Origin of the sequence: Gabonibacter massiliensis (genome assembly GCA_001487125.1) — a bacterium.
Classification (GTDB): domain Bacteria; phylum Bacteroidota; class Bacteroidia; order Bacteroidales; family Marinifilaceae; genus Gabonibacter; species Gabonibacter massiliensis.
This window is the reverse complement of the sequence record LN913011.1, coordinates 115,344-173,014: the sequence shown is the minus strand read 5'-3', so window position 1 is coordinate 173,014 and position 57,671 is coordinate 115,344. Positions and strand designations below refer to the sequence as shown.

The window sequence follows — 57,671 nt, the reverse complement described above, 5'->3', positions numbered from 1 at the left end:
TGATCTTCTGCACAGGACTGATCAACGCTTACAATTTCATGGACGGTATTAACGGCATTACCGGGGGATACAGCTTGGTCGTAACGGGAACTTTACTCTATATAAACGAATACCAGGTGAATTTTATAGAAGCACAACTATTATGGGTTATGGTGATCGCCATCACGGTATTCAACATTTTTAACTTCCGCAAGAAAGCGAAGTGTTTTGCCGGGGATGTCGGATCAGTCAGCATAGCGTTTATCATTTTATTCCTGTTAGGGAAGTTAATTATACAAACACGAGATCTCGGCTATATTATTTTACTGGCGGTATACGGGGTCGACAGCATACTCACGATTATACACCGGCTTCTATTACACGAAAACATCAGTCTCCCTCATCGAAAACACCTCTACCAAATAATGGCAAACGAACTTAAAATTCCACACGTTGCTGTTTCTGGGTTTTACATGTTACTCCAAAGCATCATAAGCATAGGCTACATCTATTGTGAAGCTTATAAATCCTGGTACTTTATAAGCATCATCCTGATCTTGAGTTTCGGGTACATATGGTTTATGAGAAAGTATTTCGGATTGCATTCCATAACACAATAAAAAAGCGGGAGACTTATCGATTTCCCGCTTTTTTATTTATTCTTTAACTATCCGCCTCAATTTCGCACTTCCGGAGATTTCAGCCACGAAGGGCAAACCCAACACCAAGCCGATACCGGCAAATCCTCCCAAAAAAGTAAATAATACACAAATCAATGCCCGCTTAGGTTTGGATCGTTCATTGGGAATAACGACCGGATCCACGACCGTTAATATGGGAGTCGTCTCTTTTACGGCAATTTTGGCCTGTTCCAATTGTTTGGCCAACTCATTGTACACATTATTAGCCAAAGTATACTCTGCCGTCAATCTCTCCTCTTCAATCTTAGCCATGGCCGAAGAGAAATTTTTATTACGATCCTGAAAACGGGCCAACTCTTTCTGTTTCTCTTCAAAATCATTCCTGGTCTCGTTATAACGCTCTTCGACAAATTTCAAATTAGAAGCGACCTTCTCTATCTTAAATTCCGTAATATATTGCTGCAGTAAAGTCTGTGCATACTGGGCCAGCTGCGCTACGGCAAGCGGTTCCGGTAACTCCGCAGATAACTGAATATATCCATCCTTATCATTGATATTAAGAGTTATGATATTTTTTAATTTTTTAGATACTTCCTGTTCATCCTTGGTCATAAACTGAATTTTAGAATTAGTCTCTGCCCGAACAACAGAAGTCGTATCTTTTCCCCGAATCGCACCGAGGATAACTCCCGGTAAACCGATCGTATACTTTTTAATAAATCCGATCAAACTAAATTGCTGGTATTGATCCTCCGTGAAGTACTCGAAAAGCGTCACCGGGTGGTCAATACCCTCAAATGTCAAAGGAGCATTCATCAACTCTTTTTGAAAAGGGACACTGGCGATAATTTTCGGATAGATTTTAGGCGAAAGGACCTCTCCCGCACTCATACTTCCCAAATTGATACCCACCATCGAAGCCAACCCCGACAAACCTCCCGACATATTCTTCTCTCCCGACTGGGGTACCATCGTACTACCGGCCGTATATACTTTAGGGCTAAAAAGGGCTACCAAAATTCCGATCACCATAAAACAAACGGTCACCTTCAAAATCAATTTCCTGTTTTTCCACAATTTACGAACCACTTCAACCAAATCGATCTCTTGTTCTTCAGGACGTATTTTATTTTGTTGTGATATTGTTTCGTTCTGTTCCATATCGCTTATTTCGAATTATTCATAATGGTTGTAATCATGGCCGCCATCGAAGTCGTAGAAGAAGTTAAACTCATGATTTCAGCCAAGCTCATTCCCTTCCTTATCGGTCTAATCGGTACGATGATCTCACATCCCGGTTCTATCTGTTTCGCACTATTCCCTTTTCTCTTAGCCACCATTCCATTCATATAAACAATATACGTCCCCCGTTTTTTAGCTCTGAAAGCAAAACCGCCTGCACTGGCAATATACTCTTTCAATTTCTTTTTAGGATTGTAGGTAGTGGTATTGGGACGCATCACGGCTCCGTCTACTTTCACCGTTCCGTCATAAAGCGGAACGATAATGCGATCTCCTTCCCGAAGTACCACATCGTAATCCGATCCGGGATTAGCCATCGCCTTATCCAATTCGATACCCACGTAATAGGTATCACCTAACTCTAAAGTTTTAACGTCGATAGAATCCTTACCGACCCCCTGAGTCATCAACTTCAATTTGGATTCCAATCTCCTGCGTTCATCTTCGTTCAATTTTCTCTCCAAACGGGCTCCTTTAATATAAGCCTTGGTGGTTAGTCCTCCCGCACGATTGATAATACTCGATAAGCGTTCATTTTTTACCGATTTAGCGTATTGACCTTCATACATCACCTCTCCTTTTACCATCACATTCTGTTGTTCACTATAACCGGGAGAACGACGGACCTCGATCTCGTCGAAAGGTTCCAAAACAAAGTCCTTCGGACCGTCGATAATCAAACCGTCTTTTAGCGTATAACTAAATATTTTCGCCTCAAAAAGAGCCTCCTTTTTCGCTTTGGGATTCTTTACCCGACGAGCCACATCCACTTTTACCATAGAAGCCGATTCCAAAAGTCCTCCTGCCTGCAATACCAAATCTTCCAACGACATATTCTGTATATAAGGATAAATACCCGGTTTCTTTACTTCTCCGCGGACCGTAACAATATAATTTTCCTGCAGTTCCGAAGTAGAAGGTATATAAAGCAGGTCATTCTTTTGTAAGAGCATATCCTCTTCCCTTCCGGACAATATCTCTTGCAAATTCAACGATTGAACCTGCTTCGTCAAATCCGGATTTTCCCGATACAATAAAACCCGTCCCGTAAAAGCATCTCCTTTCAAACCTTCAGCCACCTTTACCAACTGGGCCACCGTTTGAATATCCTTATCCAAGGAGTAATCCCCCGGACGATACACGGCTCCCTGTACAGAAACCTTATTCTCAAAACGCGACACGATAGAATCGACCTCGACCACATCCCCGTCATCCAATAGGAAAGAAGGAAAATCCTCCTTTTTCACCGTGTGGATCTGGTATTCGGAACCGCTCTTGCGAATCAAACGTACATTCTTTTTATATGCATCTCCCGTAAACCCTCCGGCATAGTCCAATAACTTCTGTAAGTTCTCTTCCGCAGTCATTTCGTATTTCATGGGTCTTTTCACCCTTCCTTTTATCTGTACCAAATCTTTATAAGGACCGACAACAACGTTATCCCCGTCCTGCAAAACGATATCCCCGATATTTCCCCCCTCCAGAATATACTTATATACATCAAGGGTTGCAATCTTATTTCCCTTTCTAAAGATATTAATCTCCCTTAAAGTACCGATATCGTTAACCCCTCCGGCAGAATAAAGCGCATGAAAAACGGATGCCAAGGAAGGCAAGGTATAGCTCCCCGGAACAAGCACCTCTCCCATCACGTTCACCTGAATACTTCGGATCTGTCCCAATGTCAGGTTAACAAAAGTAGTCGGTTGCGCAGCCGTTATCGCGGAGTAAATCTTAGAAAATTCGTTTTTGATTTTTCCGTTCGCCTCTTTTACGGAAAGACCGCTCAAATAGATCGGCCCTAAATTCTCGACGATAATACTTCCGTCCGGGGATATCACCGACCGCACGGTCTGTTCCGAATCCCCCCACACATCGATGATAACCTCGTCACCCGCCGCCAACTTGTAATTTTCAGGAGTGGGGATATTCAATATCGGCTCAAAAGTTAATTTTTTATTATTAAACAGATCCTTACCGAACACCTCCTCCGAACGATCGGCAACAAGGGCCGGAATGGAATCCATCATGACAAACAAAGAGTCCATCGAACTCAACATCTCTTTGTTTATGGTCCTCAAACGATTTCCCCCCGACTTAGTATCGGTCATTTTACCTGCTCCCCCCTCCTTCTCTGCCATCATCTTTTCGTATTGTGCCTTCAGACGTAACATCTGTTCCTGAGTCACTCCACGGTCTTTTAACATCAGCATCATCTCCTGCTGTGTTTTTCCGTCTTTTTGAGCCTGCTTCAACAATTGAATGACCTGCGCATCGGTCATCTGGGCAAAAGAAGTGACAACCGCACCAAACAAAAATACAATAAGCAACAAGAATCTCATATAATCGATTTTAATCGTTTTAAAGTTTTCACTAAAATATTTAACCGCAAAACCACCAAAACAACTCTATTTTGCAGGCGACGGCAAAGATACGTTTTTAATTGAAAATCAAAAAAACATATCTGAAAATTATCTATCCGTAGCTACGTACCGGAAGCGACTCTTCGATAAGGTTCCACACAACTTAAAGGCACCGTGGTCAAAGCACACCCCAAATGCTCCAAACGGACCATAATTCGATGTTTCCCCCTGACCTCAACCAACTCTCCTTCCAACCCCGCCAGCTTTCCCAACACAACCCGCACATAAGAACCGACAGGCAAATCCACGGTAGAAATTTCCACCTCCTCCTCCGCGTTATCGTTCATAAAACGCAATGCTTTTATCTGTTTATCCGGTATCGGAGCCGGTATCCCGAATTCCTTCAAAAAAGAGACCACTCCAAAAGTCGTCAAAACCTTTTGCATCTGCAATAAATTCACGTATACGAATATATATCCGTTTATCAAAGGGATCTCCACCTTTTTGCTACGGTCACTCCATTTTCTGATTACGACACGCAACGGCAAATAATTTACAATCCCCTGCTGATCCAATCGCTCCTTTACTTTCTTCTCTGCCCGGGAAGCCGTGTAAACAGCGTACCAACGCGATTGATTTTTCTCAAACATCACCCGACACCTCCTGTTTCTCTAATACTTCCATACGATCGAGTACGCCTTGCATCTGTTTGTTCATTCCCTCTTCTTCCATTTGGAAATCAATGGATTCGAAAACAGAGTTTTTAGACTTGAATTCAGGAACGATGTTTTTCATCTGTTTCACAACCATAAAACTATCCGCGGTCTCCAAGGCTGAATGCAATCTATTTATCTCTTCCAATACCCCCCTGTAATCGTATTCCCTGACCTTAGCTATCTTTATTCGATCGTGAACGGTGGGAAGAGTTGTCTCCTTTACATTCAAAACTTCCTCGTATAGCTTCTCGCCGGGACGCAACCCGGTGAAGACAATATGAATATCCTTACCGACTTCAAAACCGGACAATTTGATCATTTTCCGAGCCAAGTCTACGATTTTCACACTTTTCCCCATGTCAAACACGAAAATTTCCCCTCCATGCCCCAAAGCACCCGCTTGCAAGACCAGTTGACAGGCTTCCGGAATCGTCATGAAGAAACGGGTTATTTCCGGATGAGTTACCGTAACCGGCCCCCCCGTTTCGATCTGCTTTTTAAAACGAGGGATAACCGATCCGTTCGATCCCAATACATTTCCGAAACGGGTCGTTATAAAATTAGTTTGTGATATCTTGTTTAAAGATTGCGTGTAGATTTCAGCAATACGCTTACTGGCTCCCATGACATTCGTCGGATTTACCGCCTTATCCGTGGAGATCATAACAAAACGCTTGCAGCCGTATTTTACGGCACAATCCGCCATATTCTTGGTTCCGAACACATTGGTCTTCACCCCCTCCACGGGATGCATCTCAACCATCGGCACATGTTTATAAGCCGCGGCATGATAAACGATATCCGGATGATACATTCTGAACATACCTTCCACCCTCTCTTTATCACGAACATCCCCGATTTCAATCTTATAATTAAAAAAATGAAATTCCTCTTTCAATTCCAGTTCTATATCATACAACGGAGATTCTGCCTGATCAAAAAGCACAATCAAAGAAGGTCTGAAATGAGTCAATTGACGGATGATCTCGCTTCCGATGGATCCGGCCGCACCGGTCACCAAAACGACCTTATTAAGTAATTGCTTCCGCAAATTATCCTCATCCAATTTGATCTCTCCCCGCTCCAACAAATCTTCGATCTTTATATTTTTTATATGCCGTATACTCAGATCCCCGTTAATCCAACTTTCGAAACGAGGAACCTCCAACACGTTGACATTATATTTCAGACAGGTTTCGACAATCGTTCGCTTTTTATCGTAAGCGATCATCTTTTTAGCGATAATAACTTTATCCACCTTATTCCGCTTCAACAGATACCCCAAAGAAGACATCTTGTAAATCTTAATTCCCTCCAATACTTTCCCGGCTTTTTTATCATTCACATCAATAAACGCAAGGATATTATAAGACACGTCCTCCGCGTTATCCAACGCGTGCTTGGCCATAATCCCATACTCATCGCTTCCGCAAATAATGACATTCTTCTTTGCCTTTTCCGCTCCTATATATTGGATAAAAAGAGTTTTTACAATCAACCGGCTCACAATCATCATACTCATTAACAACACGTACTCCGTCAAAAGCACGGAGATAGCGATCAATAGGCGGCCGGTCACCAAAAAATAAGCACCGCTTCCTAAAAGAAGTACCAACTCTCCAGCCGTTAATACATAATAAATCCGTAAAGCATCTTCTGTTCCTGTAAATCGAACAATACCGGAATAAGTTTTTCCCCAAATAAAACTAACAATCCTTACCCCCACGATACAAATCGCCCCTCGTGAAACAAGAGACATGTTTATGCGGTCTAACTGAAAATTCCCAAGTATCAAATAAGTGACACCGACCGCGACGCAACTCAACATCACGTCGATTATAAAAACGATCCATCTTGGCGTATAGGAGAAAGAGTGCAGCGCTTTCATCCTATTCAATCCATTTGTAACAAATGCAACCATAAATTCCCGTTATATTACATCTCTCATGGGTCTATGCAACCGACCCATGAAAGATGTTGTTAAAGTATAAAAAAACACAATAGTATCTACAAAGATCTACCTATTTAATAAACTTTTAACACAGTCACCTCTTCAGGCGTCAAGAATCTCCATCTTCCGCGAGGCAAGTTCTTTTTCGTGATTCCGGCAAAATAAACCCTATCCAATCGAAGAATCTGATAGCCGAAATGTTCGAATATACGACGAACGATACGATTCTTTCCGGAATGAATTTCGATGCCGACTTGCGTACGATCATCAGCAGCTATTTGAATATCGTCGGCCTGAACAAAACCGTCTTCCAACTCAATTCCGTCCCGGATGGATTGAATATCTCCCATACTTACAACCTTATCCAAAAAAACGTGATATATTTTTTTCTGATTGTACTTCGGATGCGTCAATTTTTTAGCCAAATCGCCGTCATTCGTGAATAAAAGCACTCCCGTCGTCTGGCGATCCAAACGTCCGACCGGATAAACCCGCTCCTTACAAGCCCCCTCGATCAGAGACATAACCGTCTTGCGCTCCATGGGATCATCTACGGTAGTCACGTAATCTTTAGGCTTATTCAATACCAAATACACTTTACGTTCCGGCACAACAACACGGTCGTCCACTTCTACCCTATCTTCCCGTTTAACCTTCACACCTACTTGTTGTATCACCTCACCGTTTACTTTTACCCGTCCGGCTAAAATCAATTCATCTGCATCCCGGCGGGAACAAATTCCCCCTTTGGCAATATATCGATTCAACCGCAATTCCGTTTCATCGCCTTCGTTCTCCAACCGATGAGCCAACTGTTTCTTCTGAGAATAGACACTTCTCTTTCTCTCTCTTGCTTCCGGAAAATTTCTACGTTCACGATTGGGACGATCTACCCGGTTGAAACGGTCGTTTCTCTCTTCACGTTCTCCCCGGTTATACTCTTCCCGCTCAGAACGTGCTCCTCTCCTGAATTCATTTCTTTTTCCCGGCTCTTCCCGGTAATTCCTCTGCTGGAAACGCCGTTCTCCCCCCTCGCTCCGGTTCTCCCTGTCGGAAGTATACCTTTCGTTTCTATCTTCCCGGCTTTCTCTTCTCGGAAAACGGTTTTCCCTCCGTTCTCCTTGTTCTTCCCGTTTCTGGTAATTTTCGTCCCGGCGACGGAATGAACGTTCTTTTCTTTCCCCGTCACGATCTCCCTCGTAACGATCTCTACGGAATCTCTCCCCCTCATCGTTACGTTCCCCTCTGTCAAAACGATTTTGACGAACAAATTTACCTTCTCGTTCTTGATTCAAATCCCGAATCTCAACCCGTTTAAACCTTCTGACCGGACGATCCGACTCTCCCTCTCCGGAAAAAAAATCATCTCTCCGCTCCCTGTTAAAACGATTTGCCCTCTCATCTCCCTCACGGGTGTCAGGCTTCCTTTGCCGATTCTCGTCACGATGCCCGGCATTTCGACTAATCCTTGGTCTTTTCTCTTCCCGATTGTACATAACAGACTTCTAATAAATTAAATATTAATTATAACTGAGCATACTATAAATCAACAGTATATTAAATGCTCTTCGATTTTTAGACAACTGATCTTTCTATTTTTTAATTCAATTGTACTCCCGACTCAACTTACTTCGGAGCCGTTCGATAAACAAAAAATGCCACGAAAGCATACAAGATATTAGGTATCCATACCGCTAATAACGGATTCATATTTCCATTGGTTGCAAATACCGTCGAAAATTGCATGAATAGAATATAAGAAAAACTGATCAACAACCCTAATCCTAAATGAAATCCCATACCTCCCCGAATTTTTCGGGAAGCAATACTCACCCCTATCAATGTCAGTATAAAGGTGGCAAAAGCATTGGAGAAAATTCTATATTTCTCAATCTGAAACTCAACAACATTACTACTTCCCCTCAGCTTTTGTCTGTCAATGTATTCATTTAATTCCGGCAAAGTCAAACGTTCCTTTATCTTCTTGGGATCTTCTGAAAATTCCGCCGGAGTAAAATTTAATAAGGTATCGATCTGTCTACCCGTCGTATACGTCTCTTTCATTCCGTCGAACTCCCTGTAAGTCCAATCCTTAATCGTCCATTTTCCTTTCTTCTCGTCCCATTCGATCAACCGGGCGTTCAATTTATTTATTAACGTATCTCCCCGGAAATTCTCATATGAAAAATCATATCCTATTTTAGGACCAACGGAAAAAGAGGACATATATATATAAGAACCGGGAGCCACTTGACGATGAATATTCTTCTCTCGATTTTGAAAAGTTTTCCAAATGTATTTCTCCGAAAACTCTATCCGTTTCTTATTGGCATTAGGGATGATAAAAGCAGTCAACAACAGGGACAACGTCGCGATAACACCCGCCGAAATCATATAGGGACGTACCATCCGGCGAAAACTGGTTCCCGTACTCAAAATGGCTATGATTTCACTATTGTAAGCCATCTTGGAAGTAAAGAAAATAACAGAAATAAATGTAAACAGAGAAGAAAACACATTCGCAAAATAAGGAACGAAGTTGAGGTAATAGTCAAAGACAATGGCGTTGACCGGAGCACTGTTCTCTATAAACTTCTCCAAACGCTCCGAAAGGTCGAAAACGATAACGATACTGAGAATGAGTACCATTGAGAAAAAGAAGGTACCCAGAAACTTTCGTATAATATATATATCCAGTTTTTTCATCTACAGCCGAGTTGTCACTTTTTTTACTGTTTTCGTTTTCCATGCAAGGAAATCACCTTCCAATATATGCTTCCGCGCCTCTTTTACCAACCACAAATAAAAGGACAAATTATGGATCGAACAAATTTGCAACCCTAAAATTTCATCTGCCTTAATCAAATGGCGCAAATAAGCTTTTGAATAATCTTTATCCACGAAAGAGAGAGCTAAAGGATCAATGGGGGAAAAATCCTTTTCCCACTTTTTGTTCTTAATATTAATTACCCCCTCCGTCGTAAACAACATTCCGTTTCTTCCGTTCCGGGTAGGCATAACACAATCGAACATATCGACGCCTAAAGCAATGGCCTCTAAAATATTCTCGGGCGTACCGACACCCATCAGGTAGCGGGGTTTATCTTTCGGTAAAATCCGGTTCACCACCTCAATCATCGCATACATCGACTCCGCGGGCTCTCCTACCGCCAAGCCTCCGATAGCATATCCTTCCCGCTCCAATGACACCGCATGCTCAGCAGCACGTTCCCGAAGATCTTTATACACACATCCCTGAACGATCGGAAATAAAGACTGACGGTAACCGTATAACGGCTCCGTTGCATCAAAACGTTTTACACAACGTTCCAACCACCTTTGAGTCAACTCCAAAGATTTTTTAGCATAGACGTAATCGCTTTGACCGGGAGGACATTCGTCGAAAGCCATCACGATATCGGCCCCTATCTTACGCTGGACATCCATTACGTTTTCCGGTGTAAAAAGATGTTTCGACCCGTCAATATGAGAACGGAAGGTAACCCCTTCTTCCGTGATCTTCCGGCTATCGGTCAAAGAAAATACCTGAAAACCGCCGCTATCGGTCAATATCGGTCTATCCCACGCGTTAAATTTATGTAAACCTCCCGCGGCTTGCAACACATCTGTACCCGGTCGCAAGTAGAGATGATACGTGTTTCCTAAAATAATTTGAGCCTGAATATCCTCTTTCAACTCCCGGGCATGCACAGCTTTTACGGTCCCTACTGTCCCCACCGGCATGAAAATGGGAGTTTCAATAGTTCCGTGGTCTGTCGTTAACAGGCCACATCTTGCTTCGCTATGCTTATCTTTCGCTAAAAGGGTGTAATTCATTCGCTTTCATTTTTGAATCGGCAAAGATAGTGATTATTTTAGATTAAAATCGTCTCTCTTTCCCCTAAATATCGCAAAAACGTACCCTTCCCTCTCAAATCAGGCCGAAAATTTAAAATCCAAGCCATTAAATCGTTATTTTAAACTTAAAATCAGCAAATCATTTTCAAATAAAAGAAAAAAATAGAATCTTTGGAACTTGATTCAAAATGCTAAAAAATTATAGGTTATGAGAATGTTTTACAAGTTAATTGTATTCCTTTTTATGGTGGGGTTGGTTTTACCCGGATATGCACAAAGCGAAAATAAAAAATTTAGTCTGGCCGATTTCTGTCTCAATTATACATTTATGCCCACGGGGGTTCGGGGACTTCGTTCACTGAACGACGGAGAACATTATACGGTTTTGGAATCCAACGGACAAAAATTAGTCATGTATAGCTACAAAACCGGAAAGGCCGTAAACACCCTGTTAGATCTCAGTGATCCCAAATATAAAGAGGTAAAAACGATACAAGACTACGAGTTCAGTCCCGATGAAAGCCGTATTTTGATATGCACGAACGTAAAACCGATTTACCGTCGTTCTTTCACGGCTGACTATTACGTTTTCGATTTTAAAAACAGGGAACTGAAACCGTTATCCACAGGTGGACCTCAACGTTTGGCAACCTTCTCCCCGGAAGGAACCAAAATAGCATTCGTACGGGATAACAATCTCTTTATCGCGGATTTACGCTTCGGCTCCGAATTACAGATCACCTTCGACGGAAAATTCAATCAAATTATTAACGGGGCTCCGGATTGGGTCTACGAGGAAGAATTTGAATTCAATAAAGCATTCGAGTGGGCCCCCGACGGATCCGCCATTGCTTTCATGAAATTTGACGAATCGGATGTAAAGATATACCATATGAACATGTTCAAGGGAGAGAGACCGGAACTGAAAGAAAATGCCGTCTATCCTTCCAACTATTCTTATAAATACCCGAAAGCCGGTGAAGCGAACTCCAAAGTCAGCGTACACGTGTACGATATAAAAGATCGCGTCACAACTCCCATGAACATCGGGGACGAAACCGACATCTATATCCCGCGTATTAAATGGACCACCGATCCTAAAAAATTAGCCATACTGAAATTAAACAGATTTCAAAACAAGCTGGAAATTTTGCTGGCAAACGCCCGGGTAGGCAATACGACAATGCTGTACAGGGAAGAGAATAAATACTACATAGACGAGAATAACTTCGATAACCTTATTTTCCTGGAAGACGGACAACATTTCGTACTCAGCAGTGAAAAAGACGGTTATCTCCATCTTTATCTCTTCGACATGGCCGGAAAGGAAAAACAAGCCATTACCTCCGGTCATTTCGACGTGGTCGATTTTTACGGTTACGATCCCGAAAAAAGATTATTCTACTACTCTTCTCACGAAGTATCTCCTATCGAGAAATACGTCTATTCCATCGATCTAAAAGGACGAAAAAAATTACTAACTCCCACGCAAGGTTGGAATAATGCGGAGTTTAGCAAATCTTTCAAATACTATGTAAACACGGTTTCCAATGCCGACACTCCTCCTGTCATCACTCTTTACGGGGCGAATGGAAAAGACATCCGTATACTGGAAGACAACGCGGCGCTAAAGGAGACCTTAAAAGATTACTCCGTGGCTCAACGGGAATACATTCAAATACCGGCCGCAGACGGGACGACACAACTCAACGCGTGGATTATGAAACCCGTCGATTTCGATCCTGAACAAACTTACCCCTTATTGATCATTCAATACAGCGGACCGAATTCTCAACAGGTACATAATTCTTGGGCCATCGACTGGACGCAATACTTGGCACAAGAAGGTTATATCGTAGCTTGTATCGATCCCCGGGGAACCGGTGCAAGAGGAGAAGAATTCCGAAAATGTACTTACATGCAGTTAGGTAAAATCGAAAGTGACGATATGATTGCCGCGGCCAAATGGTTGGCTGAAAAACCGTATATCGACCCGGCAAAGGTCGGAATCTGGGGGTGGAGCTACGGAGGATTCATGTCCTCTCTTTGCCTGATGAAAGGAAACGATGTATTCTCCACGGCCATAGCGGTAGCCCCGGTTACCAACTGGAGGTTCTATGATTCCGTGTACACTGAGCGTTTCATGCGTCGTCCCCAGGACAACCCGAACGGCTACGATGACAACTCTCCGATCAACTGGGCAGATAAACTGAAAGGACATTTATTAATTTGTCACGGAACGGCAGACGACAATGTTCACATCCAGAATGCTTATGAATTATCGGAAGCCTTGGTACAAGCCAATAAACCATTCGACATGCAAATTTATACCAACCGCAACCACAGTATATTCGGAGGTATGACACGTCTGCATTTGTACGGCAAATTCATGGATTACCTGAATCAGCATTTGAAATAAATTTTTTCTTTTAAAATAACCCCGCTTTTCTATTCATAACTTCGAAAAGCGGGATTTTTCTATCCTCTTTTTTTTATTTTTCCGAATAAAAATTAGTTTATTTGGAAAGATAATATTATATTGCCACAAAAACAATCCCATAGCATCTAAAGATATACTATTATGGAAAAAAAAATCTGCTGCCTCTTTTTAATCTTTGCTTTCACATCAAGCAACATATCCTTAAATTTCCTCCATGCACAAGGAAATGTTCCATCTTACAGCGTTCCTATAGGAAGTAACCTTCGCATAGACCTCGAATATTTATTTGGTCCTAATCCCAGAAATATACATATCTACCATGAACGACGAGTTTTTGAATTTTATGCAAATGGACCTACGGCATGGATTTTTAACGTCAGGCCGGAATACGAAGGAATTGTAATACTGAACGATGGGAAAGGAAATATATACGCTTTTGAACTTGTAGTCATACAACCGACTATCCCCATTACAAAATCATCTACAGATACGAGACATGAATCAGTTGTAAACATTAAACCTATAAGATTCTATTCCGAAAGAAAAAAATAACATATTACACACAATCATCATGGGAAAAGATAAAATCTACTTTAAAGCTATTTTACTGCTTTCAACTATTATCATGACGAGTTTTATGTTTATTCCTGAAGAAAAAAAAGACAAGGAGAAAAAAGGAAACGGGGGACAAATACGCGATACCATTATTCTATTCGAGCAAAATATACTTCATTTTAATGTGTCCGACTCTGCCGGAAACGCATTAAAAGATATTATTTTTGAATATAATAAAGAGAAAAGCCCTCTTTCGAAATCAAATTCATTTCAAATATGCGTTTCACAAAATGATTCGATTATAGAAATTCACAAAGAGAATTTTAAAACTTTCCGGTTGAAACTAATTGTTCAAAAGAAAAAGAAAGAAGCATTATCCACGGCAATATTTCTAACAATACATTTAACGGAAAAAGAGAAGTCGGGAAAATCCTGTATTGCACGTAAGAAGATCGTGCAAATTAATCCCCAGAATGTCACGACAATAAAACCCGAGTCAAAGAATTAACAATACCACATGAAATGGTCTCATTTTTTATTGACAGCACGTCAAGAGATAAAGCTAATATCCCGTAACGGGACATGGCAAGTATTTGTTTTTATTGCTTTAAGTGGAATTGTCTCTCTGCAAGTGGTGTTTCAATGTATCGGGGCAAATACCGACTGGGGAATGATTGCCTCTGCAGCACACATGCCTTACCTAAATGCATACCTTTTCAATATTGCTCAATCACTACTAATCATTTTCTTTATCACCGATTTTTTCCAGCGAGAAAAACGAGAAGCTTGGAATGCCTGCATTTATACTCGCCCTATCGAAAATAATATATACCTGTGTGGAAAAGTCATGGGAATTCTCTGTTTGTACGTCATCATAAATATTTTTTCTATTGTGACTTGCTGCTTGTTGAACCTTTTGGTAAGCGATGCTCCTTTTTACTTTCCATATTACTTATTCTATTTATTCACCTTGACTTTACCCTCACTCTGTTTTTTGACAGGTTTAGGGTTATGGTTATCAGGTATAACCGGATCACGTTTCTTTGCACAAACGATACTACTTGTCTTATGGATTGTGACGGCATTTTTTACCCCGAATACATACGGGACACTCGACTTTCTGGGTCATTCTTTACCGAACATGTTTTCGGATATAAGCGGCCATCCGAATTTATCCTCTTATTTACTACAACGATCTATCTATCTTCTAATAGGAATCGGATTAATTATCACGGCCGTCGTTCTATTACATCGCAAACCGAACAATCCCAAACATATCCGTTTGCAATCATCCGGGGGTTGCCTGTTTATATTCATCGGAATAATCTCGGGCTTTATTATAGAATTTAACTATAGCAAAAACGAACAAGCACGAGAAAAATTCCGAAAGAATTACTCCTTTTACGAGGCTACTGCTTCAGCCCATATAAAAGAACACTCGATAATTTTTGAACAAAAAAAAGAAAAAATATTTTTGAAAAGCGATATAGTTGCGAAGAATCTGAATCCGGAACCTCTCACTCGAATTATACTATTTTTGAACCCGGGATTGAAAATAACGAGTTTAAGGGAAGGAGATCACCCCTTAATATACACACGGAATAATCAAACATTAAGCATACAACGTTTTCTCCATAAAGGAGATTCTGTACATCTACAAATCGAGTATGAAGGATATATTGACGAAAATTTTTGCAATATAGATCAACCGAAACAAAAAATACACGAGTCTCCTCTTGATTATTTCATTTTCCGTTTCGGACAGAAAAATTCTTTCATCAGCGACAATTTTCTTTTGTTAACTCCCTACTGCATATGGTACCCGACAAGCATTCCTCCAGTCCTTCCGGGAGTTTCATATTTCAGTTATAACGACTTCACAAGCTTTCATCTCTCCGTCTTACATCCTCGACAAACACGCATAATATCTCAGGGTAAAAAAAGTTATTCCGGTAAAGATAGCATATCATTCCATCCCTCACACCCAATAAAGGGACTCTCTTTATGCGGCGGACCTTACGAATCAAAATACATGGAAATCCGAAACTCACGAATAGAATTATTCTATTTTAAAAATCATGATTTCTTTTCTACCTATTTCCGACACACGACGGGAAAGGATTTACAATTTGAAATTCAGCAGAATTTGTTATCGGCCCACCGGATTGATGAGTTTCTACAGGGAATCAAACAATATGACCAACAATTACTATTACTTGAAATACCGGCAATCTTTCAAAAAAAAGAGCAGTTCAGCATAGAATGCAATAACAGAATTCAACCCGGTCTCGTGTTCTTATCGGAATTGGGTATCGACATGGATATAAATCATTTTCGAAATACCCTTTCTCTCAAAAATATGCTCCGGAACGGGATGAGCGAGACCGAAGCGGAAGCAAATTTATTTATAACTTGGGCCAGCTCCTTTCTTACGTCCGATAGTAAACAAAACAGTACCGCCATTCATCAAATATTCGGGAAAAAACAGAACTTTCAAAACAAACCGAATCCCTATAACATTCTCCCAATGCTACATGATACGCACACAACCTTATATTCCGAAAAATATCCCTATTTGGACCTAATCATCAAACTTCTTCTACAAGAAGAATCAAATTTATGCCAATTCGTCACAATAACTCCTTCTCCTTACGAACGGGAAGCCCGCAGTTTCTTGCAAGGAAAAACAATCGAAGAAGTTTTAGAACAAAATCTCCCTTCATTCTTTTTACAGGAAATTCTAAAATTGAAAAGCGAACACTTGTTAGATTACCTGACAACACATACTTCCAGACAAAAACTGTTCAGACTAATCCATTCAATATATACCCAATATCCGCATCAAATAACATTTAATCAATTTACAAACATTATGGAAGACTCATTACGAATTAACCTAAAAGAAATCGTATATAAATGGGCTACTTGCAAACACGATGGTCTCGTGCAAATAAAAGACGGAGAAATATTGCCTATATTCAACTCGGATTTAAGAATGGGGAAAATAAAAATCTCGAATAATGATAAAGCAGAAGAACTCATTTCTTGTCAAATATCACGAGGCGACTCAATTGTAAATCACAATTTTTATCTCCAACCGAACGAAGCTAAAGAAGTAAGAATAATCGATATTTTTGGTTTTTTCAAAATAAACACACTTTCCAAGAATATTCCAGGAAACCTCTTTCTCATTTCCAATCCATGGACAATGGCAAATAAAACACCTATCAAACTTGATCCAATACCGGGAAAGGGATGGTATGTATTGGATCTTCCCCTATCCGAATTTGATACTCCTAAAAATGAAATCATCGTGGATAACGAAGACTCAACCTGTTTTAAAATTGATCTTAAACAAAACCTGATTCAAAAACTTTGGGAAAGTCGAAAAAAGAAATATCGTGCTTCAAACCCTCTTCATAAACGGACAAAATCATGGACTCCTACGTTTTCAGAAAATGCTTACGGCAAATATATTAAAAATTATCTGTACAAATCAGGCGGAGACGGTACTGCCAAAATAATCTGGGAAACATACATTAACACTCCGGGGGAATATGAAGTCATGGTTATGGTTCACGATCGTTCCCCCGTTACCGCTTCATTTATTTCAGGCGGAACACAACAACCAGAAAAGAAAAATCTAACCTACCACTATACTGTCTATACAGGAAAAGAAGAAAAATCCATAGAAATCACACCTAAAAAAACATCAGCATGGGTTTCTCTCGGAAAATACCATTTTCATAAAGGTAAAGTCCGCACGACGCTCAACGACCAAGGAGAAGCGGAACAGTTTATTGTTGCAGATGCCGTAAAATGGGTAAGAACCGATTCTTTGGAAAATTAAATAATTATCACAAATACATTTTTTAAAAGAATTTATTTTATCCCCCAAAAATTATCTTGTAACAAGCAATATGAAAAATGGTTTTCACACATTAGAAAATGACACCTCCATCTCGGTTCGATACCTTTTGATTACATGCGTTTTATGACAGAGAATGACAAAATTGCATAATTAGAATCAATTTCATTGACGAAACAATTTAATTTTTTATAACTTTAGGGGTCGAAAATGCAAGTAGAGTAATTGGTATGTAATTTTTTTTTTTGCAAATACCACTTGATGCCGACAAAAGAGAAATCGTTTAACTTAAAAAATAAAGATTATGAGCAAATGCATATGCACGCTGGAACCTCAGGCTATCTGGGAAAACTTTTATAAACTCACGCAAGTTCCCCGTCCTTCCAATCACGAAGAAAAAGCAAGAGAATTCGTTATGAATTGGGCAAAAGAAAACGGAATAAAAGCCGAGATGGACGAAGCCAATAATATACTATTGAGCAAACCCGCAACACCGGGAATGGAGAACCGTAAAGGAGTTATTCTACAAGGACATCTGGATATGGTTCCTCAAAAAAACGAAGATAAAAAACATGACTTTACCAAAGATCCGATCGATGCTTATATCGACGGAGAATGGGTAACAGCAGACGGCACGACCCTGGGAGCTGATAATGGGATCGGCGTCGCCACCGGCATGGCTTTACTGCTGTCCAAAGATATTCCTCACGGGCCGTTAGAAGTGTTGATCACCGCCACTGAAGAAACAGGAATGGACGGAGCCAACGGCATTCGTCCGAACTGGTTAAAAGGTGATATCCTTTTGAATTTGGACTCGGAAACGGAAGGCGAATTATATGTCGGATGTGCAGGTGGTATTGACGGAGAAATTCAATTTACTTATACTCCGGAAGCCGTGCCGGCCGGAAATAAAGCCTATAAATTGGCCTTAAAAGGATTGAAAGGCGGCCATTCGGGTATGGACATTAACCTGGGAAGAGGAAACGCGAACAAGTTATTTTTCCGCTTTTTAAAAGCCGTAGCGCAGGAACTCGATATAAGAATCGCTTCCATAGAAGGAGGAAACATGAGAAATGCCATTCCGCGCGAGGCATTTGCCATTGTAACCCTTCCCGCAATCCATGTTGATAAATTCCAAAACAGAATCAAAGAATACGAAACCATCTTTAAGGCGGAACTCAGTGCAAAAGAACCGACATTGCAACTATTCGCAGAGGAAGTTTCCATGCCCGGAAACGTGATGAATGCTCAAATTCAAGCTAATATCATCAACGCGATCGTGGCTTGTCCGAATGGAGCCATGAGAATGATCGATTCTATGCCCGACACGGTGGAAACATCCAATAACCTTGCCATCGTCAAAGGAGGAGAAGGCAAAGTAGAAGTTTATATGTTGATGCGCTCTCCTGTTGAAACGGCAAAAATGGCATTAGCTCAATCCGTTCAGGCTGTGTTCGAACTGGCCAAAGCGGACCAGATCAATTTCGTGGGAGAATACCCGGGCTGGAAACCCAATCCAGACTCGGCAATCCGTAAAACGATGGAAAACGTATACGAGAAATTATACGGTAGAAAACCGGCTATTATGGCCATCCATGCCGGATTGGAATGCGGTATTCTCGGATCCACGTACCCGAACTGGGATATGATTTCGTTCGGACCGACCATCAGCTCTCCGCACTCTCCGGATGAAAAGGTAAACATCGCATCCATCGTTAAATTCTGGGATTTTCTGAAGGCTACCTTACAGGCTATTCCTGAAAAATAATACATCTTTGAAGACAGATTTATTTTTCGTCTTTTGAATGCTATTCAAAACATAAAAAATAAATCTGTCTTTTTCATAAACGCGACATCTCTAAACGCAAACGTTAGCATCTTTTACGAAACCGCCCCGCATCCGCCTTTCATTTAACAACATCCCCTCTCTTTTTTTTATTATTTTAACCATAAGGGACGATTTTCTGTATTATCTTTGTTGGGAAAATTCAAATGTTTAACTATGACTTTAAAAAAATTGACGTTACCCGAACTGCTGAAACACAGCTGTTCTAAGTTCGCAAAAAACCTCTCGTTAAATTTTGTCGCAAACGGAAAAAGAACTTACCAAGATTTATATAATGACGTCATTGCTGTTGCCAATCATCTGATTCGCTTAAATATAAAAAAAGGAGATAAAGTAGCCATCTTAAGCGCTAATATGCCCAACTGGGGAATCACTCAATTTGCAATAGCAAGTACGGGAGCCATTGCCGTTCCGATTTTACCCGGGTTCTGCTCCACGGAACTTCAAAATATACTGGAACATGCTGAAGTAAAAGTAATTTTCGTATCCCGCCTTTTGGCCAAATGTTTAGAAGATGTTAAGACCCCGTTCTTAAAACATAAGATTCTAATCAATAATTTTGCAACCATCCCGGAAGGCTGTTATGCCCCCGAAGAATTAGATAAGTTGACTCCCGATATCGACCTCAACGACTATACTCCGTTACCCGATATTACGGTAGAAGAGGAAGATACGGCATCCATTATTTATACTTCCGGCACGACAGGATTCTCCAAAGGAGTAGAATTGACACATAAAAATTTAGTATGGGATGCCCGTCAATGCCGTACGATACAGCATGTAGACGAATCGGACCGTTTCTTAAGTATCCTCCCTATGGCTCATACCTATGAAAATACTTTGGGTTTGCTCTTACCGCTTATGTTCGGATCTCAGGTTTTTTATCTGGACCGGGTGCCGACCCCCAAACTTTTGGTTCCGGCCATGCAAAAGATTCATCCTACGGTTATCCTATCCGTACCGCTTATTATCGAGAAGATATACAAGACTCAAATCGTTCCCAAATTCAACAGTAACAGAATCATTCGAGCCTTATACGGTTTTTCCGTAGCACGTAAATTCTTCCACCGGATGGCGGGTAAGAAATTAATGGAAACATTCGGGGGAAAATTAAAATTTTTCGGTGTCGGAGGCTCTAAACTTGACGGAACAGTAGAAAAATTTTTGAAAGAAGCACGCTTCCCTTACGCCATTGGTTACGGACTGACCGAAACAGCCCCCATGGCCGCCGGCTCCAACCCTTCAGGAACATTCTTGCAAGGCGTGGGACCGATGATGGAAGGCGTTTCTATAAAAATCAACGAACCGGACGAAAAAGGAGAAGGAGAAATCTGGATCAAAGGTCCTAACGTGATGAAAGGTTATTACAAACGCCCCGAACTAAATGCCGAAGTCTTCACGAAAGACGGGTGGTTTAAAACGGGAGATTTAGGCTCTTTCGACAAAAAGAATCGCTTATCTATCCGAGGCAGGATTAAAACCATGATCCTGGGAGCATCGGGAGAAAATATCTATCCGGAAGAGATCGAATCCATCATCAACAATTTCCGTTTTGTTAACGAATCCTTAGTCGTGGAAAACAGCGGTAAGTTAGTCGCTATGGTTCATTTCAACATGGAAGAGTTAGAAAAGCATTACAAGAACCTTAAAAGCCAAGCTGATAATTACAAGACAATGATCAGCGACTATATCGAAGAACAGAAGAAAGAGTTACGCGAATATGTAAACGCCCGGGTCAATAACTTCTCCAAATTACAGTTGGTCATGACTCAACACGAACCTTTCGAAAAAACCCCTACCCATAAGATAAAAAGATTCTTATATAACAAGTAAATTAAAAAAGTCGAGTTCTCACTCGACTTTTTTAACGAATACAAAAATCCAACAGTAACTTCCCGTCGAGGTATCCTTTAAGATGATCTCCAATCTGAAGCCCGCGATAGCGAAAAGGATTTCCACAGTATATATAATCTCCGATTTTCAACATATAGTACTCGGACATTGCGGCTATAACCTGTTCCGGCGTCACGGAAGAGTCCGTCACATTCCCTCGAAAGATCTCTTTCCCGTTCAACTCCAAAATATACTCTCCCCTTATCTTATCCCGGCTGCACAAGGAAGAAATGGCAGCCGCCCCGTCAAACGAATAAGCCACGGCCGGAGATAATCCCTTCTCCAATAACTCCTTCTCCCGGTTATCCGCGTAAAAACGAATACCTATTCCTACCTCCTCGTAATACCGGGAAGCAAAGCGTTCGGATACACACTTACCAATCTTGCAAATACGCAATACCAATTGCGGGACACAACTCAATTCCGTTGCAAAAGCCGGAAGATAAAAGTCTTCATTATTCCGTAACAAAGCATTATCTCCGAGAGTCACCCCTGTCCGTTCTCCGAAAACATTATACTCCGTACACAACAGTTTCATTTCACCAGTATTTATGAATAAAATAACGCGTCTTTCGTCTAAACCAACAAATCCTGCACCGGACGTTTAGGAACATGGTGAGAACCGTCGTTTTCCCTCCAATATTTATAATCTTTCCCCCGCATCTCTTCCAATACGACGGTCTCTTTCGGCTTTCCCAAAGCAATCACGTACGTGATCTTCAAATGATCCGGCAATTGCAGGATAGTCCTCAACGACTCGTTTTTAAAAGCCTTTACAATACATCCCCCATACCCTTTTTCTACTGCCCCGAGCAAAATCGTCTGCGCCTGTATCCCGTCGTCACACAAACAATTCTCCACGATACCCGTGTCCAATAACTGTATCAAATAAGCGGAAGGGCGTTCTCCCTCATCCGGTCCGGCCCAATCAGTCAAATAACCGGCCCAAGACAAGGTATGAAAAACCCGGTCGCACTCCTCTTCTCCCGTAACCATTCTGTATTTCAAGGGTTGCGCATTCCTACCGGAAGCACAATAACGGGTTAACCCCACGAGATCCGTCAGCTCTTCGGACGTTATCCTCACCTCCTGATAAAAGCGACGATAACTTCTATTTCTCAACAACAACTCTTTCAACATAAATCTGATTTTAGATTGTAAATTTAAATCGTAAATTTGCTTCGAAGCAAAATTAATAATAATAATTCGAAATCCCACGGATATACAGGCTATCGGCAACAAGCACGGCAGTTTGCAATCCATAATAAATAAAACGATGAGTTCATTTCTGCATCTATTGGCAAAGGACCTGATACAAAGACAGGGTGATCATTTCGATGACCTGTCAATCATTTTTCCCAATAAACGCGCCGGTCTGTTTTTTGCAAAAGAATTAGCCACTTTTATCGACAAACCAGTCTGGATGCCGGAAATTATTACGCTGGGCGAATTTATAGAACAACATACCGGACTAAAAAAAGCAGACGACCTTCCCCTCATTATCAAACTCTATAAAGCCTACCAATCCGTCTCCGGAACAACGGAACGCTTCGATGATTTCTATTATTGGGGCAATATGCTGCTCGGGGATTTTGACGACATAGATAAATACCTCGTTAACGCGAAAGATCTTTTTTCAAACCTGACGGCCCTGAAAGAAATAGAACGATCCTTTCCCTATCTCTCCCCGGAACAAGCCGAAATCATACAAAGTTTCTGGAGCAGTTTCCATCCGGACAAATTTAGCCAGGAACAACTGGAATTTATCCACGTGTGGGAAAAACTATACCCGACCTACCGATGCTTCAAAGAAAAACTGCTCTCCGAAAAACTGTGTTACGAGGGTATGGGACAACGGCTTTTCTGTGAAAGCATACATACCGTTCATACGGATAAATCCATCATCTTCGCCGGATTTAACGCGTTGAACTTTTGCGAGAAAAAAATATTCTCTCATTTTAGAGACAATGGAAAAGCTTTATTCTACTGGGATTACGACCTCTATTACCTGTCAAACGAAAATCATGAAGCCGGGAGATACATCCGGGAAAACATGAAGCTATTCCCCAACGCTTTAGGCTTGGAACATTTCAACAATTTCCGTTATAACAATAAACACATCGAATACATCTCGGTTCCCTCGGTTATCGGACAGGCCAAATTAATTCCTTCTTTGCTGGAATCTTTCCACCTGGATTCGAATATTTCCCCTATCGATACGGCTATTGTTTTATGTGACGAAAAGCTACTGACGCCGGTTTTACATTCCATTCCGGATTTTGTCAAAAAAATCAATATCACGATGGGGTATCCGGCCAGGAATACGGCCATTGCCGCCCTGATCTCCATGTTGGGAGATCTGAAACACTATGCCAAGAAAGAAAGTACGATGACCTATTACTATTACAAACCCGTCATCGCCCTGCTGAATCACGAACTGATTCAGTCTACTTGCCCCGGGGAGATCCACCGAATAACCGATTATATAAATACGCGAAATATCGTATACGTGAAAGAAAAAAGTTTACAGTTCAACGAAATAACCCGGACTATCTTCTCTTCTCAAGAAGAGAGCTTACCGACTTATCTGTTGAACGTGTTAAAAAAACTACTCGCATCCCTACCGACGGAGAGTCAGGCTAACACCGCTATTGAAAAAGAATTTATCTTTACCCTGTACACGATCATACAGAGCATCGAAAATACGTTCCACGAGGAAGAAATTACCCCGGACGACCCTTTCTACATTCGAATGATCGGCAAGATTCTTCAAGAACTTTCCATCCCCTTCTCGGGTGAGCCTTTGGAAGGTATGCAGATCATGGGATTGATGGAAACCCGTATGCTGGACTTCAAAAAACTGATACTTCTATCCGTCAATGAAGGTATTATTCCCCAAAACAGTTACAGTTCCTCTTTCATACCGTATAATCTTCGAATAGGTTTCAATTTACCCACCCCGGAACATCAGGATGCACTGTTCGCTTACTATTTTTATCGGCTGCTTCAAAGAGCGGAACAAGTTGAATTACTATATGCGAACACCACCAAAGGAACCTCCGGCGGGGAAATGAGCCGTTTCCTTTATCAAATAAAATACGAGTCGGGATTACAGATCCGGGAAACGAACTTCCAAAACGATATCTCCGTCCAAAACATTCCCTCGCTAACCATTCCTAAAAACAAAAGCATACTACAACAATTGGAGCGTTATACACGACAGGGTGAAAAGGGAATCTCACCTTCGGCGTTGAATACCTATATGGAATGCCATCTGAGGTTTTATTTCAAATACATAGCCCGCATCAAAGAAAAGGAGGAGATAGCCGAAGAATTGGATCAACGCCTCCTGGGTACTATTTTTCATCAGGCAACCCAAACCCTGTATCAAACGCTCTCGCGGGAAGAGATAACCCTCGAAAAATTAGAAATACTTTCTCAAAACGATACCTTAATCGAAGAACACATCCGGCAAGCCTATTCCGAATTGTACGATACCGCGGTATCCCAAATGATGGAAAGCGGGACCAACGATTTGGTATTAAGTGTAGTAAAAAAATACATCAAAAAGGTCTTGGAATACGATAAAACGCTCTGTCCTTTTCAGATCATCTCCATGGAAAAAAATTACCGGAGCTCCGTTCGTATTCAATCCTCCGAGGGTGCTAAAACCGTCTACGTGGAAGGAGATATCGACCGGGTAGACAAGACCTCCCGGGGAATTCGGGTGATCGACTATAAAACGGGAACGGACAAAACCGAATTCAAAGATCTTGCCTCCATATTCGACATAACGAATAAACAAAGGAATAAAGCGGCTTTTCAAACCTTACTCTACTGCATGATGTACGAGTACGGAAATCCCGGTGCAGACCCGATACAACCGGGGATATACAGTACTAAACTACTGTTTACCCCCAATTACGACTATTTGCTGAAATACAACAACGAACCGATCTACCGGTTTAAACCTTACGAATCGGAATTCAACCGTTTACTCGTCCGGCTGCTGGAAGAACTTTTTTCTGCCGATCATCCGTTCGAACAAACCCCGATACGTGAAAAATGCAAACATTGCCCCTACAATGAAATCTGCAAACGGAAATAAAAAGATTATAGATTAAAAGATTAGGTGATTTCGGATTCTTGACGATCGAGGAATGAAGAAGCGGGGATAAAAACGGAGGGGCATACATAGTGGACGGCGTGCGTCGTGTTTGCTTTTAGAAGCGACCGGACGACGGATTGTCCGAGCACGGCGAGGCCCGGAAGAGTTATCCCCCTTTGCGATTGTAGATTGACGATTGTAAATTGTAGATTAAAAGATTAAAGAGATTAGGTGATTTCGGATTCTTGATGATCGAGGAATGAAGAAGCGGGGATAAAAACGGAAGGGCATAAATAGTGAACGGCGTGCGGCATGTTAGCTTTTAGAAGCGACCGGACGAAGGATTGTCCGAGCACGGCGAGACCCGGAAGAGTTATCCCCCTTTGCGATTGTAGATTGACGATTGTAAATTGTAGATTAAAAGATTAAAGAGATTAGGTGATTTCGGATTTTTGACGATCGAGGAATGAAGAAGCGGGGTTAAAAACGGAGGGGCATACATAGTGGACGGCGAGCGTCGTGTTAGCTTTTAGGAGCGACCGGACGAAGGATTGTCCGAGCACGGCGAGACCCGGAAGAGTTATCCCCCTTTGCGATTGTAGATTGACGATTGTAAATTGTAGATTAAAAGATTAAAGAGATTAGGTGATTTCGGATTCTTGACGATCGAGGAATGAAGAAGCGGGGATAAAAACGGAGGGGCATACATAGTGGACGGCGTGCGGCATGTTAGCTTTTAGGAGCGACCGGACGAAGGATTGTCCGAGCACGGCGAGACCCGAAAGAGTTATCCCCTTTGCAATTGCAGATGAACGATAAAAAACGGCAAGGTCAGAATTGAATCGTAAATCAAAAAATTCATTTAGACCTTATAATAAAAATCACTATTTTTGCATAAAACAATCAAGACGGTCATGATAGATACAACCATCATAGGAGTAGCAGGCGGAACAGCCTCCGGCAAATCAACCCTGGTTCAAAAATTACAGGAAGCTTTCATCGGCGAAGACGTACTTACCTTATGTCACGACTACTACTATAAGGCACATGACGAATTATGCTACGAGGAACGTACGAAATTGAATTACGACCACCCGGCCTCCTTCGATACCGATATGATGATCGAACATATCCTTGCCCTAAAAGCCGGTGTCCCCGTCGAACGTCCGGTCTACTCTTTCGTGGAGCACAATCGGCTACCGGAAACCGTTAAAGTCTATCCGACAAAAGTGATTATTCTCGATGGCATCCTGATCCTGGAAAATAAAGAACTTAGAAATCTTATGGATGTTAAAGTATACGTGGACACCGATGCCGATGTCCGCCTGGGACGCCGCCTGCTCCGGGATGTTCAGGAACGGGGCAGAAGCATGGACTCCGTTCTGACCCAATACTTCGGAACAGTAAAACCCATGCATGACGAATTTGTCGAACCCTCCAAACGATATGCAGACATCATCATCCCGGAAGGCGGTTTCAATTCCGTCGCCCTTAGTTTATTGATCGAAAACATCCGCTCCCTGATCCGTTAAACCGATCTTTTATTTATTAATATATTTTTATTATACATTGCAAATATTCCAATAAAATATTATATTTGTAAAGTATTAATATAAAATATATGAAATATGAAAACGATTAAAAAGTATGTAATACTATGTGTATTACTATGTTTGGGAATAACCTCCTTTGGACAAAAGGTCGTTTTATTAATCTCAACAGCTCAAGATCCAAGTGATGCTATCGGAATGATAGTTGAATATAGAAAACTACCTGAAGGTAAATGGTATAGGGCGCATCATCAAAATGTTATTAATTTTAGTGATAGTTACGTATGCGATAGAGGAACTCCGGGAGAAGTCTATGCATTTAGAGTTCGATTGGCATCGAAATATGGAATAGCAGCTCCATGTCAAGAAATCGCTACTTTAATTCCCGAAAAAGGAACAACTACTATATTTATGGAAGATTGTCCTGAACCACCTTACAAAGTTCACAAACAAACAAGCACTCGAGACATTCCGCAAAAGAATCATTTACTTTTATTTTTCTCTCCGCAAGAAAGCAAACCAATTCCTCTAAGACCCGAGGAATAATTCTTAATCATTCGCATATGGAATCTAACAATTGATGATATGGATAGACAACATTTACTCTCTTTCATCCGTTATGAAGCAAAATTACTCAGCCGGGAATGGAATTTCAAGTGTATGTCGGTACTCTCCGTCATGACAGTAACGGCATTACATTTACTTTACCAAAGTAATTTCAATCAGCCTGTGTGGGCATCCATATCTTTAGCTTCTACGATTCCATATGCGAATGCTTATTTCATCAACTATATCCAAACCTTTATAGCTATTTTCTTAGCCGGAAGATTTCTATTTCAAAAAAAAAACTCAGACACGACAGACGCTATTCGTATTCGCCCCTATACGAACACGGAATACTTATGGGGAAAAACTTTCGGGTTTATATTTCTTATACTCATTTTAGATGGGATACTGATGTGTATCGCCATACTGATCCACCTGTTTGCTTCCGAATCTCCATGGGATTTTTACCCCTATTTTTTTTACTTTTTCACACTAACCCTCCCTTCCCTACTATTCATTACCGGACTAACCATTATACTCAAAAGCCTCCTTCGCCGACAAAAAATTGCCCTGCTTATCCTATGTATTATCTTTTATTGGGAAATAACTCAGGCTTCCTGGTTTCTACACGGAGGTTTTGATCTTTTTAGTTCTTCACTCCCCAACATGTTCTCCGAATGGACCGGATTCTCAGCTCTGGGTCTTTATCTTATGCAAAGAAGCATCTTTCTACTATGGGGTATCGGATTTCTGTTTTTGAGTATTCGATTACTTCTCCGTCTATCCGATAAACAGAAGTTTGGAAACTATTTCTCATTTGTCGGGATACTACTTATCCTATTAGGGATCATTTCTGTTTGGCAATACAATGCATCCTTTCACCAACAACAACTAGCTCGCAAAACGGCTCGTCAATTATTTGCCAAACACGAAAAACGACCCAAAGTAAAAATTAAAAATCACCATATTCGTTTTCAACAATCAGGCAAAAATTTTACGGCCAAAAGCCAAATTACGTTGTTCAATCCGCATAAAACACTTCTTCCCTCGTTCGTTCTTTATTTAAACCCGGGATTAATCATTACAGAAATCATCTGTAACGGAGAGTCGATATCTTTCCATCGAGAAGCTCAAATTATCGAGTTACAACAACAACTGTCCCCCGAAAAAGAATACGTGTTACAAATCGAATACAACGGAAGACCCACGCAAGACATATGTTACGCAGAATTCGATCGTCCGGAAGATTATCCCGAATCCCGGAGTTACACTCCTTTCAATTATGGGAATGAGATGTTTTTCCTACAAAAGGATTTTACGCTCCTGACCCCGGAAATCATGTGGTACCCGACCGCCACTCCCACGGTAAACGTTCTTTCCCCTTACACTACGCCCAAAACATTTACCGAATTTACCTTAGAAGTCACGGGTGAAAAGGATCGGCAAGTCATATCGCAGGGAAAAGCTCGAAAATCACAAGATACCGTCCGCTTTACAAATTTCCAAAAACTTACGGGTTTATCGCTTTGCATGGGAAAATACACTTGTATATCGGACACGTTAGCAGGAATAATTACCGAATTATACCTTTTCCATGGACATGAAAATATAATAAAGAACATCGATACAAAGGAATTTCAAAAAAACCTCAAAAACCTGCTAAAACCTCAATCCTTTTTCGCATGGGACGAACAACCCGAATACCCGCTCCGGAAATTAGCATTAGTGGAAACTCCCGTTCACTTTTGCTCATACGGCAGATACTGGAAAGAAGAAACGGAACAACTGCAACCGGAGCTTATTTTCCGGCCGGAAGGAGAAGCCATGGGACGTAAGAACCCCGCGTTCAATACAACCAGATATTCTTCGTCTAACGAAAATGAAACACCACAAGACAACTGGTTTCAATATTATTATATACAGCATATGGGAACCGAAAAATATTTTCCTACACGGAACTTACTCTTCCCCTGTTTTAAAACAAGATCAAAAAGCTCGGATCATTTAAAAAATGAAACCAATATTTCCTTATTCTGGGAAAATAAATCCTATTGGTTCTCCGAAGAATTACCAGGCCTAAATACAATTCTGAACAGTATTCCATTTATATTAGCCGACATCGAGCAAAGTTACCATTATGTCAATCCCGAGTGCATCGCCTATTTCCAAAAAAATAGTTTGGCCACCGCTTTCTCAGACACTCGGACTCAACCTTTTATAAAACAATTAATATCTTTAAAGACGGAAGAGTTGATAAAACAATTATCTCTACTTCTCCCGTTCGAACAATTAAAAGAACAACTCAAAAACCAATCGGAACAACATCCATTTGAACGTATCTCTTTTGAACAATTCTGTGAGGAGTATGAAAAAACATCCGGAATAAATATTTTACCGATCATTCAACAATGGTACCAGGAATCGGGTATATTCTCTTTCCGGATACGAGACTTAAAATTTTATGCTACAAAAAATAATCGAGACCAAGAAGCCATTCTTGCCGATTTCAAAATTTGGAATAAGAGTCATAACGATGGTATTATTTCCGTAACTTTAGATCACTCAGCTCCTCAATTTTACAGCATATCAGCTAATAGTGCAAAAGAAGTTAAAGCCATTTTCAACAAAAACGAACTCAAAAAATTCAGCATATCCACTGGTTTATCCCAAAACTTACCGAATCGTTATGAATGCACAAATATAACCATTACATCCACTATACCGATTCCTCTCACGGGATTATTCGACACGGATACCGCAGTGTTCGCCCCCGTTGCCGGAGAATACATCGTGGACAACGAATCCAAAGATTTTTGTATACTCAACAACCGATCCAATCTTCAAAAAATAATAGAAGAAGAAGCTCTTCCACAGGAAAAATTAGCCGGTTCATCTCCTAAAAAGTGGACCCGTTATATCCATCCTCAAGCTTATGGCGAACCTGTGAAAAGTTATTATTGTAAACTCTCGGGTACGGGAGAATCTTCTATTGAATGGAAAACACAACTACCGACGGAAGGAATGTATGAATTGTTTATCTTCACAAACTACGACTTCTTTGATTATTGTAACAAGGCTGTTTTTCATAAAAAAGGAGAAAAGCCCCCCGTGCGAACGAATCCTATTACGCAAACCTATCTCTTCGACCATTCGGAAGGAAAAGAGCGTATAACAATCGAAATCAACCATAGTGGAAACGGTTGGGTATCCTTGGGCAAATATCATTTTCCGGCCGGTACTACAAAAATAACATTGACCGATAAAGGTGCTTATCCAGAACAAAATCTTTATGCTGATGCTGTAAAATGGATAAAAATAAAATAGAACACAAAACATACATAATAAACTCCAAAAGTAAATATGTCGAACTTTCGGAGTTTATTCATTCGTTATCATTCAAAATCTATGGTCATCTGAGATTCACCGCTCAACATATCCGGATTGGTAATTTCAAAGTCGACGGTTCCCTCTTCCTCTTCCGACGTTGTCTCCTTCTCTCCCGCCTCCAAAGGTTCTATTTCCCGGATTTCCTTCACCTCATAAGTTGTCATCCGTTTTCCACGGGCCTTATAAGACTTTTCGGCAATAAACTCGTCGGCAACAATGATCTCGCCCGGCCGTTTCTCGTGGCGTCCGCCGAACAGAATCTCGAACCGGGGTCTGGTTTCTCCGCTTAAACATACTAAACGAGAGCCTTCCGTATCCCCTATAAACGACAACAACTTCGCACTATCTTCAAAACGGAACCGCTTCAGATAATAAAATTGTTGCTCGGCATCAAAGAAGACAACCGACCATATTTTATCGGGTTCAAATTTTTCTAATTTCAGAAAACCCTCTTCATAATGGTTGCTTAAATCAAAGTCGGAAGTATAATAAGTTCCATTTTTATTTACCACCAATATTCTATCGTCTCCCTGAAACTCTCCTAAATAGCGTCCCCGCTCGTCCGTGCTCAACCGCAAGATATCCTCGTCAAACCAGATCTTCCGTCCGCCTAAGGTCGAGATTCCTTTCTGTACCAACGATATTTTGTGAATATCGTTCTTACTCAAGACATTTCCCTGCGAATCGCGACCTTTGATCGCCAGATTGGCAAAATCATACTCGAAAACCAACTTTTTCATTCCCGGCTTCGGTTTCAGGCAAACCTTAATCACCTCTGCCTCCCCGTTAGGATTAGCACTAAAATAAAGCACCCTGGAACCGGCAGTGCCTTTCGTCAGATTATATTGCTTATCTCTTGTCGTTCCCGTCACAAAAAAACGTTTCACGTACGAAGCCCCGACTTTTCCATCCCGGTAAGCTACATTATAGATCGTCCGTTTATCACTCTTCTTAAATACGCTCACGTATAATACATCCTTTCCGACAAACAACTTATCGGCCACCTTAGTCACGTAATACGTACCGTCTTTACGGAAGACGATCACATCATCGATATCGGAACACTCACACACGAACTCATCTTTTTTCAACGCGGTACCGATAAAACCTTCCTCCCGGTTGATATAAAGTTTCTCGTTAGCGACAACGACCTTCGTCGCTTCGATATTCTCGAAATTCCGGATTTCGGTAAGCCGTTCCCGCCCTTTTCCGTACTTGTCCTTGATGTTTTTATAGTATTTTATCGTGTAAGGAATAATATGTTCTATGTTGTATTTCACCCGCGTAATCTCCTCTTCCAACCCTTTGATATAATTTTCTGCTTGTTCCGAGTTGAATTTAAGAATGCGCTTCATCTTAATTTCCAACAACAGTTTTATATCCTCATCCGTAACGGGGCGTAACAATCGCGGCAAGAAAGGCTCCAAACGTTTACGCACATGACCGATAACCGCCTCTATCGTGGCACTCTCTTCAAACTCCTTATCTTTATAAATCCGTTCTTCGATGAAAATCTTTTCCAACGTGGAATATTGCCAGTCCGCCTCCAACTCTCCCAAACGGATTTTCAACTCTAATAAAAGCAAAGCGACCGTATCGTCTACCGACTTTTTCAATATGTCGGTTATCGGCATAAACACGGGCTTATCGTTCTCGATCACACAGGAATTGGGAGAAACAGAAAGTTCACAATCCGTACAGGCGTATAAGGCATCGATGGTTTTATCCGAAGATACTCCCGGAGCCAAATGAACCAAGATTTCCACGTCGGCCGCCGTATTATCATCGATTTTTTTGATTTTGATCTTTCCCTTTTCGTTCGCTTTAAGTATACTGTCTATCAAAGAAGAAGTGGTACGACCGTAAGGAATCTCCGTGATCTTTAAGATTTTATTACTTGCCTCCTTCTCGATCTTCGCCCGAATTTTCACACTCCCCCCCCGAATACCGTCGTTGTATTTCGAAACATCGACCATGCCTCCGGTCGGAAAGTCCGGGTACAAAACAAAATCCTCGTGTTTCAAATACGCGATACAAGCATCCAATAACTCGTTAAAATTATGCGGCAATATTTTAGAAGCCAAGCCCACGGCAATACCTTCAACTCCCTGAGCCAACAACAAGGGAAATTTCACCGGCAGAGTAATAGGCTCCTTATTCCGTCCGTCATAGGATAATTTCCAGTTCGTGGTTTTGGGATTAAAAGCCACCTCCAAAGCAAATTTAGATAATCGAGCCTCGATATAACGGGGTGCCGCCGCCGAATCCCCCGTCAATATATTTCCCCAGTTTCCTTGACAATCGACCAACAAATTTTTCTGTCCCAGTTGTACCAAAGCATCCCCGATAGAAGCGTCTCCGTGGGGATGATACTGCATCGTACTACCGATAATATTGGCAACCTTATTGTAACGTCCGTCATCCATTTGCTTCATTGCGTGCAAAATACGACGCTGTACGGGTTTTAACCCGTCATTCACGTAGGGAACGGCCCGTTCCAGTATAACGTAAGAAGCGTAATCCAAAAACCACGTCTCGAACATTCCCGACAAATGACGTATGGAACGAATCTTTCCATTCTCATCCTGTCGCTTCTGAACTTCCGCATTTTCGGTATCATTCTTTAGCCCGTTTTCTTCCGTCTTATCCTGATCTTCTTCCGCCATAGTATTAATCCAAATTTAAAACTTATGATTATGTCCGATTTTACATCCGGACCTCAAATCTCATCTTTTTCCACGTAAAGATTCTCAATAATGAAATCCTGACGATCATTGGTATTTTTCCCCATATAATAAGCCAGTATATCATCTATCGAATCTTGCCTTGTCATTCGTACGGGTTCCAAACGAATATCCTTCCCGATAAAATACCGGAACTCATCGGGAGAGATCTCGCCTAAACCCTTGAATCGGGTAATCTCGGGTTTCGGCCCCAGACTTTTAACCGCCTTTTCCCGGTCCACGTCAGAATAACAATACCGGGTCTCTTTCTTGTTTCGCACGCGGAATAGAGGCGTCTGTAAAATATACAAATGACCCGCCCTGACCAAGTCAGGGAAAAATTGTAAAAAGAAAGTCAACAGCAGCAAACGAATATGCATACCGTCCACATCGGCATCCGTGGCGATAATAACATTATTATACCGTAAATCCTCCAAACCGTTTTCAATGTTTAAGGCAGCCTGCAAAAGATTGAACTCCTCGTTCTCGTAAACGACTTTTTTCGTCAATCCGTAAGAATTCAAAGGTTTACCGCGCAAACTGAATACAGCCTGGGTATTCACATCCCGCGACTTCGTAATAGAACCGCTGGCAGAATCCCCCTCGGTAATAAAGATCGAAGATTCCGTCTTTCTCTCGTGATTCGAATTAAAGTGGACCCGGCAATCCCGTAACTTCCGGTTATGTAAACTTACCTGTTTGGCTCGCTCCCTGGCAATCTTCTGGATTCCGGACATAGCCTTACGCTCCTTCTCCGCCTCTATGATCTTACGCAATAACAACTCGGCCGTATCCGGATTCCGGTGCAGGTAATTATCCAACTCTTTTGTCACGAAATCCATGATAAAATTACGAACCGAAGGCCCTCCCGGAGCTATATCTTTAGAACCCAATTTGGTCTTCGTCTGCGACTCGAATACCGGCTCTTGTACTTTTATGCTGATGGCAGCGATAATCGATGTACGGATATCGGACAATTCGAAATCCTTTTTGTAAAAATCACGGATTGTCTTTACCACAGCCTCCCGGAAAGCAACCAGATGCGTTCCTCCTTGCGTGGTATTCTGTCCGTTCACGAACGAGTAATACTCCTCCCCGTATTGACGTCCGTGCGTCATGGCCATCTCTATATCGCAACCTTTCAAATGAATAATCGGGTAAAGTCCCTCCCCGTTCATGTTCTCCGTAAGAAGGTCATATAGCCCCCGTTTCGAGTAAAATTTCTGTCCGTTAAAAATAATGGTTAACCCGGAATTCAAAAAAACATAATTCTTAAACATGGATTCCAAATACTCCATGATAAAATGATAATTCCCGAACAACTCCTTATCTGCAACAAAGGTGACTAACGTACCGTTAGGCTCTTTCGTCGGCTCGATCCCCTTCTCCTCCACGACGACAGCCTTACTGTAACGTACGTATTTTGTCTCGCCGTCCCGAAAAGACTGAATGGTAAAATTTTCAGAAAGAGCATTGACAGCCTTAATACCAACTCCGTTCAACCCTACGGATTTTTTAAAGGCTTCGGAATCATATTTCGCCCCGGTATTCATCTTAGAGGAGACATCCACCAATTTTCCCAACGGAATGCCTCGTCCGAAATCCCGCACGGACACGGTCCGTTCCTCTACTTTTATGACAATCTCACTCCCCGCCCCCATGGCAAACTCATCAATGGAGTTATCGATCACCTCTTTCACCAAAATATAAATTCCGTCATCCATTGCCGCCCCGTCGCCTAACTTCCCGATATACATACCCGGCCGTAGCCGTATGTGTTCCCGCCAGTCCAACGTTCGAATAGATTCTTCCGAATAATTCTCTACCATATTTTATGTTCGTTTTGCACAAAAATAATAAATATCTTTTTTCAATCCTTCTCCTGCACTTCACTTCCCGGCATTTTTTAGCCTTATCTTTTTATTTATCAATAAGAAAAAATTAGAAAATCCGTAGTCCGACGTTTATTCTATCCGGAAATCAGATACTTCCGCCTATCACTACCCGAAATCGTCTAAAGATACGCCACCTCTTTAAAACCGTAAATCCGCTCTTTTCCCTCCGTATCTCTCAACAGGAGCTGTCCGTATTCATTTATACCCAGGACAGAGGCTTCGAAAGTCCCTTGCCCGTCTCTCCAGCGAAACATACCTTCCCGACGATAAAGTCCGGATACGAAATCCTTTTCTAATTTATCGTAATCATAAACTTGCTCGTATCTTCGACCTATTGCAGACAACAACTCGGCTAACGCTTCAGTCAGATCCTTCTCTTTTCCAGTCAATTGCACGAGGGAGACCGGATTAGGAGCATCCGATAAAAAACGGGATTGGTTTACATTCAACCCGATGCCGCAAAAAGAAAAAGCGACCTTCTTCCCCACAACCGTATGTTCGATCAATATTCCCGCGATCTTTCGTTCGCCCGCGTAGACATCATTCGGCCACTTCACGGATACATCTTCCACATAACGGGAAAGGAAATCTCTTGCTCCCAAAGCGATCACCATCGACATGGCAAATTGCTCCCCCGCAAGCAACGCCTCCGGTTTAAAAACAACGGTCATGGAGATATTTTTACCCGGTTCGCTCTCCCAACGGTTCCCCACCTGCCCCTTACCGTGCGTCTGCCGGTAAGTCAGAATCACCATTCTATCCTCCAACTCATTCCACCTCAAACGAGCGGCTTCACTATTGGTAGACTCCAATTCGTCATACTCGAGAATTCGGAATCCACTTAATCGATATTCCTGCATACCCATTGTCTTTAACCAAGCAAAAATAACAAGAATAGTCGAATCTTCCTCATAAATTCAAAAACAAAAGATGCCGTCCCCAAAAAAGACAGCATCTTTTACATTTCCCGAAATCGTCTAAAACAGAAGACCTGCTTCAACCGAATACCCACATCAGTAGTTCTCCTTAAATAATTCGAAATAAGCTTGCGGATGCAAACAAGCCGGACAAACTTTAGGAGCTTCCGGTCCCTCATGGATATAACCGCACCTCCGACAATACCACCTCGTCGGTTGAGAACGTCTAAATACGATATCCTCATCTAAATTCGACAAAAGTTTCAGGTAACGGGCCTCGTGATTTTTTTCGGCTTCAATAATCATCCGGTACATCGTGGCAATTTTTTTAAATCCCTCTTCCTCTGCAACCCGGGCAAATTCAGGATAAAGATGATGCCATTCATCGTATTCCCCCTCTGCCGCCTCTCGCAAATTATTGGCCGTATCCGAAATAATTCCGTTAGGATAAGAAGCTGTTATCTCCAACATACCTCCCGGCAACTCGCTGAAAAAACGCTTTGCGTGTATCTCTTCCTGAAGAGCCGTCTCGTAAAATATCCCCGCAATTTGCTCGTACCCCTCTTTTTTAGCCACTTCGGAAAAGAACGTATACCGATTCTTTGCCTGTGATTCTCCGGCAAATGATTTTAAAAGATTGGCTTCCGTTAAAGTCCCTTTAATCTTCTGTTCCATAAAATAATTGTTTAAAGTGATTCATATCTTTTGTATACGGGAAGCAAAAATCTAAGTTTCAAACGGATGGTAAAGGGGTGGTATAAATACACATTCGTAATAGGTATTTGCCTCCTTTAATATACCGATCATAAGGTTTAATTTTGCAAAATCTCATCGTATGGGAAATTTTTTATAAAACGGTAAAATCGAAAGACATGTCCGAGATATTAAAAAAATTACGCGAAGACATCCATTTCATCGAGGGAATGAACAGCTGCATGAATTGCGGGGTATGTACGGCAATCTGTCCTGCCGCCGAATTCTACAACTACGACCCGCGCATGATCGTGGAGACCGTTCAACGGGGTGACGAAAAAGAAATTGAAAATTTACTGAAAAGCGATACCATCTGGTATTGCGGAGAATGTATGTCTTGCAAGACCCGCTGTCCTCGCTGTAATACCCCGGGACTTATCATCATGGCGTTGCGTCGGGCCTCCCAGGAATTAGGTTATTTCGTTTATTCCGAAAAGGGACGCCAGCAATATGCCCTCAAGCATGTCATCGGAGAATCGGTACTAAAACGGGGATATTGCGTGACTCCCGACCTGGTCAAACCGGAAATGCACCCCGAACAGGGACCGGTATGGGAATGGATATACGAACACCTCGACGACGTGTATGACCGTTTACATTCCAATTACCGGAAACCGGGAGCAGGAGCCATGAGGGAAATCAACGCGGAAAGCATGCAGGAACTCCGGGAGATATTCAACGTTACCGGCGGAACCGAATTTATGAACCACATCGAACAATGCTCGCGAGACAAAGCGAAAGAGACCGGTACCGACCTGGAAGAATCCTATTTCCTGAAAACTTATATGGAGAACAGCAACAACCACCAGTAAGGTCATTCAAAATCGTAAATCATAAACCGTAAATAGCATAGTATGAATCTCGAGGGAAAACAACAAATATGGAAAGACTATCAAAAAGAGATTGCCGATGATAAATACTACTACGCGAGGAGTTGTATCCGTCAGACTTTCTTTCCCGGATCGGAGTGGGCTTACGTGGATATCATGAAAAACAAACTGGGAAAAGACCTGTTGGATGATCCCCGCCATACAACGTGTACCGGAATAGGCTACCATTCCGACATCGTCCCTGCCGAAACCATTATGACGGTCGTCGCCCGCCATTTCGCATTAATGACAGAAGCAGGATACGAGAATATGACGCCCTCTTGCATCACCTCTTTCGGTATATATACGGAAATCTTAGAGACTTGGGAACACCATCCCGAAATAGAGGAAAAAATACGCGAATACCTGTGGAAAGCCACAAAACGGGAATTCAACAAACCGAAGAACTTAGCTCATACCTCCGACGTGATGTATAAATTCCGGAATGAGATCTTTCAACAAGCTCAATACAAACTCGTCGATGTACACACCGGCAAACCGCTTCGGGGAGTGGATCATATCGGTTGTCACTATTCTAAAATGTTTCCCACCAAAGGCATCGGTGGAGCGGAATTTCCGGCAGTACTTTCAGGCATGATCTATGCTTGGGGAGGGGACGTTATCGACTATCCGGAACGACGCCACTGTTGCGGATTCGGATTCCGGCAATATTTAGTCATGGCGAACCGGGGATATTCCGTGGCAAACTCCAAGAAAAAATTTGAGTCCATGCAACCTTACGAGCCGGATTTCATCGTGGCCAACTGCCCGGGATGTGCCATGTTTTTAGATAAATGGCAATACACGATCAGCGAAATGGAAGGCATCACGTACGGTCCCGACGGCTATGGAATCCCCGTACTGACTTACGAGGAGTTAGCCGCGTTGGTGTTAGGATACGATCCCTGGGAAATAGGGCTGCAAATGCATCAGGTATCCGTCGAACCTCTCCTCGATAAAATGGGGGTCCGCTACGATCCCGAAGCCAAATATAAAAATAAAAAAGGGGAGGATATCGGCCGCCCGAAGTGTCCTACATATCTAAAAATCAGAGAATAAACATCACAAATTAAAACAAGATAGATGGAAACCGTTATCATCATAGGAGCAGGACCGGCAGGATGTGAAGCCGCCTATCAATTGGCCAACCAAAATATCCGCGTGGAATTAGTGGAAAAAAACAATGAAACGGGAGGTAACCTGAATAACTGGTACCAGCTATTTCCAGACCGGAAATATGCCCAAACCCTTAACGACCAACTGAAAAAGCACCTGAATCATCCTAACATCAACCTACACGTGGGAATGGAACCCCGGAAAACAGAAAAATCGAAAGAAGGAAACTATTCGGTATTACTGAGTGACGGCAGCCTGATAGAAGGAAAAGCCATGTTGATAACGACGGGTTTCAAATTATTCGACGCCAGACGAAAAGAAGAGTACGGTTACGGTATATACGAAAACGTGATCACCTCCGTCGAATTGGAAAACATGTTCTATAATCACTCCATCCGAACCCGTAAAGGCAAAATACCCCAAAGGATAGGAGTCATTCATTGTGTCGGTTCTCGTGACGAAAAGGTATGCAATTACCATTGCTCCAAACTATGCTGTATTACCGGGGTAAAGCAAGCCATTGAGCTACGGGAATTGCTTCCGGAAGCCGAAATTTTCTGTTTTTACATGGATATGCGCATGTTCGGACCGGGGTATGAAGAGATGTACCGGGAAGCACAGGAAAAATATAACATTAAATTTGTTCGGGGACGACTTTCGGAAGCCGCTGAAAACATGGAAAAGCAAATCATCATTAAAGTGGAAGACACATTAGTCGGTAAACCGTTGCGAATGACTCTCGACATGATGGTTTTATTGATCGGCATGGAATCTTCCGAAGGCAATCGTTATATGGCGCAAGCACTGGGACTGGAGCTGGCTCCGAACGGTTTTATCAAATCGCAAGATCCTCACTATCGGAACAACCTGACCAACAAGGAAGGCATTTTTATAGCGGGATGCAGCGGGGCCCCGATGAACCTAACCGACACCTTAGCCGATGCCCGTTCTGCCGCAACCCATATTTCGGAATACGTGAAACAATAAAAGAAAGCAGACTGTCATGAATTTTTGGGGATTTAACATATCGGAGACCAGAAGTATCAACTACGATACAAACGACAAGGGCATGATGGAATATGTAGCAAAAGAGGTGCCCAGCAGTAAACTTTGTATCGGATGCGGAGGCTGTACAGCCGGCTGTACGGCGGGCAATCTGACTGATTTTAATATCCGGAAAATTCAGATGCTGATGAAACGGGGAGAATACAAAGAAGCGAGAGAACAACTACATAAATGTATGTTATGCGGAAAATGCATGTTGGTATGTCCCCGCGGGGTGGAAACCCGGAAAATGATTTTAGTAATGGAAAACTATATTAAAAACAACTCGAAATAAAGAGCTTATGTATTACGATCATTTTGTTTTACCCTTTACTATCGGGCTCAATATATTACTAATCTATTTGTGTTTCAAATACTACAGATGGATCAAAAGTTTTCCGAAAGCAGACCGGATAAAAATACGAAAAGGATTGTTTTCAACCCGGACAATCCGTTCCGCGAAAGAAATTTTTCAAGAAAGTTTAATACATCGCAATATATTCAGAACCAATCCTATGTTGGGATATATGCATATGACCTTTGCTTTCGGTTGGTTTCTGTTGATCGTCATCGGAAAGATCGAATCCATGGTCTACCACACGAGTGCGTTCAATCCGCCCTATTTCGCCATCTTTTTCCGTTACTTCCATCCGGCAAAGGAAACCTTCCCGTATAGTGAAACCTTTGCCTTCCTGATGGATACGATTTTGTTGTTTTTATTGATCGGAATCCTACTGGCCGTAACCAAACGCTTCTATTCCGCCTTATTCGGAATGAAAAAAACGACCAATCAGAAACCTTACGACCTGCTCATCCTGACCGTATTATGGCTTATTTTCCCGGTTCGCTTTTTAGCGGAAAGTTTTACCAGCGGGACAAACGGGGCCGGTAGTTACCTTACTTATAACGCTGGAAACTTCTTCGCCCAGTATCTTCCGGTGGAACATCTCTCCTATGCGGCGTGGTGGACCTACTCCTCCTTGCTCGGGCTATTTTTTCTGCTTCTCCCGTTCTCGAGATACATGCACATTCCCACGGAAATGGTCTATATTTTCCTGAAAAACTGGGGAATAAAACAAGGGAAGAAATACAACGGTTTCAGTGAAATACAAGTCAACGCCTGTTCCCGGTGCGGAATATGTATCAATGCTTGTCAGCTAAATTCTTCCTGTGAAATAAACGATGTACAACCGGTCTATTTCTTACGCCGGCTAAGAGATAAAAAAGAGTATGACAAACAGGCCGAAAACTGTCTGATGTGCGGCAGATGCGAACAATCCTGTCCTGTCGGCATCAACCTGAATGCCATTCGGCTCAGTAAACGCCCGGATATAAACAGAGTCACGAAGGAGACTTACGCGTACATCCCCCAACCGGATATCCAACCGGCCAAAGTAGCTTATTTTGCCGGTTGCATGAGCCACCTGACTCCGGGTATTATAAAATCCATGCGACAAATTTTCGAACGGGCCCACGTAGACTACACTTTTATCGACAAAGAAGCCGGTATTTGTTGCGGACGTCCGTCTGCCCTCAGTGGTAACTGGAATGCCGCAAAAATCATCATGGATCACAACCAGGAAGCGATCGAGGCTTCCGGGGCACAGATTTTAGTAACCTCCTGTCCGATCTGTTATAAAACTTTCAAAGAAGATTATACGCTGAAGTTACAAATTATGCATCACACGGAATACCTCGACCTTCTGATCGAAAACGGTCAGCTTCAAGTCCGCTCCAACGATCTGAAGACCGTGTTCCATAATCCTTGCGAATTGGGTAGAGGATGCGGAGTCGTGGAAGCTCCTGAAAATGTCTTAAAACAGGTGAGTCATAAAATAGCCACAGCCTACGACGGGAAAAAATCGCTTTGTTGCGGGGGCAGCTTAGCCAACACGGCCATCGATTCGAACCAAAAGACAAAAATCAGTACAGATACCGTGAAAGCCTATGCCGCCTATCAACCCGATGTGATCGTTACTGCCTGTCCCCTTTGCAAAAAGACCCTCATGAAAACGTCCCAGGACATTCCGGTAAAAGACATAGCAGAAGTCGTGGCCGACAATTAATAATCGGCAATTGGAGAGGGACGATCTTAAATAAAAAAATAAGTGATTAAAAACTTAATCACTTATTAACCGTATCTTCCAATCTACAATTTCAAATTACATCCGAAACTATTCGCTCCCCTCAATCACATAATCTCCGAATCCCTCAATCACTTATCCTTACAATTTAGACCGCTTGTTCGTTTTCAATCGTCTATTTCCTCCCTCACTCCTTCGATCTGCTCCACGTTCAGATCGGTTTCGTTACTGCCGGATGCAATATCATAATGAGGCAGTGGGTTTTCCTGAAGGAATAAATTCTGTTGACGATTATTAAAAACATCCATAGCCAAATAGACGGCATTCCTCAATCCCTGTTCGTCTGCTACTCCCTGCCCCGCGATATCGTACCCCGCATCATCTAAAGAAGAGGCGCAAACGACAGGTACTCCCGCCACATAAAAAGCCCCGTTATCCTCCTGGATCGTACTGAAAGGAACAGCTCCCTGGTCATGATACATGGCCAAAACCGCATCGAACTTCTTGTACATCTGTTCCGCAAAGAAACGGTCTGCCGCAAAAGGTCCTATGGCAATGACACCTTTCTCCCGGGCACGTTCAATAGCCGGATGGATCACGTTAATTTCCTCTTCCGTCAACTGTTTGCAATCCACTTGGGGATTTAACCCCAACACGGCGATTTTAGGTTTCTGAATCGTAAAATCCAACTTCAACGCATCGTTCAACAGATTTAACTTCCTCTCGATATTTTTTACCGTAATTTGATGGGGAACATCACGAAATTTCACGTACTCCGTCACAAACCCTATCTTTATATTATCGTTCACCAGAATAGACATAGCCTCCGGCTTATTGTACCGTTTCGACAGGTATTCGGTCAAAGAACCTACCTCTTCCAAAGCGAAACTTGAATTTCCCTGCGGAGTAACGACCAGCACATCGACAGCCTCCTTGTCCAATTGTCCTAACGCGTAAGCGAGAGCTGTCATAGATGCGGCATCCGATTCGGAGGTCTCCTGACCGATATCCACCTTCACGTTATCGTCAACGCAGTTAACCACATTTCCTCTTTTCGGATTGGCTTCCGAAGCTTCCCGAATCGTATTCAGACTAAAATTCTCCACATTCAACGCCTTCCGGTAATAAGCAGCAACCTTGGGTGAACCGTAAAGAACGGGAGTACATAATTCACAAATTCTATTCTCGGCCAATAATTTTATGATCAACTCATAAGATATACCGTTCACATCCCCTTGCGTAATCCCTACTTTTAATCTGTTTTCCATAATACTGATTATTTCATTTTCGCAAAGGTAAGAAAAAACAGTAAAAAAAGAACGAGGCGACCCAAAAAGAAAGCAGGCCGCCTCGTTTCTTCCATTTCTGAATATTTTCAAAAATACGGATAATTCAGCTCTAAATCGTCAATCCGTAATCGTGACTCTCTCCCCCAATCACATCCTATCACGGAGTCCCTTAATCACGGAATCTCGAAATCTCAGAATCACGAAATCTCAGAATCACGATAATCACCCAATCCCTGAATTACCCCATTTTTAATTACCGAATCTTATTCCGGTTTATTTTCTTTCCGTTCCGGTCTTTGGGGGCGGGGTCCGCGATTCGGACGTTCTCCTCTCTCCTCTCCCTCCGGACGTTCCGGTTTCGGAAGCAAAACTTTTCTGGAAAGCTTAAACTTACCGGTTTTCGGATCGATATCGATCAATTTCACTTGGATCTTATCTCCCTCCTTCAAAGCATCTTCTACTTTCTCCAAGCGCTTGTGGTCAATTTCGGAAATATGAAGCAATCCGTCTTTTCCCGGCAGGAATTCCACGAAAGCACCGAAAGTCGTGATATTCTTTACCACACCCTCGTATACCTCGCCGATCTCCGGCTTGCTGGCAATCGCTTTAATCCGTGCCACGGCAATAGCGATAGACTCGGCATTAGAGGCGGAAATATCTACTATACCCTGATTGCCGACCTCTTCGATAACCACGACAGCCCCGGATTTCTCCTGAATATCTTGTATGATCTTACCGCCGGGGCCAATGATCGCACCGATCTGATCCTTATCGACCGTCAAAGTAACCATACGGGGAGCATGCGGTTTCAGATCCGGACGCGGTTCCGGTAAAGTCTCCTTAATAATATTCATAATATGCAAACGTCCCCTTCTGGCCTGATCCAAGGCTTTCTCCAAAATTTCATAGGGAAGCCCGTCCACTTTTATATCCATCTGGGTAGCCGTAATACCATCCACCGTTCCGGTCACCTTAAAGTCCATATCGCCCAAATGATCCTCATCACCTAAGATATCCGACAACACGGCATATTTGGCGCATCCTTTATCGGTAATCAACCCCATGGCAATACCCGTTACCGGCTTCTTCATCGGAATTCCGGCATCCATAATCGCCAGTGTTCCGGCACAGACCGTAGCCATAGAAGAGGAACCGTTGGATTCCAATATATCGGAAACCACACGTACGGTATACGGATAATTATCAGGCAACATCACTTTCAAGGCGCGATGAGCCAAATTCCCGTGACCTACTTCCCGGCGTCCCACTCCCCTCGAAGGCTTCGCCTCACCGGTAGAGAAGGGCGGGAAATTATAGTGCAATAAGAATTTTTCTTTTCCCTGTTCGGTAGCTTCGTCCACGATCTTCTCGTCTAACTTCGTTCCCAAGGTTACCGTTGCCAAAGCCTGTGTTTCGCCCCGGGTAAAGACTGCAGACCCGTGAGGACCCGGCAAATAACCCACTTCACACCATATCGGACGAATCTGTTCTGTCGTACGACCGTCCAGACGAAGTCCCTCGTCCAAAATCATCCGGCGAACGGCCTCCTTCTCCACGTCGTGGTAATAACGTCCTACCATCATTTTTTTCTCTTCCCTCTCCTCTTCCGGAATCGTCTCCAGGTATCCTTCTCTCACTTCGGCAAACAACTTCTCGCGCAAATGCTTGTCGGCATTACATTGACGAGCGACCGCATAGGCTTTGTCATAACACTTTTCCCATACATCCTTACGCAACTCTTCGTCGTTCACCTCGTGGCAATACGTTCTCTTCTCCTTGTTCACGGCAGCAGCCAGTTCCATCTGGATCTGACATTGTTCCTTGATAGCCTCGTGGGCGAACTTAATGGCATCCAACATCTCTTTTTCAGATACCTCTTTCATTTCACCCTCCACCATCATGATATTATCCATCGTGGCGGCTACCATAATATCCAAATCGACCTCTGCCATCTGGCTCTTCGTCGGGTTAATCACGAACTCCCCGTTGATACGGGCCACGCGCACCTCTGAAATCGGTCCGTGAAAAGGGATATCGCTCACGGCAATAGCAGCCGAAGCGGCTAATCCGGCTAAAGAATCCGGCATTGACTCTTCATCGGCTGAATACAAGGTCACCTGTACGAAAGTCTCCGCGTGATAATCATCCGGAAACAACGGACGCAAAGCCCGGTCAATCAAACGAGAAACCAAAATCTCGTAATCGGACGCTCTTCCCTCTCTCCGCGTAAATCCTCCCGGGAAACGACCGACAGCGGAAAATTTCTCTTTATAATCCACGGACAACGGCATAAAATCCACGTCCGGCCCAGCTTCCTGAGCTGAAACAACAGTTGCCAGAATCATCGTGTTGCCCATCTTTAACATGACGGCACCGTCAGCCTGCTTGGCCAACTTCCCGGTTTCCAGCGTAATTACCCGACCATCTTTCAGGGTAATACTCTTTTCAATCACATTCATAGTAATAAATAATACAGTTAAAATATCAATAATTTTAACGGAATTCTTTTAGACAAGGAGGAGGGAGGGAGGGTAAATAAAGCAAATCCGAGGAGTACCTCGGATTGCCTCTATGTAACTACTTACGTATATTCAATGCCTTAATAAGTGTACGATATCTTTCGATATCTTCTCTCTTCATGTAATCAAGCAGTGCTCTACGCTTTCCTACTAATTTGATCAATGATCTTTGCGTTGCAAAATCCTTATGATTTGCTTTCATGTGCTCAGTCAAATGAGCAATACGGTAGGAAAATAAAGCTACTTGTGACTCAACAGAGCCGGTATCCTTATTAGACTTCCCGTACGTTGAAAAAAGTTCTTCTTTCTTTTCTGATGTCAAATACATGATGTTCAGTCTTTTAATTTTAAAGTTTATTTTAACGCCGCAAAGATATACTTTATTACGATACAAAACAAGACATTTTAATTGTAGATTGCAAATTGACGATTGTAGAATACAAAGAGTTAGTAATTGAGAGATTACAATTTCAATTACCACAATCACATAAATGCTCAACCTTTTTAATTTACAATTTAAAATCGTCAATCTACAATCATCAATTATTTATATCTTTGCAAATAAAATAAGTAATGATCAGAAACTACATTATATTCATATTTCTGCTTTTTCCGACGTTGCTGTTCGCCCAGAAAGCAAAAATAGCCTTTGACTCCAAGGAGCATAATTTTGGCCGGATACAGGAAAAAGGGGGGAAAGTATCCTTTGAATTTACCTTTAAAAACGAAGGAGATTCTCCTCTTATCATTCGTCACGTGGAAGCCAGTTGCGGATGCACCGTTCCCAAATGGGACAAGCGTCCCATACCGCCCGGAGGTACCGGATCGATTACCGTGACCTTCAATCCCCGCTCACGTCCCGGTAATCTTTTAAAAAAGATTGTCGTCTACACGAATGCCACTCCCCCGAACCATCTCCTGAAAATTACCGGGAAAGTTGTCGAGGAGCCTATCGATATTCAAAAGGAGTATCCTTTCGCCATAGGATCTCTGCGTTTCACGACCGATACCATCCGTTTGGATGCGCACCACCCGAAACAAATCATCGGTATGTTTCAAAATGAGAAGAAAAGAATCTCGTTAGATCGGATACGGAAACCGACCTATCTCGAATTGGACTACTCTCCCTTAATCATTCAAAAACAACAAAAAGGAGATATTATCATTACATTAAAAAACAATATGATGGGAAACGTTTCCCCTTCCGACACGCTTATTATCACGACCAGTGAAGGAGTACAAGGAAAATTCATTATCAAAATAGAAAAATAATCCCGAAATGATCAATAAAACATACAAAGTCAAAAGTATCACCGAATCCTTCAATCACAGATTCACCAATCCACCACCGCTTATTGTAAATTTCAGATCGTATTTTAGGGGAATTCTGCCATTCAATACTTTCGTGATTACGAGATAAATTTGAATCACCTAATCGCTCAATCACCTAATCGCTCAATCCTTAAATCTACGATCCTCAATCTTTTTATCACCCAATCACATAATCACTTAATCACATAATCACTTAATCATTTATGATTTATCCCGAAAACTTTGAATCTAAAATAAAATTCGACAAAATACGTCAGTTGATCTCTGCCTACTGCCTCAGCGATATGGGCAAAGAACTGGTCGACGATCTATCGTTTATGACCGATCCGACGGCTATTCAGGCCGCCCTGGAAGAGACCGGGGAACTGATGCGCATCTGTCAGGAAGAAGACCATTTTCCGGTCTCCTTTTATCATGATGCGCGACCGTTCCTGACTCGAATCCGGGTAGAAGGACTTTTTTTAGAGGTTCATGAATTGGTGATACTGAAAAATTCATTAGAAGCACTAAACGCCATCATTCGCTTTTTCCGGGGAAAAGAGGAAAAATACCCCCGCCTAACGGCACAGGCAGGTAACCTGCAAATGTTTCCCTACATTCTGCAACGTCTCGACAACATAATCTCCAAATACGGAACCGTCAAAGATTCAGCCTCTCCGGAACTGAATACCATCCGACACGCCATCATGAAAAAGCAATCGGGTATCTCCCGGCGGATGCAGACACTCTTACAAAAAGCACAGGAAGAAGGTTGGGCCGACAAAGATAGTGCCGTATCCATCCGCGACGGCCGCATGGTCATTCCCGTTCCCTCGGCATTCAAACGTAAACTGAACGGTATCGTACATGACGAGTCGGCTACCGGAAAGACTTCCTATATCGAACCGGCGGAGATTATCGAAACAAACAACGAGATACGGGAATTGCAATTGGAAGAAAAACGGGAAATCACCCGTATTTTAAGGCGGTTTGCCGATGACCTGCGTCCCTATATCGACGACCTGCTCCCGGCTTACGGTTTCATGGCTTTTGTCGATTTCGTCCGGGCAAAAGCGCTCTTCGCCTTAAACCTGAACGCCATCGTTCCGGTTTTCGAGAACACCCCTTCCATGTTATGGTACAAAGCCAAGCACCCCTTACTCTACTTGAACTATAAAACAAGCGGAAAAGAGGTTGTTCCGTTGAACTTAGAGATCGACGAAAAACAACGTATCATTCTGATATCCGGTCCCAATGCCGGAGGAAAATCTGTCTGTTTGCAGACCGCCGGTCTCCTCCAGTACATGTTCCAATGCGGCCTCCCCGTCCCGGTAGAAGAGAACAGTAAATTCGGTATTTTTCACAAGATATTAATCGATATCGGCGACGAACAATCCATCGATAACGACCTGAGTACTTATAGTTCACACCTCCTGAACATGAAAAATTTCGTGCGCTACGCCTCTTCCGATACCCTTATCCTGATCGATGAATTCGGTACCGGAACGGAACCCATGCTGGGGGGTGCCATTGCCGAAGCGATCCTGAACGCTTTAAACGACCGGCAGGTCCGGGGAGTGATTACCACTCACTACACCAACCTGAAACACTTTGCCTCCTCCGTTGCCGGAATAGAAAACGGGGCTATGCTTTACGACACCCATCACATGCTTCCCCTGTTCGAATTGGAGATCGGCAAACCAGGTTCTTCTTTCGCTTTCGAAATAGCGAAAAAGATCGGATTGCCGAAAGAAATTTTAGATGATGCTGCCGGGAAAATCGGGGAAGAGCATGTCAACTTCGACAAACACCTGAAAGAGATTATCCGGGACAAACGCTACTGGGAAGAGAAGCGTAAACGGATACACCAAAACGAAAAACGGTTAGAAGAAATTCTCGCCAAATACCAAAAAGAATTGGATGAAGCCTCCAAACTCAGGAAAGAAGTATTGAAAGAAGCCAAAGAAAAAGCCCGGCAGATTATAGCCGGGGCAAACAAAACCATAGAAAACACGATCCGGGAAATCAAAGAAAGCCAAGCGGAAAAAGAACGAACGAAAACGGCAAGAACTGCCTTCGAACAGGAAAAAGAGCGTCTTTTTGACGAAAATACGGAAGAGGAAGAACGCCTGAAACGAAAGATCGAGAAATTGAAAAACCGGGAAAAAAACAGACGAATAAAAGGGCAACAACAACCCGGACAAATAGAAACGAGCCAAGAAGACGAAAAGGAAAAAACCGTCGTCTTTAAAAAAGGCGATCCGGTAAAAATCAACGACAATACCGTGGGAGAGATCATCGAAGTAAACGAGAAAACTGCGGTCGTCGCCTTAGGAGCTCTGCTGACCACGGTAAAACTGGAACGATTGACAAAACTCTCCGGCAGTCAGGCTAAAAAAATAAAACAGAACAAACCTCAAACCGGTTATTCCAACTATTTGGAAAACATCAGTCAAAAACGGATGAGCTTTAAACCCGATATAGACGTCCGAGGCCTCCGGGGAGACGAAGCCCTGCAAAAGGTAGTCGCATTTATCGACGAGGCCGTCATGCTGAACATGAAAGATTTACGAATATTGCACGGCACGGGTACAGGGGCTCTCCGGCAAATCATCCGGGATTACTTAAAGACCAACCCTGTGGTCGGACATTTTGCCGACGAGCAAATACAACTCGGCGGAGCCGGAATCACGGTAATCAAATTGGACTTATAATTAGTTAAAACCGTAAAAATGACTTAGCCTTATCCGATCACCCAAAGCCGCTTTAATGCATCCATTGATTGTCGTACCCGCTTCTTGTACAAGCTGGGTTATACAGCCGAATTTCAAGCGATCATACGGCCAAATTCAGTTTCAAAACAAAATTAATTCAGCCATTTCTGTCAGACGAACAGAACCATGAGCTCAAAAAAAACAAGCGGGATTTTGATCCCGCTTGTCCTATTTTTTTTCTTCTAAAAACTTAGTGATTAATTTTCGATAAACATCGTCCTCGACCTCCATCTCTACCATAACCTTCCTTTTGGAAGAAAGATTCTCCGATCTGCGACTACACGCCTCAACCACAACATTCTCCTCTCTCAACTTCTCCGAAAACAAACGGAACAAATCGATATTCAAGGCCATGCTGATTTTATACAACAAATCCGTGTCTATCGATTGACGCTTAAAAAGATGATACACCAAACTCCTCTCCTTATTGATCATCCGGGCAAATTGGCTGGCTGATAAGCCACTCTTTTCAAATTCCCTCTTAATTATTTCTCCTATATCCAATTCCATAATAAGCAAAATTACAAGATTTATCGGGAGAAAAGATTTAATGTTTGTGATATTATCCTACATTTTTGTTGAAAAATATTTGCACATGTGAATTTCAAAACATACTTTTGTGAAATAAAATCACATTTTAATGAAACATGTGGAAATATTCACACAAAATTATGATAAGGTTTTCACGGATAAAACGATAAAAAAACAGGACAATATACCGGAGACGATTTTTTAACGGCATTAACCCATAAAAAAGGAGGTAGAAAATAAAAAAGACATTGAAAAAGAATAGAACCTAAATCCGAAACTATGAAAGAAGTTTCTATCGCGTGACTTCAAATTTTATTTACTAATATAATTTTAATACGTATGAATAAAAAAGGGAATTTTGCAAAAACCGCATTGTTATGTGCACTGCTTTATGGACTTGCAGGACCTACATTCGTCGGTTGTAAAGACTATGACGACGATATCAAAAACCTGCAAACACAAATCGACGCCAATAAAGAGGCTCTCGCCAAAATCAAGGACTTGGTCGATAAAGGAGCAGTCGTGACGAAAGTCGAGTCCGACAACGAGGGAGGTATCTTCTTAACCTTATCAGACGGTACCAAACACCACATTACCAAAGGTGACCAAGGAGAAGAAGGAACAACCGGAAAAACACCGACCTTCTCCGTAATCGACGGAACTTTAGCTTATCAATACGAAGGTGAAGAACCTGTAAAAATCGAAGGAGCTACGCTTCCCAATATAACCGTGGACGATTTCGTGTTCACCTACGACGAGACTACCAACGAGTTATTATTGAACGGTAGTCCGGTGGCTACTTTACCCGCTGGACCTGCCGGAAAAGGTGTGGTAAAATTCGAAATCATCGACGGACACCTGTGGTGTACCTATACCGACGGCAATAAAGCCGACCTTGGCCAGGTAAAAGGCGACGCCGGCACGACCCCTGAAGTTCAATCTCCGAAATTCGAATTTTCCATCGTGGACGGCAAGCTGATGGTAAAAGACCTCAACAACCCGCAAGCCCTACCCGTTGAAGCCGGTGACATTAGCGGCATGTTTACATTCGGCGCCGATACGGATGGCAACTGGACCGTGAACGGAACCGTTGTCGGTCAAATCGCCCAAAGCGTGAAGCTGACCGTGGTTAACGACGTGCTTTGCCTAAACGGTGTAGCCATCGAACCGGAGATCCGTATGAATAACAACATCTACATGATGAGAAACACCAACGGAAGCATCACGATCAACATGCCGAAATACGAGAACGGAGTTTTCGTGGCCTACGAAGAGGTAACCTTACCGACCGTGGAGATGATGGGTGCCGCCCTGAGAAGCATCGCATTCATTCCGACCAAATTAGGCGACACGGACGTGGAGATCAACACATTGAACACCTACGCCACGATCGCTGAAATGGTAACCGCTTCCGGCGGAGAGATTTTAGCTGGCAACAAGGACGTGAAAATGTTATTCCAGGTATATCCGACCAACTTCGACCTGACGCAAGCAACATTGAAGTTCAATACCGAAGCGCCTATCGCGAGAACTGCCGGACCGACTTTCGGAACCCCGGTTATCGAAGCCGTTACGGGTACTCCCGGTAAGTTTAAAGTAACGGTTGCCGTAAACGGATTACAAGAAGGTAAGGTATATCCCGTTTCCGTCGTGGTAAATGACGAGATAGCCTCTTCGTTTATCAAGATCAAAAACGCGGCTCCCCTGGCAAAAACAGATGTAAATATCAAAACAATCGACGGAGAAGGTGTTGTCGGTAGCATACTTGCCAATACCCAAAGAAAATTAAAATACAACAACACGACCGGTATCAGCTACAACCTGGCAACCGTGAGAGATTCCGACGACGCGTTATTGAACAACTTGGGCTTCACGACCGGTATCGAATTGGCATTTGCCGATCCGTCCGATCCGAACAACGCCTATTTCGAGTTGGATCAAGCCACGCTGACCGTTAAAGCCAAAGCAACCAATACCCCGGCAGAAGCTCTTGAAAAAACATGTAACGTTATTTTCTACGCTAAAAACGGTGAAAACTACATCACCTCCAGCGTTGAAATCCCTTACATCCTGAAAGAGCAGGACGAAACGACACCGCCGACCCCGGGTACGATCCCGACGGCCTTCACGGCGAACTTGTCTGCGCAAAGAAATACAGGTGCCGCTGTTAACCTGAACACGGCAACGGGATGGAATTTCAATGCCATCGCCAACGAATTGGTTATCTCTGCCGCAACCTTAGAGGGATATACCTATAATACCTCGGCCGGAGACGGAAAATATACCGTGGAGATCGAAGGAGAATCTGCAGGAACTATAACTAATAGTAACTGGAACGTAACCAATGCGAGCGGTGTTCCCACGATCGAAATCCCGGGAACGGCAGCAGTAGAGGATTACACCATCACGATCACCTACCAAAAAGATGCCGACACGAAAGTACAGGCTAAAGTGAACCTGACCGTAACGGAAGAGGCTTCAACCTTGCAAAAAGTACCCGGATTCTGGACAGGAAATACGTTAAATATCAAAGGTAAACAAGCCTCCGGCGGCGATCCTCAAAACTGGGATATGGATTTCGACCTGACAAAAGCCATGACCGTAACAGCTCCTCAGACTTTGGCATTCGAAGTTGACCCGAGCAACGATTACGCTGAAATCGATATGGATAATAAAACACTGAAATTAAAAGCAGCTGCATTTGCAGGAGGAGATCTTAGTGCTATCCAGGGAATTCCCGTAACGATTATCGTTAAAAACAGCGCAAGTGCAGAAATTTACACGGAAGAAATCGTTGTGAAATACGTGAATCCGTTAGGTAACTTTACAAAAATACCGGATGCAGAGTTTATTGCTTACAATAAAGCCGGAAACAACACGGTAGAGATTACCAAACAATTGTCCTTAAAGGCAATCGACGGTTTCGAACTTGTTGATGCCTCAAACGGCGAGATTGATGCGACCTCTCCTTCTGTATTTGAAGGAACAACCGAAATCGAGGTCTTCAATCACAACACGACCACTCCTGCTGTCAACGTAAGTGTAGATCAAACGAGCGGATTGCTGACCTGGACCGTAGTTTCAGAAGCACTATTCACTGAAATCACGGTAGACGTAGTAGTGACCTACTCGACGAAATACGGTGACCGCATGATCACGATTCCGGTAACGATCAAACCGGCAAGTGAAGTGCCAGCACCTTAAAGGATAAAAAAGTTATGAAGATATAGCTTTAAATTTCAGACCAATGCAACCATTCGGGAGCGAGTGCAAACTCCCGAGCAGGAGAGGGGGTACGGAGGTACCCCCTTCTCTATTTTATGCATAATTATTTTCCCTTTTTGCATAATTATAGTGTTGATTTATACGATTTATCCTCCATTATATACTATTTTTGTGGTGTAAATCAAAAAAATACATTATGTCTAAGATTGTTGAGGTAAATGTTCAATCCGAAATCGGTAAATTAAACGGAGTGATACTCCACACGCCGGGAGAAGAGGTGGAAAACATGACTCCTGAAAACGCTGGCAGAGCACTCTACAGCGACATTTTAAATCTATCCATTGCCAAAAAAGAATACAAACAGCTCAGTGAGGTTTTGGGGAAACTGACCAAAACCTATCAGGTAAGAGACTTGTTGACAAACATTTTGAAAGACGACAAGATCAAGCAAACCGTGCTCGATCGAATCGAAAAAATCGAACCCTTTATCGCCGATGTTACCCCGAAAGGCTCCATCAAAGAGCGGTTATTGGATGAAAATGCAGAAGATTTGGCTCGTCTGCTCATCGAGGGAGTGGAGATGACACGCGACACGTTGACCAAATTCCTGAACAAGGATTGGTACGACCTGCGTCCGCTACACAACTTCTTCTTCACGAGAGATGCCTCCATGAGCATGTATAACGAGGTACTGATCGGTAAAATGGCCAATGCCGTACGCGATCGCGAATCCGTGATCATGCAGTCGATTTTCGACTTCACCCCGGAATTCAAAACCAAAACCCTGAACCTCGATCCGGCCTGCAACGCGGCCAGTCGCAAATGTACGATCGAGGGTGGCGACGTACTGATCGCGCGGGACGACATCTTAGTCATCGGAAACGGATGCCGTACCAACACTCACGCCATCGACATGCTGATGAACGAATTCATCAACCGCAAGGAAGAACGGGTACAACACATTCTCGTGCAGGAACTCCCGCACACCCCGGAATCCTTCATTCATCTCGATATGGTATTCACCTTCCTGGATCGGGATAAATGCATGGCGTACGAGCCCCTCATCATGAGCCCGGGCAACTACCAGACCGTACACATCAAAATCCAACACGGCAAACTGATCTCCATACGCCGGGAAAAGAACTTACTGCATGCCTTAAAAAAATTGGGCATGGACCTGGAACCGGTATATTGCGGAGGAGAAGACGACACCTGGAATCAGGAACGCGAGCAATGGCATAGCGGGGCGAACTTCTTCTGCGTAGCCCCCGGAAAAGTGATCGGTTACGCCCGCAACAACTACACGGTAGACGCCATGAATCAGGCCGGATTCGAAATCATCCGTGCTAACGACGTCATCAACAACAAAATAGACCTGAAAAATTACGAAAAATACATGATCACCATCGAAGGCTCCGAACTCCCCCGCGGAGGAGGCGGAGCCCGCTGCATGACCATGCCGGTCAACCGCGACAACGTCGAATGGTAAATAACTCGCTCAAAAGCACCTTTTGAACGACCCGAAATGAAAAACGCCCCCACAAGATTCTTGGGGGCGTTTTTTTATTCCCACGTCATACTCGAGAACAAGTTCAACGTGCAAACCATTATAAATTCGTAAGATTAAGAAATTAAGAGGTTAGGGGATTTATTGATTCCGTGATTGCATTCGAATCACTGAATCCTATTTATACGCGGAGACGAGCACAACATACTATAAAGCCGACATCCTTCGACCTTCTCGCATTCTCCAATTTTTTCCATCAATTAGCTCATTTATCATTATTTTAATTATACATATATTATATTTATATATTTTTATATAATATATTAAATAATTCTTTTGATATACATAATTATTTTTAGTTAATTTGTTATTATTGTATAACACATAAAATTTTTAATCATGAAAAAGAAAATTGTATTTATTGTCATGTTAGTCATGACCCTCACGGGGAGTTATATTTGCACCACAAATGCCGCCGCCAATGCGGAAGAGACACCACCGAAATTCATAGCCATACCGCGTAATCAAGTAGTAAATGAAGGTGAATCATTCAAGATCGAAGCCATCGTTACCGGAAGCCCAGAACCTGAGGTTCGCTGGTATAAAGGAAACCGGAGAATCTACAATAGCGAAAATTTTTCAATAAGCTATGACAAAGGAAGAGTAACGTTAGTAGTAAAAAAAGCAGTACCAGAAGATACAGGAGAATACAGAATCCTTGCAGAAAATCCCATAGGCATAGATCAAGTGACTTGCGAAGTATACGTATCGACAATTAAATAAAGTTATTCGACACAAGACGATAGAGAAAAGGGTCTGCTCATCAAACAGACCCTTTGTATCCTTAACATCTGCAAGCATACTGAGGTAGACATAATAATTATCCGTGGACTTCTATTCCAACTCTAACCCATTTCACGGCGTCAGTAGTCAACACCTTGCCGGACTTCTTATCCTGAAACACGAGTTTCATATCACCAGGGGGGAAGATTCATATTTTCCCAGCCAATTCAATCTCTTCCTTCCCCCACTTGTCCCATGTAATTGAACACACGAGGCTATTAATCTAACACTTAATCCACTATCATCAATCTATTTTCACCCATTTCACAGCGTCGGCATTCAATACCTTACCGGGTAAAAGTCCCTTATCCTGAAGTACGACTTTCACATCGCCCGGGGAAAGCTCATACCTTCCCGAAAACACCCATCCTTTTGCAAAATCAGAATCTGCCCCTTCTTTTCCAAGATCCAATGTAATCTCTTCCTTTCCCCCACTTGCTCCATGCAATTTAACTGTAAATGCAATACCTTTTTCAGGAGGAGCAAAGGATATTTTATCTTCCACACCATCATGAAAAAAAGAATATTCAACCGGTGGTCCCCCATCCAACACAAACGACGTTCCACCCGTGGTAACACACCTGATAAACAATTCATACGTTCCCGATTCCCTGATCGAGGCATTCCACTCTACCTGAGATTTACCGCTACCACCAGCCTTACTGTAAAAACTTCTTATAACATCACCGTGAGCGTAACCCGAAACAAAAAGCGTCCAACGCCATTCCGAACGATCTAAAGGGAAAAGGTTATATTTCTTCTTTCCTGGTTTTTCAAAATAAGATGACCGCTCTTCCCGAATCACGAAACCTTCATCCTCGTTATCCACGATAATCTCGTTAGCGGAAGGCATAAAACAGGTCGTATCGATCTCCCGAATCGAGTCCCGGTCCACCCAAACCTTACCCGGGATTAAAACATCAAATTGCTCCGGTATATTCCTCGAGAAACCGGTACTGATTAAAAAACGACTCGAATTCCCCTCTAATTGCGCCACCAAAGTAACCTCCATACAGGTTCGGGGAGCGACCGGGACATATCTCAACGTACCCTTTCGGTCGGGCCCTACCCACATTGAATGCGCATAATCCACGGAAACCATTCCCTCCACGTCACTTTTATTCCATACTTTAAAAGAAATCGTCGCCTGTTCTTTTTCCCAATTCTCGTTTATCTCGACATCCCGCACAACGAACGCCGGAACTCCCTTACTCGTGTACCAAGCATTTAACAAAGGATAAACATCTATATTAAAACGGCGATTCAGCTCGTTACAGAACACGTCAAAATCGACCTCCCGGCATTTATAACATTCCTTGAAATCATCG

39 protein-coding genes (2 of these 39 cut by a window edge) are annotated in these 57,671 nt (G+C 42.6%); 21 read left to right on the top strand and 18 right to left on the bottom strand.

From position 1 onward, the window contains the following. Nucleotides 1–599, top strand: partial view of an MraY family glycosyltransferase gene (locus BN3283_RS01575; RefSeq protein ID WP_059025426.1) — the 3' portion only. Its footprint begins 355 nt before the window's first position; 599 of the gene's 954 nt are visible here — the last part of the coding sequence; its start codon lies off the left edge, out of view; its stop codon occupies nucleotides 597–599. Nucleotides 600–635: 36 nt separating this feature from the next. On the opposite strand, the gene BN3283_RS01570 is transcribed toward BN3283_RS01575, so the two are convergent. The 7 genes from BN3283_RS01570 to tgt all read right to left on the bottom strand — a co-directional run bounded on the left by BN3283_RS01570 (nucleotide 636) and on the right by tgt (nucleotide 10,729). Next, entirely contained in the window at nucleotides 636–1,781 is a 1,146-nt protein-coding gene (locus tag BN3283_RS01570; protein ID WP_059025425.1) for a Wzz/FepE/Etk N-terminal domain-containing protein, read from the bottom strand. 5 nt (nucleotides 1,782–1,786) lie between these two features. After that, nucleotides 1,787–4,204 carry an SLBB domain-containing protein gene (locus BN3283_RS01565; RefSeq protein ID WP_059025424.1) on the bottom strand — a complete coding sequence of 806 codons (2,418 nt, stop codon included), beginning with the start codon at nucleotides 4,202–4,204 and terminating at the stop codon, nucleotides 1,787–1,789. A 143-nt stretch (nucleotides 4,205–4,347) separates the two neighbouring features. Next, complete coding sequence (locus BN3283_RS01560) at nucleotides 4,348–4,875, bottom strand: UpxY family transcription antiterminator (RefSeq protein ID WP_041502370.1); 528 nt, start codon at nucleotides 4,873–4,875, stop codon at nucleotides 4,348–4,350. Continuing rightward, nucleotides 4,868–6,862 (bottom strand): polysaccharide biosynthesis protein, encoded by a 1,995-nt coding sequence (locus tag BN3283_RS01555; protein WP_235375031.1) that lies wholly within the window; start codon nucleotides 6,860–6,862, stop codon nucleotides 4,868–4,870. The genes BN3283_RS01560 and BN3283_RS01555 overlap by 8 nt, the downstream gene beginning before the upstream one ends. 104 nt (nucleotides 6,863–6,966) lie before the next feature. After that, nucleotides 6,967–8,388 (bottom strand): pseudouridine synthase, encoded by a 1,422-nt coding sequence (locus BN3283_RS01550; protein ID WP_059025423.1) that lies wholly within the window; start codon nucleotides 8,386–8,388, stop codon nucleotides 6,967–6,969. Nucleotides 8,389–8,518: 130 nt separating this feature from the next. Then, nucleotides 8,519–9,598 carry an LptF/LptG family permease gene (locus tag BN3283_RS01545; RefSeq protein ID WP_041502372.1) on the bottom strand — a complete coding sequence of 360 codons (1,080 nt, stop codon included), beginning with the start codon at nucleotides 9,596–9,598 and terminating at the stop codon, nucleotides 8,519–8,521. Further along, nucleotides 9,599–10,729 carry a tRNA guanosine(34) transglycosylase Tgt gene (tgt, locus tag BN3283_RS01540; RefSeq protein WP_059025422.1) on the bottom strand — a complete coding sequence of 377 codons (1,131 nt, stop codon included), beginning with the start codon at nucleotides 10,727–10,729 and terminating at the stop codon, nucleotides 9,599–9,601. Nucleotides 10,730–10,958: 229 nt separating this feature from the next. On the opposite strand from tgt, the gene BN3283_RS01535 reads away from it, so the two are divergent. From BN3283_RS01535 to BN3283_RS01510, 6 genes are all read left to right on the top strand, one after another. Continuing rightward, complete coding sequence (locus tag BN3283_RS01535; RefSeq protein WP_237143294.1) at nucleotides 10,959–13,169, top strand: S9 family peptidase; 2,211 nt, start codon at nucleotides 10,959–10,961, stop codon at nucleotides 13,167–13,169. Nucleotides 13,170–13,331: 162 nt separating this feature from the next. Then, nucleotides 13,332–13,742 (top strand): hypothetical protein, encoded by a 411-nt coding sequence (locus tag BN3283_RS01530; protein WP_059025420.1) that lies wholly within the window; start codon nucleotides 13,332–13,334, stop codon nucleotides 13,740–13,742. 19 nt (nucleotides 13,743–13,761) lie between these two features. Then, nucleotides 13,762–14,253 carry a hypothetical protein gene (locus BN3283_RS01525; protein WP_041504783.1) on the top strand — a complete coding sequence of 164 codons (492 nt, stop codon included), beginning with the start codon at nucleotides 13,762–13,764 and terminating at the stop codon, nucleotides 14,251–14,253. 1,866 nt (nucleotides 14,254–16,119) lie between these two features. Then, complete coding sequence (locus BN3283_RS14400) at nucleotides 16,120–17,595, top strand: golvesin C-terminal-like domain-containing protein (protein ID WP_147625512.1); 1,476 nt, start codon at nucleotides 16,120–16,122, stop codon at nucleotides 17,593–17,595. Nucleotides 17,596–17,917: 322 nt separating this feature from the next. Further along, the gene (locus BN3283_RS01515; protein ID WP_059025418.1) at nucleotides 17,918–19,381 is read left to right on the top strand and encodes an aminoacyl-histidine dipeptidase; all 1,464 of its coding nucleotides are present in this window, start codon (nucleotides 17,918–17,920) and stop codon (nucleotides 19,379–19,381) included. Between the two features lie 234 nt (nucleotides 19,382–19,615). Further along, nucleotides 19,616–21,292, top strand: coding sequence for an AMP-binding protein (locus tag BN3283_RS01510; RefSeq protein ID WP_041504781.1), 1,677 nt, complete (start codon nucleotides 19,616–19,618; stop codon nucleotides 21,290–21,292). A 31-nt stretch (nucleotides 21,293–21,323) separates the two neighbouring features. Here BN3283_RS01510 and BN3283_RS01505 read toward each other — a convergent pair whose 3' ends face one another. Beyond that, nucleotides 21,324–21,890 carry a fumarylacetoacetate hydrolase family protein gene (locus tag BN3283_RS01505; protein WP_059025417.1) on the bottom strand — a complete coding sequence of 189 codons (567 nt, stop codon included), beginning with the start codon at nucleotides 21,888–21,890 and terminating at the stop codon, nucleotides 21,324–21,326. Nucleotides 21,891–21,928: 38 nt separating this feature from the next. Beyond that, nucleotides 21,929–22,492, bottom strand: a complete 564-nt coding sequence (locus BN3283_RS01500; RefSeq protein WP_059025517.1) for a nitroreductase family protein — start codon at nucleotides 22,490–22,492, stop codon at nucleotides 21,929–21,931. Nucleotides 22,493–22,628: 136 nt separating this feature from the next. Here BN3283_RS01500 and BN3283_RS01495 point away from each other — a divergent pair, with 136 nt between their 5' ends. From BN3283_RS01495 to BN3283_RS01480, 4 genes are all read left to right on the top strand, one after another. Next, a complete protein-coding gene (locus tag BN3283_RS01495) occupies nucleotides 22,629–25,460 on the top strand; it encodes a PD-(D/E)XK nuclease family protein (RefSeq protein ID WP_059025416.1) in 2,832 nt (943 codons plus the stop codon). 917 nt (nucleotides 25,461–26,377) lie between these two features. Beyond that, entirely contained in the window at nucleotides 26,378–26,992 is a 615-nt protein-coding gene (gene udk, locus BN3283_RS01490) for a uridine kinase (RefSeq protein WP_286137461.1), read from the top strand. Between the two features lie 96 nt (nucleotides 26,993–27,088). Next, a complete protein-coding gene (locus tag BN3283_RS01485) occupies nucleotides 27,089–27,556 on the top strand; it encodes a hypothetical protein (protein ID WP_059025414.1) in 468 nt (155 codons plus the stop codon). Between the two features lie 39 nt (nucleotides 27,557–27,595). Continuing rightward, entirely contained in the window at nucleotides 27,596–30,880 is a 3,285-nt protein-coding gene (locus tag BN3283_RS01480) for a golvesin C-terminal-like domain-containing protein (RefSeq protein WP_059025413.1), read from the top strand. A gap of 68 nt (nucleotides 30,881–30,948) precedes the next feature. Here the strand turns inward: BN3283_RS01480 and BN3283_RS01475 are convergent, their stop codons facing one another. From BN3283_RS01475 to rbr, 4 genes are all read right to left on the bottom strand, one after another. Continuing rightward, on the bottom strand, nucleotides 30,949–33,609 hold the full coding sequence (locus BN3283_RS01475) for a DNA gyrase/topoisomerase IV subunit A (protein WP_059025412.1): 2,661 nt from the start codon (nucleotides 33,607–33,609) through the stop codon (nucleotides 30,949–30,951). A 53-nt stretch (nucleotides 33,610–33,662) separates the two neighbouring features. After that, nucleotides 33,663–35,495 (bottom strand): DNA topoisomerase IV subunit B, encoded by a 1,833-nt coding sequence (locus BN3283_RS01470; protein WP_041502385.1) that lies wholly within the window; start codon nucleotides 35,493–35,495, stop codon nucleotides 33,663–33,665. 185 nt (nucleotides 35,496–35,680) lie between these two features. Further along, a complete protein-coding gene (locus BN3283_RS01465; protein ID WP_041502386.1) occupies nucleotides 35,681–36,421 on the bottom strand; it encodes a biotin--[acetyl-CoA-carboxylase] ligase in 741 nt (246 codons plus the stop codon). A 153-nt stretch (nucleotides 36,422–36,574) separates the two neighbouring features. Continuing rightward, a complete protein-coding gene (gene rbr, locus BN3283_RS01460) occupies nucleotides 36,575–37,153 on the bottom strand; it encodes a rubrerythrin (protein ID WP_041502387.1) in 579 nt (192 codons plus the stop codon). A 197-nt stretch (nucleotides 37,154–37,350) separates the two neighbouring features. Between rbr and BN3283_RS01455 the strand changes: the two genes are divergently transcribed. The 5 genes from BN3283_RS01455 (at nucleotide 37,351) to BN3283_RS01435 (ending at nucleotide 42,326) form a co-directional block, all read left to right on the top strand. After that, entirely contained in the window at nucleotides 37,351–38,043 is a 693-nt protein-coding gene (locus BN3283_RS01455) for a 4Fe-4S dicluster domain-containing protein (RefSeq protein WP_041502388.1), read from the top strand. Nucleotides 38,044–38,085: 42 nt separating this feature from the next. Continuing rightward, entirely contained in the window at nucleotides 38,086–39,159 is a 1,074-nt protein-coding gene (locus BN3283_RS01450) for a CoB--CoM heterodisulfide reductase iron-sulfur subunit B family protein (protein WP_041502389.1), read from the top strand. A gap of 24 nt (nucleotides 39,160–39,183) precedes the next feature. After that, entirely contained in the window at nucleotides 39,184–40,203 is a 1,020-nt protein-coding gene (locus tag BN3283_RS01445) for an FAD-dependent oxidoreductase (RefSeq protein WP_059025411.1), read from the top strand. A gap of 16 nt (nucleotides 40,204–40,219) precedes the next feature. Further along, on the top strand, nucleotides 40,220–40,555 hold the full coding sequence (locus BN3283_RS01440; protein ID WP_041502391.1) for a 4Fe-4S dicluster domain-containing protein: 336 nt from the start codon (nucleotides 40,220–40,222) through the stop codon (nucleotides 40,553–40,555). 220 nt (nucleotides 40,556–40,775) lie between these two features. Beyond that, nucleotides 40,776–42,326 (top strand): (Fe-S)-binding protein, encoded by a 1,551-nt coding sequence (locus BN3283_RS01435; RefSeq protein WP_286137449.1) that lies wholly within the window; start codon nucleotides 40,776–40,778, stop codon nucleotides 42,324–42,326. A gap of 185 nt (nucleotides 42,327–42,511) precedes the next feature. On the opposite strand, the gene BN3283_RS01430 is transcribed toward BN3283_RS01435, so the two are convergent. The 3 genes from BN3283_RS01430 to rpsO form a co-directional block, all read right to left on the bottom strand. Continuing rightward, a complete protein-coding gene (locus BN3283_RS01430) occupies nucleotides 42,512–43,612 on the bottom strand; it encodes a PdxA family dehydrogenase (RefSeq protein ID WP_059025409.1) in 1,101 nt (366 codons plus the stop codon). A gap of 284 nt (nucleotides 43,613–43,896) precedes the next feature. After that, nucleotides 43,897–46,092, bottom strand: coding sequence for a polyribonucleotide nucleotidyltransferase (gene pnp / locus BN3283_RS01425; RefSeq protein WP_041502394.1), 2,196 nt, complete (start codon nucleotides 46,090–46,092; stop codon nucleotides 43,897–43,899). A gap of 118 nt (nucleotides 46,093–46,210) precedes the next feature. After that, nucleotides 46,211–46,480, bottom strand: a complete 270-nt coding sequence (gene rpsO / locus BN3283_RS01420) for a 30S ribosomal protein S15 (RefSeq protein WP_041502395.1) — start codon at nucleotides 46,478–46,480, stop codon at nucleotides 46,211–46,213. A 245-nt stretch (nucleotides 46,481–46,725) separates the two neighbouring features. On the opposite strand from rpsO, the gene BN3283_RS14175 reads away from it, so the two are divergent. Together BN3283_RS14175 and BN3283_RS01410 are read left to right on the top strand one after the other, a co-directional pair. Beyond that, nucleotides 46,726–47,424 (top strand): DUF1573 domain-containing protein, encoded by a 699-nt coding sequence (locus BN3283_RS14175; protein WP_070807437.1) that lies wholly within the window; start codon nucleotides 46,726–46,728, stop codon nucleotides 47,422–47,424. A 263-nt stretch (nucleotides 47,425–47,687) separates the two neighbouring features. Then, on the top strand, nucleotides 47,688–50,177 hold the full coding sequence (locus BN3283_RS01410) for an endonuclease MutS2 (protein ID WP_059025408.1): 2,490 nt from the start codon (nucleotides 47,688–47,690) through the stop codon (nucleotides 50,175–50,177). A 228-nt stretch (nucleotides 50,178–50,405) separates the two neighbouring features. On the opposite strand, the gene BN3283_RS14395 is transcribed toward BN3283_RS01410, so the two are convergent. Further along, entirely contained in the window at nucleotides 50,406–50,747 is a 342-nt protein-coding gene (locus BN3283_RS14395) for a helix-turn-helix domain-containing protein (RefSeq protein ID WP_070807436.1), read from the bottom strand. 360 nt (nucleotides 50,748–51,107) lie between these two features. Here BN3283_RS14395 and BN3283_RS01400 point away from each other — a divergent pair, with 360 nt between their 5' ends. The 3 genes from BN3283_RS01400 (at nucleotide 51,108) to BN3283_RS01390 (ending at nucleotide 56,283) form a co-directional block, all read left to right on the top strand. Then, on the top strand, nucleotides 51,108–53,972 hold the full coding sequence (locus BN3283_RS01400) for a PL29 family lyase N-terminal domain-containing protein (RefSeq protein WP_059025407.1): 2,865 nt from the start codon (nucleotides 51,108–51,110) through the stop codon (nucleotides 53,970–53,972). 217 nt (nucleotides 53,973–54,189) lie between these two features. Then, entirely contained in the window at nucleotides 54,190–55,482 is a 1,293-nt protein-coding gene (locus BN3283_RS01395; protein ID WP_041502398.1) for an arginine deiminase, read from the top strand. A 417-nt stretch (nucleotides 55,483–55,899) separates the two neighbouring features. Continuing rightward, a complete protein-coding gene (locus BN3283_RS01390) occupies nucleotides 55,900–56,283 on the top strand; it encodes an immunoglobulin domain-containing protein (RefSeq protein WP_059025406.1) in 384 nt (127 codons plus the stop codon). A 304-nt stretch (nucleotides 56,284–56,587) separates the two neighbouring features. Here BN3283_RS01390 and BN3283_RS01385 read toward each other — a convergent pair whose 3' ends face one another. After that, a protein-coding gene (locus BN3283_RS01385; protein ID WP_286137446.1) for an ABC transporter permease crosses the window boundary here: on the bottom strand, nucleotides 56,588–57,671 show its final stretch. The gene runs 2,279 nt beyond the window's last position; the window shows 1,084 of its 3,363 coding nt (coding positions 2,280–3,363); the start codon falls outside the window, past its right edge — the gene reads right to left on this strand; its stop codon occupies nucleotides 56,588–56,590.

Coding starts and splice junctions, on each gene's coding strand:
- BN3283_RS14400 (WP_147625512.1), top strand. CDS start 16,120: ATGAGCGAGACCGAAGCGGAAGCAAATTTATTTATAACTTGGGCCAGC.
- BN3283_RS01530 (WP_059025420.1), top strand. CDS start 13,332: ATGGAAAAAAAAATCTGCTGCCTCTTTTTAATCTTTGCTTTCACATCA.
- BN3283_RS01480 (WP_059025413.1), top strand. CDS start 27,596: ATGGATAGACAACATTTACTCTCTTTCATCCGTTATGAAGCAAAATTA.
- tgt (WP_059025422.1), bottom strand. CDS start 10,729: ATGAATTACACCCTTTTAGCGAAAGATAAGCATAGCGAAGCAAGATGT.
- BN3283_RS01435 (WP_286137449.1), top strand. CDS start 40,776: ATGTTGGGATATATGCATATGACCTTTGCTTTCGGTTGGTTTCTGTTG.
- BN3283_RS01400 (WP_059025407.1), top strand. CDS start 51,108: ATGAATAAAAAAGGGAATTTTGCAAAAACCGCATTGTTATGTGCACTG.
- BN3283_RS01515 (WP_059025418.1), top strand. CDS start 17,918: ATGAGCAAATGCATATGCACGCTGGAACCTCAGGCTATCTGGGAAAAC.
- BN3283_RS01565 (WP_059025424.1), bottom strand. CDS start 4,204: ATGAGATTCTTGTTGCTTATTGTATTTTTGTTTGGTGCGGTTGTCACT.
- BN3283_RS01475 (WP_059025412.1), bottom strand. CDS start 33,609: ATGGCGGAAGAAGATCAGGATAAGACGGAAGAAAACGGGCTAAAGAAT.
- BN3283_RS01450 (WP_041502389.1), top strand. CDS start 38,086: ATGAATCTCGAGGGAAAACAACAAATATGGAAAGACTATCAAAAAGAG.
- rpsO (WP_041502395.1), bottom strand. CDS start 46,480: ATGTATTTGACATCAGAAAAGAAAGAAGAACTTTTTTCAACGTACGGG.
- BN3283_RS14175 (WP_070807437.1), top strand. CDS start 46,726: ATGATCAGAAACTACATTATATTCATATTTCTGCTTTTTCCGACGTTG.
- BN3283_RS01410 (WP_059025408.1), top strand. CDS start 47,688: ATGATTTATCCCGAAAACTTTGAATCTAAAATAAAATTCGACAAAATA.
- BN3283_RS01440 (WP_041502391.1), top strand. CDS start 40,220: ATGAATTTTTGGGGATTTAACATATCGGAGACCAGAAGTATCAACTAC.
- BN3283_RS01570 (WP_059025425.1), bottom strand. CDS start 1,781: ATGGAACAGAACGAAACAATATCACAACAAAATAAAATACGTCCTGAA.
- BN3283_RS14395 (WP_070807436.1), bottom strand. CDS start 50,747: ATGGAATTGGATATAGGAGAAATAATTAAGAGGGAATTTGAAAAGAGT.
- BN3283_RS01545 (WP_041502372.1), bottom strand. CDS start 9,598: ATGAAAAAACTGGATATATATATTATACGAAAGTTTCTGGGTACCTTC.
- BN3283_RS01395 (WP_041502398.1), top strand. CDS start 54,190: ATGTCTAAGATTGTTGAGGTAAATGTTCAATCCGAAATCGGTAAATTA.
- BN3283_RS01445 (WP_059025411.1), top strand. CDS start 39,184: ATGGAAACCGTTATCATCATAGGAGCAGGACCGGCAGGATGTGAAGCC.
- BN3283_RS01500 (WP_059025517.1), bottom strand. CDS start 22,492: ATGTTGAAAGAGTTGTTGTTGAGAAATAGAAGTTATCGTCGCTTTTAT.
- BN3283_RS01510 (WP_041504781.1), top strand. CDS start 19,616: ATGACTTTAAAAAAATTGACGTTACCCGAACTGCTGAAACACAGCTGT.
- BN3283_RS01430 (WP_059025409.1), bottom strand. CDS start 43,612: ATGGAAAACAGATTAAAAGTAGGGATTACGCAAGGGGATGTGAACGGT.
- BN3283_RS01555 (WP_235375031.1), bottom strand. CDS start 6,862: ATGGTTGCATTTGTTACAAATGGATTGAATAGGATGAAAGCGCTGCAC.
- BN3283_RS01535 (WP_237143294.1), top strand. CDS start 10,959: ATGAGAATGTTTTACAAGTTAATTGTATTCCTTTTTATGGTGGGGTTG.
- BN3283_RS01495 (WP_059025416.1), top strand. CDS start 22,629: ATGAGTTCATTTCTGCATCTATTGGCAAAGGACCTGATACAAAGACAG.
- BN3283_RS01560 (WP_041502370.1), bottom strand. CDS start 4,875: ATGTTTGAGAAAAATCAATCGCGTTGGTACGCTGTTTACACGGCTTCC.
- rbr (WP_041502387.1), bottom strand. CDS start 37,153: ATGGAACAGAAGATTAAAGGGACTTTAACGGAAGCCAATCTTTTAAAA.
- BN3283_RS01505 (WP_059025417.1), bottom strand. CDS start 21,890: ATGAAACTGTTGTGTACGGAGTATAATGTTTTCGGAGAACGGACAGGG.
- BN3283_RS01525 (WP_041504783.1), top strand. CDS start 13,762: ATGGGAAAAGATAAAATCTACTTTAAAGCTATTTTACTGCTTTCAACT.
- BN3283_RS01550 (WP_059025423.1), bottom strand. CDS start 8,388: ATGTACAATCGGGAAGAGAAAAGACCAAGGATTAGTCGAAATGCCGGG.
- BN3283_RS01465 (WP_041502386.1), bottom strand. CDS start 36,421: ATGCAGGAATATCGATTAAGTGGATTCCGAATTCTCGAGTATGACGAA.
- BN3283_RS01470 (WP_041502385.1), bottom strand. CDS start 35,495: ATGGTAGAGAATTATTCGGAAGAATCTATTCGAACGTTGGACTGGCGG.
- BN3283_RS01455 (WP_041502388.1), top strand. CDS start 37,351: ATGTCCGAGATATTAAAAAAATTACGCGAAGACATCCATTTCATCGAG.
- BN3283_RS01485 (WP_059025414.1), top strand. CDS start 27,089: ATGAAAACGATTAAAAAGTATGTAATACTATGTGTATTACTATGTTTG.
- BN3283_RS01390 (WP_059025406.1), top strand. CDS start 55,900: ATGAAAAAGAAAATTGTATTTATTGTCATGTTAGTCATGACCCTCACG.
- pnp (WP_041502394.1), bottom strand. CDS start 46,092: ATGAATGTGATTGAAAAGAGTATTACCCTGAAAGATGGTCGGGTAATT.